This is a genomic window from Gemmobacter nectariphilus DSM 15620, assembly GCF_000429765.1.
Lineage (GTDB): Bacteria > Pseudomonadota > Alphaproteobacteria > Rhodobacterales > Rhodobacteraceae > Wagnerdoeblera > Wagnerdoeblera nectariphila.
Map to the genome: position 1 here is coordinate 554,144 of NZ_KE386949.1, position 54,304 is coordinate 608,447.

66 protein-coding genes and 1 tRNA gene (2 of these 67 cut by a window edge) are annotated in these 54,304 nt (G+C 64.9%); 21 read left to right on the plus strand and 46 right to left on the minus strand.

Going from position 1 to position 54,304, the window contains the following annotated elements; all coding sequences use genetic code 11:
- Nucleotides 1-363, plus strand: partial view of a DMT family transporter gene (locus G481_RS0121395; RefSeq protein WP_035026910.1) — the 3' end only. The gene continues 456 nt to the left of window position 1, outside the view; only the last 363 of its 819 coding nucleotides appear in the window; its start codon lies off the left edge, out of view; the stop codon is at nt 361-363.
- Here G481_RS0121395 and G481_RS0121400 read toward each other — a convergent pair.
- The 25 genes from G481_RS0121400 to rpmC all read right to left on the minus strand — a co-directional run bounded on the left by G481_RS0121400 (nt 360) and on the right by rpmC (nt 14,849).
- Entirely contained in the window at nt 360-539 is a 180-nt protein-coding gene (locus G481_RS0121400) for a hypothetical protein (RefSeq protein WP_028031819.1), read from the minus strand. The two genes, G481_RS0121395 and G481_RS0121400, sit on opposite strands and share 4 nt — an antisense overlap.
- Nucleotides 540-622: 83 nt before the next feature.
- Nucleotides 623-1,114, minus strand: coding sequence for a hypothetical protein (locus G481_RS0121405; RefSeq protein WP_028031820.1), 492 nt, complete (start codon nt 1,112-1,114; stop codon nt 623-625).
- 38 nt (nt 1,115-1,152) lie between these two features.
- Nucleotides 1,153-1,773, minus strand: a complete 621-nt coding sequence (locus G481_RS0121410; RefSeq protein ID WP_028031821.1) for a trimeric intracellular cation channel family protein — start codon at nt 1,771-1,773, stop codon at nt 1,153-1,155.
- On the minus strand, nt 1,770-2,234 hold the full coding sequence (rnhA, locus tag G481_RS0121415) for a ribonuclease HI (RefSeq protein WP_028031822.1): 465 nt from the start codon (nt 2,232-2,234) through the stop codon (nt 1,770-1,772). Before rnhA ends, G481_RS0121410 begins: the two co-directional genes overlap by 4 nt.
- 148 nt (nt 2,235-2,382) lie before the next feature.
- Entirely contained in the window at nt 2,383-3,765 is a 1,383-nt protein-coding gene (locus G481_RS0121420; protein WP_028031823.1) for a trypsin-like peptidase domain-containing protein, read from the minus strand.
- Between the two features lie 114 nt (nt 3,766-3,879).
- Nucleotides 3,880-4,299: a 50S ribosomal protein L17 gene (rplQ, locus tag G481_RS0121425; protein ID WP_028031824.1), complete on the minus strand. Its 420-nt coding sequence runs from the start codon at nt 4,297-4,299 to the stop codon at nt 3,880-3,882.
- Nucleotides 4,300-4,441: 142 nt separating this feature from the next.
- Entirely contained in the window at nt 4,442-5,458 is a 1,017-nt protein-coding gene (locus G481_RS0121430) for a DNA-directed RNA polymerase subunit alpha (RefSeq protein ID WP_028031825.1), read from the minus strand.
- Nucleotides 5,459-5,574: 116 nt separating this feature from the next.
- Entirely contained in the window at nt 5,575-5,970 is a 396-nt protein-coding gene (rpsK, locus tag G481_RS0121435; protein ID WP_028031826.1) for a 30S ribosomal protein S11, read from the minus strand.
- Between the two features lie 15 nt (nt 5,971-5,985).
- Nucleotides 5,986-6,354, minus strand: coding sequence for a 30S ribosomal protein S13 (gene rpsM, locus G481_RS0121440; protein WP_028031827.1), 369 nt, complete (start codon nt 6,352-6,354; stop codon nt 5,986-5,988).
- Between the two features lie 186 nt (nt 6,355-6,540).
- The gene (locus G481_RS0121445) at nt 6,541-7,191 is read right to left on the minus strand and encodes an adenylate kinase (protein ID WP_028031828.1); all 651 of its coding nucleotides are present in this window, start codon (nt 7,189-7,191) and stop codon (nt 6,541-6,543) included.
- A gap of 19 nt (nt 7,192-7,210) precedes the next feature.
- A complete protein-coding gene (secY, locus tag G481_RS0121450; RefSeq protein WP_028031829.1) occupies nt 7,211-8,566 on the minus strand; it encodes a preprotein translocase subunit SecY in 1,356 nt (451 codons plus the stop codon).
- Nucleotides 8,567-8,666: 100 nt separating this feature from the next.
- On the minus strand, nt 8,667-9,146 hold the full coding sequence (gene rplO / locus G481_RS0121455) for a 50S ribosomal protein L15 (protein WP_028031830.1): 480 nt from the start codon (nt 9,144-9,146) through the stop codon (nt 8,667-8,669).
- Between the two features lie 131 nt (nt 9,147-9,277).
- On the minus strand, nt 9,278-9,616 hold the full coding sequence (locus tag G481_RS0121460) for a ribonuclease E inhibitor RraB (protein WP_028031831.1): 339 nt from the start codon (nt 9,614-9,616) through the stop codon (nt 9,278-9,280).
- Between the two features lie 139 nt (nt 9,617-9,755).
- Entirely contained in the window at nt 9,756-10,415 is a 660-nt protein-coding gene (locus tag G481_RS24855) for a hypothetical protein (protein ID WP_035026913.1), read from the minus strand.
- Between the two features lie 147 nt (nt 10,416-10,562).
- A complete protein-coding gene (gene rpmD / locus G481_RS0121470; protein WP_028031833.1) occupies nt 10,563-10,754 on the minus strand; it encodes a 50S ribosomal protein L30 in 192 nt (63 codons plus the stop codon).
- An 11-nt stretch (nt 10,755-10,765) separates the two neighbouring features.
- Nucleotides 10,766-11,329 carry a 30S ribosomal protein S5 gene (gene rpsE / locus G481_RS0121475; RefSeq protein ID WP_028031834.1) on the minus strand — a complete coding sequence of 188 codons (564 nt, stop codon included), beginning with the start codon at nt 11,327-11,329 and terminating at the stop codon, nt 10,766-10,768.
- Nucleotides 11,330-11,443: 114 nt separating this feature from the next.
- Complete coding sequence (rplR, locus tag G481_RS0121480; protein WP_028031835.1) at nt 11,444-11,803, minus strand: 50S ribosomal protein L18; 360 nt, start codon at nt 11,801-11,803, stop codon at nt 11,444-11,446.
- A gap of 11 nt (nt 11,804-11,814) precedes the next feature.
- Nucleotides 11,815-12,348: a 50S ribosomal protein L6 gene (gene rplF, locus G481_RS0121485; RefSeq protein ID WP_028031836.1), complete on the minus strand. Its 534-nt coding sequence runs from the start codon at nt 12,346-12,348 to the stop codon at nt 11,815-11,817.
- 10 nt (nt 12,349-12,358) lie between these two features.
- Entirely contained in the window at nt 12,359-12,757 is a 399-nt protein-coding gene (gene rpsH / locus G481_RS0121490; RefSeq protein ID WP_028031837.1) for a 30S ribosomal protein S8, read from the minus strand.
- Nucleotides 12,758-12,767: 10 nt separating this feature from the next.
- Complete coding sequence (rpsN, locus tag G481_RS0121495; protein ID WP_028031838.1) at nt 12,768-13,073, minus strand: 30S ribosomal protein S14; 306 nt, start codon at nt 13,071-13,073, stop codon at nt 12,768-12,770.
- An 18-nt stretch (nt 13,074-13,091) separates the two neighbouring features.
- Nucleotides 13,092-13,652 carry a 50S ribosomal protein L5 gene (gene rplE / locus G481_RS0121500; protein WP_035026915.1) on the minus strand — a complete coding sequence of 187 codons (561 nt, stop codon included), beginning with the start codon at nt 13,650-13,652 and terminating at the stop codon, nt 13,092-13,094.
- Nucleotides 13,652-13,957 (minus strand): 50S ribosomal protein L24, encoded by a 306-nt coding sequence (gene rplX / locus G481_RS0121505; protein ID WP_028031840.1) that lies wholly within the window; start codon nt 13,955-13,957, stop codon nt 13,652-13,654. Before rplX ends, rplE begins: the two co-directional genes overlap by 1 nt.
- Entirely contained in the window at nt 13,957-14,325 is a 369-nt protein-coding gene (rplN, locus tag G481_RS0121510) for a 50S ribosomal protein L14 (protein ID WP_023666245.1), read from the minus strand. Before rplN ends, rplX begins: the two co-directional genes overlap by 1 nt.
- A 70-nt stretch (nt 14,326-14,395) precedes the next feature.
- Nucleotides 14,396-14,635 (minus strand): 30S ribosomal protein S17, encoded by a 240-nt coding sequence (gene rpsQ / locus G481_RS0121515; protein ID WP_028031841.1) that lies wholly within the window; start codon nt 14,633-14,635, stop codon nt 14,396-14,398.
- A 10-nt stretch (nt 14,636-14,645) separates the two neighbouring features.
- Nucleotides 14,646-14,849, minus strand: a complete 204-nt coding sequence (gene rpmC, locus G481_RS0121520; RefSeq protein WP_028031842.1) for a 50S ribosomal protein L29 — start codon at nt 14,847-14,849, stop codon at nt 14,646-14,648.
- Between the two features lie 241 nt (nt 14,850-15,090).
- On the opposite strand from rpmC, the gene G481_RS0121525 reads away from it, so the two are divergent.
- On the plus strand, nt 15,091-15,678 hold the full coding sequence (locus G481_RS0121525; protein WP_028031843.1) for a tRNA-specific adenosine deaminase: 588 nt from the start codon (nt 15,091-15,093) through the stop codon (nt 15,676-15,678).
- Nucleotides 15,679-15,748: 70 nt separating this feature from the next.
- Here the strand turns inward: G481_RS0121525 and rplP are convergent, their stop codons facing one another.
- The 11 genes from rplP to G481_RS0121580 all read right to left on the minus strand — a co-directional run bounded on the left by rplP (nt 15,749) and on the right by G481_RS0121580 (nt 22,437).
- A complete protein-coding gene (gene rplP / locus G481_RS0121530; protein ID WP_028031844.1) occupies nt 15,749-16,162 on the minus strand; it encodes a 50S ribosomal protein L16 in 414 nt (137 codons plus the stop codon).
- Nucleotides 16,163-16,177: 15 nt separating this feature from the next.
- Nucleotides 16,178-16,891, minus strand: coding sequence for a 30S ribosomal protein S3 (gene rpsC / locus G481_RS0121535; RefSeq protein WP_028031845.1), 714 nt, complete (start codon nt 16,889-16,891; stop codon nt 16,178-16,180).
- Nucleotides 16,891-17,271 carry a 50S ribosomal protein L22 gene (gene rplV / locus G481_RS0121540; RefSeq protein ID WP_035026920.1) on the minus strand — a complete coding sequence of 127 codons (381 nt, stop codon included), beginning with the start codon at nt 17,269-17,271 and terminating at the stop codon, nt 16,891-16,893. Before rplV ends, rpsC begins: the two co-directional genes overlap by 1 nt.
- Before the next feature lie 3 nt (nt 17,272-17,274).
- Nucleotides 17,275-17,553 carry a 30S ribosomal protein S19 gene (rpsS, locus tag G481_RS0121545; protein ID WP_028031847.1) on the minus strand — a complete coding sequence of 93 codons (279 nt, stop codon included), beginning with the start codon at nt 17,551-17,553 and terminating at the stop codon, nt 17,275-17,277.
- A gap of 3 nt (nt 17,554-17,556) precedes the next feature.
- Entirely contained in the window at nt 17,557-18,396 is an 840-nt protein-coding gene (gene rplB, locus G481_RS0121550) for a 50S ribosomal protein L2 (RefSeq protein WP_028031848.1), read from the minus strand.
- A 149-nt stretch (nt 18,397-18,545) separates the two neighbouring features.
- Complete coding sequence (locus G481_RS0121555; RefSeq protein WP_028031849.1) at nt 18,546-18,842, minus strand: 50S ribosomal protein L23; 297 nt, start codon at nt 18,840-18,842, stop codon at nt 18,546-18,548.
- A complete protein-coding gene (gene rplD / locus G481_RS0121560; RefSeq protein WP_028031850.1) occupies nt 18,839-19,459 on the minus strand; it encodes a 50S ribosomal protein L4 in 621 nt (206 codons plus the stop codon). Before rplD ends, G481_RS0121555 begins: the two co-directional genes overlap by 4 nt.
- The gene (gene rplC / locus G481_RS0121565) at nt 19,456-20,175 is read right to left on the minus strand and encodes a 50S ribosomal protein L3 (RefSeq protein ID WP_028031851.1); all 720 of its coding nucleotides are present in this window, start codon (nt 20,173-20,175) and stop codon (nt 19,456-19,458) included. The genes rplD and rplC overlap by 4 nt, the downstream gene beginning before the upstream one ends.
- 12 nt (nt 20,176-20,187) lie before the next feature.
- Entirely contained in the window at nt 20,188-20,496 is a 309-nt protein-coding gene (gene rpsJ / locus G481_RS0121570) for a 30S ribosomal protein S10 (protein ID WP_028031852.1), read from the minus strand.
- Nucleotides 20,497-20,550: 54 nt separating this feature from the next.
- A complete protein-coding gene (gene tuf / locus G481_RS0121575) occupies nt 20,551-21,726 on the minus strand; it encodes an elongation factor Tu (RefSeq protein WP_028030312.1) in 1,176 nt (391 codons plus the stop codon).
- Nucleotides 21,727-21,855: 129 nt separating this feature from the next.
- Nucleotides 21,856-22,437, minus strand: a complete 582-nt coding sequence (locus G481_RS0121580) for a hypothetical protein (RefSeq protein WP_028031853.1) — start codon at nt 22,435-22,437, stop codon at nt 21,856-21,858.
- Nucleotides 22,438-22,585: 148 nt separating this feature from the next.
- Between G481_RS0121580 and G481_RS0121585 the strand changes: the two genes are divergently transcribed.
- From G481_RS0121585 to G481_RS25305, 3 genes are all read left to right on the plus strand, one after another.
- Nucleotides 22,586-23,032, plus strand: a complete 447-nt coding sequence (locus G481_RS0121585) for a hypothetical protein (RefSeq protein WP_028031854.1) — start codon at nt 22,586-22,588, stop codon at nt 23,030-23,032.
- 85 nt (nt 23,033-23,117) lie between these two features.
- Nucleotides 23,118-23,193, plus strand: a tRNA-Trp gene (locus tag G481_RS0121590).
- A gap of 114 nt (nt 23,194-23,307) precedes the next feature.
- The gene (locus tag G481_RS25305; RefSeq protein ID WP_084451186.1) at nt 23,308-23,577 is read left to right on the plus strand and encodes a type II toxin-antitoxin system HicB family antitoxin; all 270 of its coding nucleotides are present in this window, start codon (nt 23,308-23,310) and stop codon (nt 23,575-23,577) included.
- On the opposite strand, the gene G481_RS0121600 is transcribed toward G481_RS25305, so the two are convergent.
- On the minus strand, nt 23,574-24,566 hold the full coding sequence (locus G481_RS0121600; protein WP_028031855.1) for a type I glyceraldehyde-3-phosphate dehydrogenase: 993 nt from the start codon (nt 24,564-24,566) through the stop codon (nt 23,574-23,576). The genes G481_RS25305 and G481_RS0121600 overlap by 4 nt on opposite strands.
- Nucleotides 24,567-24,702: 136 nt before the next feature.
- On the opposite strand from G481_RS0121600, the gene G481_RS0121605 reads away from it, so the two are divergent.
- From G481_RS0121605 to arsJ, 15 genes are all read left to right on the plus strand, one after another.
- The gene (locus G481_RS0121605; protein WP_028031856.1) at nt 24,703-25,545 is read left to right on the plus strand and encodes an SDR family NAD(P)-dependent oxidoreductase; all 843 of its coding nucleotides are present in this window, start codon (nt 24,703-24,705) and stop codon (nt 25,543-25,545) included.
- 358 nt (nt 25,546-25,903) lie between these two features.
- A complete protein-coding gene (secE, locus tag G481_RS0121610) occupies nt 25,904-26,101 on the plus strand; it encodes a preprotein translocase subunit SecE (RefSeq protein ID WP_028031857.1) in 198 nt (65 codons plus the stop codon).
- Between the two features lie 171 nt (nt 26,102-26,272).
- Complete coding sequence (gene nusG, locus G481_RS0121615) at nt 26,273-26,809, plus strand: transcription termination/antitermination protein NusG (RefSeq protein WP_028031858.1); 537 nt, start codon at nt 26,273-26,275, stop codon at nt 26,807-26,809.
- A gap of 90 nt (nt 26,810-26,899) precedes the next feature.
- Entirely contained in the window at nt 26,900-27,352 is a 453-nt protein-coding gene (rplK, locus tag G481_RS0121620) for a 50S ribosomal protein L11 (protein WP_028031859.1), read from the plus strand.
- A 4-nt stretch (nt 27,353-27,356) separates the two neighbouring features.
- Nucleotides 27,357-28,055 (plus strand): 50S ribosomal protein L1, encoded by a 699-nt coding sequence (gene rplA, locus G481_RS0121625; protein ID WP_028031860.1) that lies wholly within the window; start codon nt 27,357-27,359, stop codon nt 28,053-28,055.
- A gap of 267 nt (nt 28,056-28,322) precedes the next feature.
- Nucleotides 28,323-28,838, plus strand: a complete 516-nt coding sequence (gene rplJ, locus G481_RS0121630; RefSeq protein ID WP_028031861.1) for a 50S ribosomal protein L10 — start codon at nt 28,323-28,325, stop codon at nt 28,836-28,838.
- Nucleotides 28,839-28,907: 69 nt separating this feature from the next.
- Nucleotides 28,908-29,282, plus strand: coding sequence for a 50S ribosomal protein L7/L12 (gene rplL, locus G481_RS0121635; RefSeq protein ID WP_028031862.1), 375 nt, complete (start codon nt 28,908-28,910; stop codon nt 29,280-29,282).
- 243 nt (nt 29,283-29,525) lie between these two features.
- Complete coding sequence (rpoB, locus tag G481_RS0121640) at nt 29,526-33,659, plus strand: DNA-directed RNA polymerase subunit beta (RefSeq protein ID WP_028031863.1); 4,134 nt, start codon at nt 29,526-29,528, stop codon at nt 33,657-33,659.
- Nucleotides 33,660-33,705: 46 nt separating this feature from the next.
- On the plus strand, nt 33,706-37,944 hold the full coding sequence (gene rpoC / locus G481_RS0121645; protein ID WP_028031864.1) for a DNA-directed RNA polymerase subunit beta': 4,239 nt from the start codon (nt 33,706-33,708) through the stop codon (nt 37,942-37,944).
- Nucleotides 37,945-38,148: 204 nt separating this feature from the next.
- Nucleotides 38,149-39,063: a DMT family transporter gene (locus G481_RS0121650; protein ID WP_051294710.1), complete on the plus strand. Its 915-nt coding sequence runs from the start codon at nt 38,149-38,151 to the stop codon at nt 39,061-39,063.
- A 129-nt stretch (nt 39,064-39,192) separates the two neighbouring features.
- Nucleotides 39,193-39,948 (plus strand): L,D-transpeptidase, encoded by a 756-nt coding sequence (locus G481_RS24865; protein ID WP_051294694.1) that lies wholly within the window; start codon nt 39,193-39,195, stop codon nt 39,946-39,948.
- A gap of 125 nt (nt 39,949-40,073) precedes the next feature.
- Complete coding sequence (gene chrA / locus G481_RS0121660; RefSeq protein ID WP_028031866.1) at nt 40,074-41,270, plus strand: chromate efflux transporter; 1,197 nt, start codon at nt 40,074-40,076, stop codon at nt 41,268-41,270.
- Nucleotides 41,271-41,323: 53 nt separating this feature from the next.
- On the plus strand, nt 41,324-42,151 hold the full coding sequence (locus G481_RS0121665) for a metalloregulator ArsR/SmtB family transcription factor (protein ID WP_028031867.1): 828 nt from the start codon (nt 41,324-41,326) through the stop codon (nt 42,149-42,151).
- A gap of 4 nt (nt 42,152-42,155) precedes the next feature.
- Nucleotides 42,156-43,163 (plus strand): ArsJ-associated glyceraldehyde-3-phosphate dehydrogenase, encoded by a 1,008-nt coding sequence (locus tag G481_RS0121670; protein ID WP_028031868.1) that lies wholly within the window; start codon nt 42,156-42,158, stop codon nt 43,161-43,163.
- 98 nt (nt 43,164-43,261) lie between these two features.
- The gene (gene arsJ, locus G481_RS0121675; protein WP_028031869.1) at nt 43,262-44,509 is read left to right on the plus strand and encodes an organoarsenical effux MFS transporter ArsJ; all 1,248 of its coding nucleotides are present in this window, start codon (nt 43,262-43,264) and stop codon (nt 44,507-44,509) included.
- On the opposite strand, the gene G481_RS0121680 is transcribed toward arsJ, so the two are convergent.
- The 9 genes from G481_RS0121680 to ccmI form a co-directional block, all read right to left on the minus strand.
- Complete coding sequence (locus G481_RS0121680) at nt 44,496-45,677, minus strand: MFS transporter (RefSeq protein ID WP_245595025.1); 1,182 nt, start codon at nt 45,675-45,677, stop codon at nt 44,496-44,498. The genes arsJ and G481_RS0121680 overlap by 14 nt on opposite strands.
- Before the next feature lie 12 nt (nt 45,678-45,689).
- The gene (locus tag G481_RS0121685) at nt 45,690-45,983 is read right to left on the minus strand and encodes an ArsR/SmtB family transcription factor (RefSeq protein ID WP_028031871.1); all 294 of its coding nucleotides are present in this window, start codon (nt 45,981-45,983) and stop codon (nt 45,690-45,692) included.
- Nucleotides 45,984-46,064: 81 nt separating this feature from the next.
- Nucleotides 46,065-47,558 carry a replicative DNA helicase gene (locus G481_RS0121690; RefSeq protein ID WP_028031872.1) on the minus strand — a complete coding sequence of 498 codons (1,494 nt, stop codon included), beginning with the start codon at nt 47,556-47,558 and terminating at the stop codon, nt 46,065-46,067.
- A gap of 229 nt (nt 47,559-47,787) precedes the next feature.
- Entirely contained in the window at nt 47,788-48,462 is a 675-nt protein-coding gene (locus G481_RS0121695; protein ID WP_028031873.1) for an orotate phosphoribosyltransferase, read from the minus strand.
- A gap of 10 nt (nt 48,463-48,472) precedes the next feature.
- The gene (locus tag G481_RS0121700) at nt 48,473-49,717 is read right to left on the minus strand and encodes an MFS transporter (RefSeq protein ID WP_425402487.1); all 1,245 of its coding nucleotides are present in this window, start codon (nt 49,715-49,717) and stop codon (nt 48,473-48,475) included.
- A 49-nt stretch (nt 49,718-49,766) separates the two neighbouring features.
- Nucleotides 49,767-51,059, minus strand: coding sequence for a serine--tRNA ligase (gene serS, locus G481_RS0121705; RefSeq protein ID WP_028031875.1), 1,293 nt, complete (start codon nt 51,057-51,059; stop codon nt 49,767-49,769).
- Nucleotides 51,060-51,272: 213 nt separating this feature from the next.
- Nucleotides 51,273-51,464 (minus strand): DUF1289 domain-containing protein, encoded by a 192-nt coding sequence (locus tag G481_RS0121710; protein WP_028031876.1) that lies wholly within the window; start codon nt 51,462-51,464, stop codon nt 51,273-51,275.
- Between the two features lie 3 nt (nt 51,465-51,467).
- Nucleotides 51,468-51,947, minus strand: a complete 480-nt coding sequence (gene ruvX / locus G481_RS0121715; RefSeq protein ID WP_028031877.1) for a Holliday junction resolvase RuvX — start codon at nt 51,945-51,947, stop codon at nt 51,468-51,470.
- Nucleotides 51,944-53,194: a c-type cytochrome biogenesis protein CcmI gene (gene ccmI, locus G481_RS0121720; protein WP_028031878.1), complete on the minus strand. Its 1,251-nt coding sequence runs from the start codon at nt 53,192-53,194 to the stop codon at nt 51,944-51,946. The genes ruvX and ccmI overlap by 4 nt, the downstream gene beginning before the upstream one ends.
- 152 nt (nt 53,195-53,346) lie before the next feature.
- Between ccmI and G481_RS0121725 the strand changes: the two genes are divergently transcribed.
- A protein-coding gene (locus G481_RS0121725; protein WP_028031879.1) for a sarcosine oxidase subunit beta family protein crosses the window boundary here: on the plus strand, nt 53,347-54,304 show its 5' portion. It continues 290 nt past the right edge of the window; 958 of the gene's 1,248 nt are visible here — the first part of the coding sequence; the start codon lies at nt 53,347-53,349; its stop codon lies off the right edge, out of view.

Genomic DNA, 54,304 nt, shown 5'->3' on the forward strand with positions numbered 1-54,304 from the left:
GGCTGGGGCATCTATTCGCTGTCCGGCCGTGGGGGCACCGATCCGCTGGCGGCGACGGCGGCGAATTTCACGCTCGCCCTGCCGCTTGTCCTGCTGCCGCTGCTGGCCAGCGCACCGCAGGTGGACCCTGCGGGCATTGCGCTGGCCGTGGCCTCGGGGGCGATTGCCTCGGGCCTTGGCTATGCGTTGTGGTTCGCCGTGGTGCCGCAACTGGGCGCCGCCCGGGCGGCGGTGGCGCAACTGTCGGTGCCGGTCATCGCGCTGGCCGGCGGCGCCCTGCTGCTGGCAGAGATGCCGCGCCCTGCAGTGATTCTGGCCGCCCTGCTGGTGCTGGCCGGCGTCGCGCTGGCGGCGCGGCGCTAGCCCGCCAGTTGCCGGGCAATCGCCCAGGACACCGGGATCGCCACCACAAAGCCGATGGCGGCCCCGATCAGGATGGGTTGCAGCGTGTCAAAGCCGGTGGTCAGGGCGATCACGACGCCAATGCCCATCAGGGTCGTCGCCACCATCGAAAATATCGTCATCATCAGACGTGTCATCAAAGCACCTTCGCAATCAGCGCGTCCGGGACTGGACATACCCGTTCCGACGCCTGCCTGCCTTGATCCGCATCAACCTTGCGTCATCCGGCCAGCCGGCGCACCGCATCCTTGAGCCGCGCCGTCTTGTCGCCCGCAGGCTGCCACAGCACCTGCCCCTGCCAAAAGGCAAACAACAGCGCCGCCCCCTCGCGCCCCTTGGCGCCGCCGCCCAGACGCAAGGCAAGCTCGGCCTCGACCCGGGCGCGCCAGTGGGCGGCACGGTCAGGATCGGCGGCGACGGGTGGCACATCCAGCCCGCCAAGCGCCTTGAGCAGCGCAACCGCGCCCTTCGGTCCCGGGCCGGCCGCAGCAACGGCCGATTCGGTCGCGGCCTCGATCCGGTCCCAGACGCCTTTGCGCGCGTCTGCGATCATGCCCGCGACGGTGCCATGCCGCTCGGCCAGTGACGAGGCCGCAAGGCCGACGCGCGCGGCAACGGCGGAAAAGGTCACGGCCTTTTCCCCCTTGCTGCGGATCAGGGCCAGCACGGCGGCATGGACGGTTTCATCAGGAACGCTGCGAGGTCTGGCCATGGTGCCAGAATAACGCGCGGGGCCGGGCTGGAAAGGGGTCAGTTGCGCGGCGGGCGCGGGCGATAGGCCGGAAGGCTCCAGCCAAAGGCCAGCGATCCGGCGCGCAGCGCAAAGGTCACGACGGCACAGGCCAGCAAGGCCAGCGGCTGCGGCACACCGGCATAGGGCGCAACCAGGGCCGCGATCCCCCCGGCCAGCGCACAGGTTGCGTAAAGCTCGCCCTTTTTCAGCACCAGGGGCACCTCGTTGCAGACCACATCGCGCATCAGGCCGCCCATGGCGCCAGTGACGACACCGGCGACCAGCACGATGGGCCAGGGCTGCCCCTGTTGCAGGGCAATCCCGACGCCTGCCGGAACAGCCACCGCCAGGGCCAGCGCATCCAGCCAGGTCAGCGCCCGGATGCGGCTTTCAAGCAGATGCGCGGTGAAGAACACCACCAGCGCCGCCACCGTGGTCAGCCCCAGATAGCGCGGGTCGGCCACCCAGAGCACCGTGCGATCCAGCAGCAGATCGCGCACCGTCCCGCCCCCCACCGCCGTCAGACTGGCAATGAAGATGAAGCCGACCGCATCCAGCTGCGCGCGAGACGCCGCCAGACCGCCGGTCAGGGCAAAGACGAAGACGGCAGCCATATCCAGAAGCGCGGTAAGCGTCATGGCCCCTTGCCCGGTTTGAAGGGGGCCATTCCGGCACGGGCAAGCGCGTCGGCGCGCTCGTTCTCCTCGTGCCCGGCATGGCCCTTGATCCATTTCCACGCGACCTGATGGCGGGCCTGCGCGATATCCAGCCGCTGCCACAGATCGACATTCTTGACCGGCTTCTTGTCGGCGGTGCGCCAGCCGTTGCGCTTCCAGCCGTGGAGCCAGCCGGTGACGCCGTTCTTCACATAGGCGCTGTCGGTGACGATGGTCAGGCTGGAAGGACGCTCCAGCGTTTCCAGCGCGGTGATCGCGGCCAGAAGTTCCATGCGGTTGTTGGTGGTATCCGGCTCGCCGCCCGAAAGCTCACGCTCCTTGAGGATCGTCTCGCCCTCGCGCGCGATCAGCAGGACCCCCCAGCCGCCGGGGCCAGGATTGCCGGAGCAAGCTCCGTCGGTATAGGCGATCAGCTCGGGCATGGGCGGTCCTGTGCGGCGGGTTTTCGGGTGCTTACCCCCGGCGGGCCGCAAAGGCCAGAGCGGCGAAAGGGGGCTTCACGCCCCCGCCGGCCGTTCCGGCCGACTCCCCCGTGGGATATTTGGATCAAGGCGAAAGGGCGCAGGCGGTTCAGACGCGGAAGCGCAGGCGCATCGGCTGGCCGCGCCGCACGAGGTCGATGGACCAGCTGCGGCCTGCATTGGCGGCCGCTGCTGCGACATCGGCGGGGGTCGCGATCCGCGCGCCATTGATCGACAGCAGGATATCGCCCGCCTGAAGGCCGGCCTGCGCGGCCCAGGCGGCAGAGGCAAGGACCGCGACCCCCTCGGCCTGAAGCGGCAGGTCCAGCTCGGCAATGACGGCGGGGTTGATCCGCGCGACCTCCAGCCCTTCGAGCACGCTGCCAGAGCCGATCTTGCGGGTATCGCGGGCCGGCTGCTCGGGCGGGGCAATCAGTTGCACGGTGGCGCTGCGCGGCTTGCCCTTGTGCAGATAGTCCACTGCCACCGCTGCCCCCACGCCATGCGAGGACATGCGAAAGATCATCTCGGCCGGAGAATTCACCGGCGCGCCGGCCAGACGCAGCACCACATCGCCCGCCACCAGACCGCCGGCCGCGAAGGGGCTTGCCGGGTGCAGTTCCGACAGGATCACCCCTTCGGGAACGGCCAGGCCCAGCCCCTCGGCCAGGGCGCCGTCCACGGCCTGGCCACTGACACCGGCCCAGGGCCGCTGAAAGCGGCTGGCGCCAGCCTCGGCCTGCGCCACGACCGCGCGCACGAGGTTCGACGGAATCGCGAAGCCAACCCCATTCGATCCGCCCGACTGGGTCAGGATCGCCGTGTTGATCCCGACAAGCCGCCCTTCGGCATCGACCAGCGCACCGCCCGAATTGCCCGGATTGATCGCGGCATCGGTCTGCAGGAAATAGCCATGGCCGTCGCCCACTGAAATCGACGACCGCGCCAGCGCCGAGATGATGCCCATGCTGACCGTCTGGCCGATCCCGAACGGATTGCCGATCGCCAGCACCAGATCGCCCACCTCGACCCCGTCGCTATCGCGGAATGGCAGGACCGGCAGGTCGGCAGCATCCTTGAGGCGCAGGACGGCCAGATCGTTGACCTGGTCGGCCAGCACCACTTCGGCCTTGAACTCGCGCTTGTCGGTCAGGACCACGGTGATATCGGTCGCTGCCTCGACGACATGGTAGTTCGAAACCACCAGACCGCCAGCCGCAACGATCACGCCAGAGCCAAGCGAGTTCTGCACCTCGGGCCGCGTCTCGCCGAAATCGCGAAACAGCTGGCCAAAGAACGGATCGCCGGCAAAGGGGCTGACGCGGCTTTCGACCACGCGGGTTGCATAGATGTTGACCACTGCGGGCGCCGCCGCCTTGACCACCGGGGCAAAGCTGAGGCTGATCTCGGTCTTCGACAACGGAGCGCGGACTTCGGCGAAAACGGGGGTCGCGGCAAGCGCAGCGGCCAGCAGGATGGCAAGGCGGGTCATGGAACCTCCGGCAAGCGACACGGCCGGTATGGGCCGCGGCGCCGCACCATGCAAGCACCGGAACGCAAAAGGCCCGCCGTGGGGCGGGCCTTGGCGGTAAACCATGCGCGAGGATCAGTCCTCGGCGGCTTCCTCGGCTTCGACGCGGGCGCGGTCAGCAGCGCCTTTGGCCGACGGGTCGCGGTCGACGAATTCGATGATCGCCATCGGCGCCATGTCGCCATAGCGGAAGCCGGCTTTCAGAACGCGGATATAGCCACCCTGACGTTCCTTGTAGCGCGGGCCCAGGATTTCGAACAGGCGCTTGACCAGACGCTCTTCCTTGAGCTGGGCCGAGGCCTGACGGCGGGCGTGCAGATCGCCGCGCTTGGCCAGCGTGATCAGCTTTTCGACGATCGGGCGCAGTTCTTTCGCCTTGGGCAGGGTCGTCTTGATCTGCTCGTGCTCGATCAGCGAGCCAGCCATGTTGGCGAACAGCGCCTTGCGGTGTTCGTGGGTGCGGTTCAGGCGGCGGTAGCCACGGGCGTGACGCATGATGGTCTCCTTACGTCTTTTGCTTTGTCTTGCGCCCCGTGCGTGCGGCGCGCTTCGTTGGGGCGGGATTGCCCAGGGTTTCCCGGCACAGAGCCAGCATTGGTCCAGGGGCGTCTAGACGGCGCCCCCGGGAAAGGCAAGATCAGAACTGATCTTCGAAGCGCTTGGCCAGATCCTCGATGTTCTCCGGCGGCCAATCCTCGACTTCCATGCCAAGGTGCAGGCCCATGCCCGCCAGAACTTCCTTGATCTCGTTGAGCGACTTGCGGCCGAAGTTCGGGGTGCGCAGCATCTCGGCTTCGGTTTTCTGGATCAGATCGCCGATATAGACGATGTTGTCGTTCTTCAGGCAGTTCGCCGAACGCACCGACAGTTCCAGCTCGTCGACCTTCTTGAGCAGGAGCGGGTTGAACTCCAGCCCGGTGTCGATTTCGCCGGCCTTGGCCGATTCGGGTTCGTCGAAGTTGACGAAGATCGACAGCTGGTCTTGGAGGATGCGGGCAGCATAGGCCACCGCGTCATCCGGCGTCAGCGAGCCGTCGGTTTCGATCTTCATCGTCAGCTTGTCATAGTCCAGCACCTGGCCCTCGCGGGTGGGCTGCACTTCGTAGCTGACCTTCTTGACCGGCGAATAGATCGCGTCGATCGGGATCAGGCCGATGGGCGCGTCTTCGGGCCGGTTCTTGTCGGCCGAGACATAGCCCTTGCCGGTGTTCACGGTCAGTTCCATGAACACGTCGGCGCCTTCGTCCAGGTGGCAGATCACATGATCCTTGTTCAGGATGGTGATGCCATTGGTTTCCGAAATGTCGCCAGCGGTCACGATGCCCGGGCCCTTGGCCGAAATCGACAGGCGCTTCGGCCCTTCGACTTCCATCTTGATCGCGACGCCCTTGAGGTTCAGCACGATGTCGGTGACGTCTTCACGCACACCTGCCACCGAGGAGAACTCGTGCAGCACGTTGTCGATCTGGACCGAGGTGATGGCGGCGCCTTGCAGCGAGGACATCAGGACGCGGCGCAGGGCGTTGCCCAGCGTCAGACCAAAGCCACGCTCCAGCGGCTCGGCCACCACGGTCGCCACGCGCGCCGCGTCGGCACCCGGTTTGACCTCGAGCTGTTGCGGCTTGATGAGTTCCTGCCAGTTCTTGTGGATCATGCGTGTCGCCTCCATACCTGCCTGCCGTCCATGTCCCTAAACGGCAGACGCCCGAGGGTCGTAGTAATGCGTATGGGCCGCGCCCGAAGGCACGGCCCTGAGTGGTTTGCCGGGGATTAGACCCGACGGCGTTTCGGCGGACGGCAGCCGTTGTGCGCGATCGGGGTCACATCACGGATCGAGGTGATGTTGAAGCCCACGGCGGCCAGCGCGCGCAGCGCCGACTCGCGGCCCGAACCCGGGCCCTGCACTTCGACTTCCAGCGTCTTCACGCCGTGTTCCTGCGCCTTGCGGCCCGCATCCTCGGCAGCCATCTGGGCTGCGTAGGGGGTCGATTTGCGCGACCCCTTGAACCCCATGGTGCCAGCCGACGACCACGAGATCGCGTTGCCCTGCACGTCCGAGATGAGGATCTTGGTGTTGTTGAACGAGCTGTTCACATGCGCCACGCCGGCGGCGATGTTCTTGCGCTCTTTTTTCTTGCCGCCACGGGCTTTGGTATCGCGTGCCATTACCTTGCGCTCCCCTTACTTCTTCTTGCCGGCGATCGGCTTGGCCGGGCCCTTGCGGGTGCGGGCGTTCGTGTGGGTGCGCTGGCCGCGAACCGGCAGGTTCTTGCGGTGACGCAGGCCGCGGTAGCAGCCAAGGTCCATCAGGCGCTTGATGTTGGTCGAAACTTCGCGACGCAGATCGCCTTCGACGGTGTAGTTCGCGTCGATGTGTTCGCGAATCGCCAGGACTTCAGCGTCCGACAGCTCGTTCACACGGCGGGTGCGGTCGATACCAACGGCTTCGCAGATCTGCTCGGCCACATGGGCGCCGATGCCGTGGATATACTGCAGCGCGATCGGGACGCGCTTCGCGGTGGGGATGTTGACGCCAGCAATACGTGCCACGCGTAAATTCCTTTCGTTGCGGTTCCGTGATCCCAGAACCTTTTTTCACAACGCAAACCCGCGGGACGGTTTCCCGCAGGCCTTTGCATCGTCATGGAGTTATTCGCCGTCAAGGCCGAAGCCCCAGGACGATTCCCTTGCGGGACACCGTCCACTATGGGCTTTTCCGCCCGGCGTCAAGGCGAGTCAGCCCTTGTCAAGCACTTTCGCGATGGCGGCCGCAACCTCGTCCATCTCGGCCAGGCCATCGACGCTGACCAGATTTCCCTTGGCCCAGTAGTAGCCGATCAGCGGCGAGGTTTTCTTGTAGTATTCCATCAGCCGGGTCTTGAGGCTGTCCTCGTTGTCATCGGCGCGCCGCTTCATGTCGGTGCTGCCGCAGACGTCACAGGTGCCAGCGACCTTGGTCGGCTTGGTCACATCGTGATAGACGGCGCCGCAGTTGCCGCAGGTGTAGCGGCCGGTGATCCGCGCAACCAGCGCGGCATCATCGACCTGCATCTCGATCACGGCATCCAGCTTTTGCCCGACCTTGGCCATCAGCGCCTCGAGCGCGTCAGCCTGCGGCAGCGTGCGCGGGAAGCCGTCAAAGATGAAGCCGCCGCCCTGCTCGCCCGTCAGCTTTTCCTCGATCAGGCCGATGACGATTTCATCCGTCACCAGCTGACCGCGGTCCATCACTTCGGCGACCTTCTTGCCCATCTCGGTGCCCGAGGTGCGGGCCGCCCGCAGCATGTCGCCGGTCGAGAGCTGGACCATGCCGCGCTCGTCCTCCAGCCGCTTGGCCTGGGTGCCCTTGCCCGCGCCCGGCGGCCCAAGAAGGATGATGTTCGGCATGGCGGCTGGCTCCTCTGTCTCAGCGGCGGGCGGGGGCGCGGGAACCGCGCTTCTTGCCTGTCAGGCGGCTTTTCTCGATCAGGCCCTCGTACTGATGGGCCAGAAGGTGGCTTTGCACCTGGTTGATCGTATCCATCGTCACCGACACGACGATCAGCACCGACGTGCCACCAAAGTAGAAGGGCACGGCCAGTTGGTGGCGCAGAACTTCGGGCAGCAGGCAGACCGCCACCAGATAGAGCGAGCCCAGAACCAGGACGCGGTTGACGACGTATTCCAGATATTCCTCGGTCTTCTTGCCAGGGCGGATGCCGGGCACAAAGCCGGTCTGGTTCTTCAGGTTGTCCGCCACATCATCCGCCTTGAACGAGACGTTGTGGGTGTAGAAGTAGCTGAAGAACACGATCATGGCCGCGAAGAACAGCAGATAGAGCGGCTGCCCGGGCCCGAAATAGGCCAGGATCGTCGACATGATCGGTCCGGTCTGGCTGCCCGAGAAGGTCGAGATCGTGACCGGCAGCAGCAGCAGCGAGGACGAGAAGATCGCAGGAATGACGCCGGCGGGGTTGATCTTGATCGGCAGGTGGCTCGACCCGCCATCATAGACCTTCATGCCGACCTGGCGCCGGGGATACTGGATGTGGATCTTGCGCAGCGCGCGTTCCATGAACACGACAACCGCGATGACGACCACCACCATCACCAGAACGCCGATGATGACCGCCGGCGAAATCGCGCCCGAACGGCCCTGGCTGAAGAACTGCGCCAGCGCCGAGGGGATTTCCGCGACGATTCCGACGAAGATGATCAGCGAAATGCCGTTGCCGATGCCGCGCTGGGTGATCTGCTCGCCCAGCCACATCAGGAACATCGTGCCGCCGACCAGCGTGATCACAGCACCAAGGCGGAAGAACATGCCCGCGTCATGCGCAAGATCGCCGGCCTCAAGGCTGACCGCGATCCCCCAGGCCTGAAAAACCGCCAGCGCCACCGTGCCATAGCGCGTGTACTGGTTGATCTTCTTGCGGCCGGCCTCGCCCTCCTTCTTCAGCGCCATCAGGCTGGGGACCATCGACGACAGCAGCTGCACGATGATCGAGGCCGAGATATACGGCATGATCCCGAGCGCGAAGATGCCCATCCGGCTGATCGCGCCGCCGGTGAACATGTTGAGCATCCCGCCGATGCCGGCGGCAGCTTCGTCCATGAACTCCTTCAAGGCGGCAGCGTCGATACCCGGGACCGGGATATAGGTGCCCAGCCGGTAGACGATCAGCAGCCCGATGGTGAAGAAGATGCGTTGGCGCAGGTCGGTCGCCTTGCCGAGCGAGGCCCAGCTGAGGTTCGCCGCCATTTGCTCTGCAGCAGATGCCATGTCCGGTCTCTTTCATGACTGCGCCGCCGGACCGTTCTCCGGTCGGCGGCGCTGGAAAACTTGCGCAGATGTAAGCGGGGCAAGCCCCGCCTGCAACCGCTTATTCAGCCGCTGCGACCGTCTGGGCGGTCAGGGTGATCTTGCCGCCGGCTTTTTCGATGGCTTCCACCGCCGATTTCGACGCACCCGACACCACCAGCGTCAGCGCAGTGGCGATTTCGCCCTTGGCCAGAACACGGATACCGTCACGCTTGTGCGAGGTCACACCGGCCGCGACGATCGCGTCTTCGGTGATCTCGACCTTGGCGTCCAGCTTGCCGGCCTCGATGAACTTCTGGATCAGGCCCAGGTTCACCACCGCCCATTCCTTGCGATTCGGCTTGGTGAAGCCGCGCTTCGGCAGGCGGCGATACAGCGGCATCTGGCCGCCTTCGTAGCCGTTCAGCGCAACGCCCGAGCGCGATTTCTGGCCCTTGATACCACGGCCAGCGGTCTTGCCCTTGCCCGAGCCAGGGCCGCGCGCGACGCGCTTTTGCTTTTTGGCGGCGCCGTCGTTATCGCGAAGTTCGTTCAGTTTCATGTCGCTTCTCCTTGGCCGGAACTGCCCCGCCAGCGACGGATGGGGCAAACACGGCTTTTCTTGATTCTGATGGCAACAAGGCCACCGGGGGCGGATACACCCTTGGAGGCCATGTTGCAAGCCGGACCTGATCAGTCCTTCTCGGGAACGAACAGACCCCAGCCCTGCGGTGCAAAGCCGTGGATCGCGGCCAGAAGCGTCAGGCGTTCCTCGTGGGCCCAGATCGCCTCGAATGTGACCTTGCAGTTCTCGACGGTGATCTCGACCCAGCGGTCCTCGGGGCCATCGCCCTCATACCATTCGATCTCGTGGCCCAGCATCTCGACAGCATCGGTCAAGGCATCCCAATCGGCATCATCGGCCTCGGGGGCGAACTGGAAGTCAACTCCGGCGCGCTCGGGCAGATCGGCCGAGGCTGCCAGTTCGTTGAACACGGCTTGCGTTTCCGCTTTCTGGTCTTGCAGGTCCACGTTGGGTTCCTTCTGTAGCTATCTGGAAACGAGCACATTTGAGACGCCAAAACCAAGGTCTGGCTCGGACTGCGTCTACCGAACCCACACTTCCGTCACAAGAAGCCAACCGACATGTATATCGCAGCCAACGCTGTTCCTACTGAGTCGCAACCACGATGCTGCCTATCCGGGTGTTTGGGCCCCAATCCCGGTGGCGCAACTCCCCATTCACGATGTAGAGGTTCTTCACCAAGTACTCTTGTCGTTCATGCTCGCTTATTACGATGACCAGCTTCGCTTCGTCAGGGCCAAGTCCCGACAAGTATAGGTATGCCGAGTCACCTGTCTTTGGGGCCGCCTCCGAACTCTCAGCCATCTTCCGAACAACCGCATAGACATCAAGGTAAGAAGTAATCGTCTCATCTTGGAAGTAGCAGCCTCCTTCGATCGCCGTAAGGCCAATAGCAGTCAAAGCGCCGATGGCGATGGTGACTGGCGCTGTCAGGATCCCGAAGGCCGTCCCAGCTACACCTGCTGTTCCACCGATAATTCCGACTGTCCCTGCCGCCGAAGCGCCGGCAGCAGTTGACCCAATCATCGCGGCGCCCGAGGTCGAGTGGATTATCAGATAGTAGCCAGCGGCCTTTGCTCCCAAACCTGCAACAGTCGTTAATCCACCAGCCGTACCTATTGCGGCGGTCGCCTTCCCGCCAATTAATTCGCTCAGCCGATAGTCACAAATACCCGCGTGGATCGCATTGGACGACGCCACAAGGGCAACCGCGCCAACACAGGCAGTTCTCAGTGCCTTCCTCATCGAATGTACTCCCTATGCGCCCGAATAGTACGTTGGTTAGCAATCACCTCAAAACAAGTGTGCAATTAACAAAAAACCCCCGGCATGACTGCCGAGGGTCGTATGTTCACGAGGACAGCTCAGCGGCCCTCTGTCGTTGACGCGAGCTCAGCCGCGCTCTTCAATGATCTTCACAAGATGCGAGATCTTGTTGACCATGCCGCGAATCGAAGGGGTATCTTCCAGTTCACGGGTGCGGCGGACCTTGTTCAGGCCAAGGCCTTTCAGGGTCGCCGTCTGGATCGCGGGGCGACGGGCGGCCGAGGCCACCTGCTGCACGACGATGGTTTTCTTGGTCATCGCTCAGCTCCTCAGGCTTCGGCCGGGGCCGACTCGGCCTCGGGCTTCTTCAGGATGTCAGCGACTTTCTTGCCGCGACGCGCCGCCACCGAACGGGGCGAGGCTTCCTGCTTCAGACCGTCGATGGTCGCACGGATCATGTTGTAGGGGTTCTGCGAACCCAGCGACTTCGCAACAACGTCCTGCACGCCCAGCATCTCGAACACGGCGCGCATCGGGCCGCCGGCGATGATGCCGGTCCCCGGAACGGCGGTGCGCATCACGACCTTGCCGGCGCCGTGGCGGCCTTCCATGTCGTGGTGCAGGGTGCGGCCGTCGCGCAGGGCGACGCGGATCATGCTGCGCTTGGCCTGCTCGGTCGCCTTGCGGATCGCCTCGGGCACTTCTTTCGCCTTGCCCTTGCCGAAGCCGACGCGGCCGCGCTGGTCACCGACCACCACGAGAGCTGCAAAGCCGAAACGCTTGCCGCCCTTCACGGTTTTCGAGACGCGGTTGATCGCAACAAGACGATCGGCGAATTCCGGGGTCTCTTCGCGCTCTGCGCGACGTTCCCGGCGGTTTTCACGTTCTGCCATAGGGCATTCCTTCCGTGATGGCGCGCAATACACGCCAGACTTTGCCAATCCTGGTGAGCGGGCACAGCGCCCGCCCCCGGATCATCGGGGTGACATCGCTGTCACCCGCGTGGATCAGAACTTGAGGCCACCTTCACGGGCAGCGTCGGCCAGGGCCTTCACTTTGCCGTGGAACAGGAAGCCACCACGGTCGAAGTAGCAGGTTTCGATCCCTGCCGCCTTCGCCCGCTCGGCGATCGTCGAACCAACCTTGGCGGCAGCTTCGACGTTGTTCTTGCCGAAGAACCCCAGCTCTTTTTCCAGCGTCGAGGCGGCGGCAACGGTCACGCCGTTGACGTCGTCGATCAGCTGGGCGCTGATGTTCTTGTTCGAGCGGTGGACCGAGAGGCGCAGGCGCCCGTCGGCGGTTTTCCGCAGCTTGTTCCGAACGCGCAGGCGGCGTTTGATGAACAGCTCTCGTTTCGTGTTCGCCATTTTCGCAGCCCTTACTTCTTCTTGCCTTCCTTGCGGAAGACGTACTCACCCTTGTAGCGGATGCCTTTGCCCTTGTAGGGCTCGGGCTGACGCCATTCGCGGATGTTCGCGGCAACCTGGCCGACGATCTGCTGATCGATACCTTCGATCACGATCTCGGTCTGCTTCGGCGCCGTGACGGTGACTTCCTTCGGAGCGGCGAAGTTCACTTCGTGGCTGTAACCGAGCGACAGTTTCAGGTTGGTGCCCTGCATCTGCGCACGGTAGCCGACGCCCTGGATTTCAAGCTCTTTCTTGAAACCTTCGGTCACGCCAGTGACGAGGTTCGCCACCATCGACCGCGACATGCCCCACATGGAGCGTGCGCGCTTGGACGAGCCGCGCGGGGTGACTTTCACCTCGGAGCCGTCGATCACGATGGTCACGTCGTCGGGCGCGGTGAACTTGCGGGTGCCTTTCGGCCCCTTCACCTCGATGGTCTGGCCGGACAGGGTGGCGGAAACCCCCTTGGGCAGCCCGACGGGTTTTTTCCCAATACGAGACATTCCACCCTCCTCAGAACACGGTGCAAAGCACTTCGCCGCCAACGTTGGCAGCGCGTGCATTCGCGTCCGACAGGACACCCTTGGGCGTCGAGACGATGGCGACACCCAGACCGTTGCGCACCGACGGCAGCTCTTGCGAACCGGCGTAGACGCGGCGGCCCGGCTTGGAAACCCGCTTGATTTCGCGGATGACCGGGGTGCCTTCGAAGTATTTCAGGCTGATTTCCAGTGCGGGCTGGCCATTGGCATCGGTGGTGCGTTCGTAACCACGGATGTAGCCTTCGGCGGCGAGCACATCCAGCACCCAAGCGCGCAGCTTGGACGCGGGCGAAGTCACGGTGGACTTGCCGCGCATCTGCGCGTTGCGGATGCGGGTCAGCATATCGCCGAGCGGATCGTTCATCGACATGCGTGCCTCCTTACCAGCTCGACTTGACCATGCCCGGGATCTGGCCGAACGAGGCCAGTTCACGCAGCATGATCCGCGACAGCTTGAGCTTGCGATAGTAGGCGTGCGGACGCCCGGTCAGTTCGCAGCGGTTGTGCAGACGGGTCGCCGAGGAATTGCGCGGCAGTTCGGCCAGTTTCAGGCTGGCACGGAAGCGCTCTTCCATCGGTTTCGATTCGTCCTTGATGATCTCCTTGAGAGAAGCGCGCTTGCCAGCATACTGCTTGACCATCCGTGCGCGCTTTTTCTCGCGTTCGACCATGGATACTTTAGCCATTGTCCAATCCTCCCGCGATCAAGCCATGAAGGGCATGTTGAAGTGCTTCAACAGTGCCTTGGCTTCCGCGTCGGTTTTCGCGGTGGTGCAGATGATGATGTCCATGCCGAGGATCTCGTCGACCTTGTCGAAGTCGATCTCGGGGAACACGATGTGTTCCTTCAGGCCCATCGCGTAGTTGCCGCGGCCGTCGAACGAGTTGCCCTTGACGCCGCGGAAGTCACGCACGCGCGGCAGCGCGATGGTGATCAGGCGGTCCAGGAATTCGTACATGCGGTCGCCGCGCAGCGTCACCTTGCAGCCCAGCGGCATCTTCTCACGCACGCGGAAGCCGGCGATCGACTTCTTGGCGTGGGTGACAACCGCCTTTTGACCGGCGATCCGGGACAGTTCCTCGGCGGCCTGCTTGACCTTCTTGGTGTCCTTGACCGCTTCGCCGACGCCCATGTTCAGCACGATCTTCTCGAGCTTGGGCATCTGCATCGGGTTGGTGTAGCCGAATTCTTCTTTCATCGCCGCCTTGATGCGGTCGTTGAAGACAGTCTTCAGACGCGGGGTATAGGTAGCAGCGTCGAGCATCAGATCGCCTCCCCGGTGGTCTTGGCGAAGCGCACCTTCTTGCCGTCTTCCTCACGGAAGCCGACGCGGGTGGCCTTGCCGTTCTTGTCCAGCAGGGCGAGGTTCGACAGGTCGATCGGCATCGCCTTGGGGATGCGGCCGCCCTGGCTGGTGGCCGACTGGCGGGTGTGGCGAATGGCCACGTTCACGCCTTCGACAACTGCCTTGTTGTCCTTGGGCATGACCTGGGTGATTTCACCCTGCTTGCCCTTGTCCTTGCCGGTGAGCACGACGACCGTGTCACCCTTGCGGAGTTTCGCGGCCATTACAGCACCTCCGGCGCCAGCGAGATGATCTTCATGAAGTTCTTGGCACGCAGCTCGCGCACGACCGGCCCGAAGATACGGGTGCCGACCGGTTCGCCCTGGTTGTTCAGGATGACGGCGGCGTTACGGTCGAAACGGATCGAGGTGCCGTCTTCACGACGGACTTCCTTGGCGGTGCGAACGACGACGGCCTTGCGGACGTCACCTTTCTTCACGCGGCCCTTCGGAATCGCCTCCTTGACCGACACCACGATGATGTCGCCCACGGATGCGTAGCGGCGGTGCGAACCGCCCAGAACCTTGATGCACTGAACTCGGCGAGCGCCGGAGTTGTCAGCGACATCCAGATTGGTCTGCATCTGGATCATTGGTTGTCTCCCGACCTTTGGAGACGGTCATGCAGCTGACCGCCCCAGGGTTTCGTATAGGCGCGCGCCCTCAGGCGTTTGCCTCGGTCACGACGTGCCAGCGCTTGGTCTTGGAAATCGGCGCGCATTCAACGATGCGAACCGTATCGCCGGCCTTGAACTGGTTTTCCGGATCGTGCGCGCGATATTTCTTCGACTTGCGCACGGTCTTTTGCAGCAGCGGGTGCTTGAAGCGGCGCTCGACGAGAACGGTGATCGTCTGATCGTTCTTGTCCGAGGTCACGGTGCCTTGCAGGATACGACGGGGCATCTGAGGCTCCTTACTTCGCCGCCGCTTGCGCGGCCATTTCGTTCAGCACCGTCTTGATGCGTGCCACGTCCTTGCGGACCGTGTTCATGCGGGCGGTGTTTTCAAGTTGGTTGGTCGCCTGACGGAAGCGGAGGTTGAACGCCTCCTTCTTCAGCGCCACCAGCTGGTCACGCAGCTGGTCGGGCGTCTTTTCACGCAGTTCCTTGGCGTTCATGCGCCTTCTTCCTTTTCACAATCACCAGAGGGCCCCTGCGGTTTGCTCAGGGTCACCTTGAACCTGGTGGATCAATGACAGACGCGCGACTCCCGTGACCGGGAATCGTGCGATGCGTCTCCTTACAGGGGACCAGACACAGGGGCAAGGGAAACTTGGGCAATCGACCTTTGGCAGCAGCGATTGACAGCCAGGGTCCGGCCCGGCTCTGATGTCATCCGACCCGATCAAGGAACAGCCCATGGATGCCTCTCGCCTTGCCGCCCGCCTTCTGGATGTTATCGAACACGACATCCTGCCGCTGACCGCCCAGGGCGTTGCGCGCGGCAACAAGGTCTTTGGCGCGGCGATCCTGCGCAAGTCGGATCTGTCGCTTGTCCTCGCCGAGACCAACAATGAACTCGAGAACCCGCTCTGGCATGGCGAGGTTCACACCCTCAAGCGGTTCTATGAAATGGCCAGCCGCCCGGGGACCGGCGATCTGATCTTCCTGTCGACCCATGAACCCTGCACGATGTGCATGTCGGCGATCACCTGGGCAGGATTTGACAACTATTACTACTTCTTCAGCCACGAGGATTCGCGCGATGCCTTTGCCATCCCGCACGATCTGAGGATCCTCAAGGAGGTGTTCGGGCTGGAGCCGGGGGGCTATCGGCGCCACAACGCCTTCTGGGATGCGAACGCGCTGGCAGATATGGTCGCTGCGGCACCCGAGCCCGAGCAACGCCGGATGAAAGCCCAGTGGCGCCGCATTCTTGATACCTATGCCGAACTGTCGACCCGGTATCAGGCGGGCAAGTCCGACAACGACATTCCGCTGAATTGAAAAACCCCCGCCGGTTTCCCGGCAGGGGTCGCAGGGCGGGGGTAACCCCGCCAAACCCATGATCTTGGGCTTACCAGTCTTCGCGGGCGACCACGCGGCTGGTGACCGGCAGCTTCATCGCACCAAGGCGCAGAGCCTCACGCGCGATGGTTTCAGACACGCCGTCGATCTCGAACATGATCCGGCCCGGTTTGACCTTGCAGGCCCAGTAGTCCACCGAGCCCTTGCCTTTACCCATCCGCACCTCGGTCGGCTTCGACGAGACCGGCACGTCCGGGAACACGCGAATCCAGACGCGGCCCTGACGCTTCATGTGACGGGTGATCGCGCGGCGGGCCGCTTCGATCTGGCGGGCGGTGACCCGCTCCGGTTCGGTTGCCTTCAGGGCGAACGAGCCGAAGTTCAGGGCGAAACCGCCCTTGGCTTCGCCGTGGATGCGGCCCTTGTGCTGTTTGCGGAACTTGGTCCGTTTCGGTTGCAGCATTGTTCCCTACTCCCCTCAGGCGCGTTCGCGGTCGCGGCGCGGGCGCGGCCCCGGAGCGTCGTTGCCTTCGGCAGCGCGACGGTCACGGGCCTGCGGATCATGTTCCATGATCTCGCCCTTGAAGATCCAAACCTTGACGCCGATGATCCCATAGGGGGTCGACGCTTCGGACAGCGCATAGTCGATGTCGGCGCGCAGCGTGTGCAGCGGCACGCGGCCTTCACGGTACCATTCGGTCCGCGCGATTTCGGCCCCACCCAGACGACCCGACACGTTCACCCGGATCCCCAGGGCGCCCATGCGCATCGCGTTCTGAACGGCGCGCTTCATGGCGCGGCGGAACGACACCCGGCGTTCCATCTGCTGGGCGATCGACTCGGCCACCAGCTGGGCATCGACTTCCGGCTTGCGGACTTCGACGATGTTCAGGTGCAGTTCGGACTTGGTGAAGTTCGACAGCTTCTTGCGCAGCGTCTCGATATCCGCACCCTTCTTCCCGATGATGACGCCGGGACGGGCGGTGTGGATGGTGACGCGGCACTTCTTGTGCGGGCGCTCGATGATGACGCGCGAGACACCGGCCTGCTTGACTTCCTCATGGATGAAGTCGCGCATTTTCAGGTCTTCGAGCAGCAGGTTGCCGTAATCCTTCGAGTCGGCATACCAGCGGCTGTCCCAGGTGCGGTTGACCTGGAGACGCATCCCGATCGGGTTGACCTTCTGACCCATTACGCAGTCTCCCCTTTCTGACGCACCTTGATCGTGATCTCGGCGAAGGGTTTCATGATCTTGCCAAAGCGACCACGGGCGCGCGGACGGCCCCGCTTCAGGGTGATGTTCTTGCCGACCCAGGCTTCGGCGACGACCAGTTCGTCGACGTCAAGGCCATGGTTGTTCTCGGCGTTGGCGATGGCCGACTGAAGGCACTTCTTCACGTCGCCAGCGATACGCTTCTTCGAGAAGGTGAGGTCGGCCAGAGCCTTGTCCACCTTCTTGCCGCGGATCATCGCCGCCACCAGGTTCAGCTTCTGCGGGCTGACCTTGAGCATGCGCGCGACCGCCATTGCCTCGTTGTCCGCCACGCGGCGCGGATTTTTCTCCATACCCATGGCTTACTTCCTCTTGGCTTTCTTGTCGGCCGCGTGACCGTAGTAGGTCCGGGTCGGAGAATATTCGCCGAACTTCTGACCAATCATCTCCTCGGTCACGGCGACCGGGACATGCTTGTGGCCGTTATAGACGGCGAAGGTCAGGCCCACGAACTGCGGCAGGATGGTAGAACGGCGCGACCAGATCTTGATGACCTCGCCACGACCCGATTCCCGAGCTTTCTCGGCCTTCTTGAGGACGTAAGCGTCGACAAAGGGGCCTTTCCAAACAGAGCGCGACATGGATCAGCGTCCCTTCTTCTTCGCGTGACGCGAACGGACGATATACTTGTCCGTCTGCTTGTTGGAGCGGGTCCGGTTGCCCTTGGTGCCCTTGCCCCACGGAGTGACCGGGTGACGGCCGCCCGAAGTCCGGCCTTCACCACCGCCGTGCGGGTGGTCGATCGGGTTCATGGCAACGCCGCGGACAGTCGGGCGAACGCCCATGTGCCGCTTGCGGCCAGCCTTGCCCAGGTTCTGGTTCGAGTTGTCCGGGTTCGACACGGCGCCGATGGTCGCCATGCATTCCTGACGCACCATCCGCAGCTCGCCCGAGGACAGGCGGATCTGCGCATAGCCGCCGTCACGGCCGACGAACTGCGCGTAGGTGCCAGCCGCACGAGCGATCTGGCCGCCCTTGCCCGGCTTCATTTCGACGTTGTGAACGATCGTGCCGATCGGCATGCCCGAGAACGGCATCGCGTTGCCCGGCTTGACGTCGACTTTCGCACCCGCGATCACCTTGTCGCCAACGGCGAGGCGCTGCGGCGCGATGATGTAGTTCACTTCACCATCTTCATAGCGGATCAGCGCGATGAAGGCGGTCCGGTTCGGATCGTATTCGATCCGCTCGACGGTGGCCGCCACGTCGAACTTGCGACGCTTGAAGTCCACGATGCGGTAAAGGCGCTTGGCGCCGCCGCCCTTGTGCCACATCGTGACGCGTCCGGTGTTGTTCCGTCCGCCCGTTTTAACGAGACCCTCGGTGAGTCCCTTGACGGGGCGGCCTTTCCAAAGCTCCGAACGGTCGATCAGCACCAGCCCACGCTGGCCAGGCGTCGTAGGTTTGTACGACTTGAGTGCCATGTTTCTGTCTTCCGTCTGCTGCGGGTCTTGCGACCCGGGTTATAGGGCCCCGAAGGTCCCCGGTTCAGGTTCCGCCCCCCGCGCAAGGCGGAAACCGGAAAAATCCACGGCCCCGGAAACCCGGGGCCGCGAGATTCGCTGGCCTTCTATCAGAGGCCGGTAGAGACGTCGATGGTGTTTCCTTCCTCGAGCGTCACATAGGCTTTCTTCACGTCGGAACGGACGCCGGGGCGGCCGCGGAAACGCTTGGTCTTGCCTTTGGTGATGGTGGTGTTCACCGCCTTCACCTTGACGCCGAAGACTTGCTCGACCGCTGCCTTGATTTCCGGCTTGGTCGAATCCATCGCGACTTCAAACACCACTGCGCCGTTTTCGGACGCCATGGTCGCTTTCTCGGTGATCACCGGACGGCGGATCACGTCGTACTGTTCGGGCTTCGCGCTCATTTCAGGCGTGCCTCCAAGGCTTCGACACCCGCCTTGGTGATGACCAGAACATCACGCTTGAGGATGTCATAGACGTTGGCACCGATGCCGGGCAGCACGTCGATGCCTTCCAGGTTGCGCGCGGCCTTGACGAAGTTCTCGTCGATGGCGGCGCCGTCGATGATCAGCGCGCGCTTCCAGCCGAGAGCTTCGCGCGCCTTGGCCAGCTGAGAGGTCTTGGCATCGGCAAGGGTTGCCGCTTCCAGAACCACCAGCTCACCCGCCTTGGCCTTGGCCGACAGCGCGTGCTTGAGGCCAAGCGCACGGAACTTCTTGGTCAGCTCGTGGGCGTGCGAGCGCGGGGTCGGGCCTTTGTAGACGCCACCCTTGCGGAAGATCGGCGCCTTGCGCGAGCCGTGGCGTGCGCCGCCCGTGCCCTTCTGGCGATAGATCTTCTTGGTCGAGTAGCTCACATCGGACTTGCCCAGCGTCGCATGGGTGCCGGCCTGGGCTTTCGCCCGCTGCCAGCGCACCACGCGGTGCAGGATGTCGGCGCGCGGCTCAAGACCGAACAGCGCCTCGTCCAGCTCGATCTCGCCAGCCTTGCCGCCGTCGAGCTTGATCACATCAAGTTTCATGCTTCACCCCCTTCGGCAGCCACTTCGGCAGCCGGAGCAGCGGCGGCGCGGACCGCGGCGGGTTTCGGAGCTTCGGCGTGAGCCGGCTTCTTGACCGCATCCTTGATCGTCACCCAGCCGCCACGCGAACCGGGAACCGCACCCTTGACCAAGATCAGGCCCCGCTCGGCGTCGGTCTTGACGACTTGCAGGTTCTGGGTGGTCACGCGGACGGCGCCCATGTGGCCAGCCATCTTCTTGCCTTTGAACACCTTGCCGGGGTCCTGGCACTGGCCGGTCGAGCCGTGCGAGCGGTGGCTGATCGACACACCGTGCGAGGCGCGCAGACCGCCGAAGTTGTGCCGCTTCATCGCACCGGCAAAGCCTTTACCGATCGAGGTGCCGGCGATGTCCACGAACTGACCGGGCACATAGTGCTCGGCCGAGATCTCGGCGCCAACGTCGATCAGGTTGTCCGCGGTGACGCGGAACTCGGCCAGCTTGCGCTTGGGCGCGACATTCGCTTTCGCGAAATGCCCGCGCATCCCGGCGCTGGTGCGCTTGGCTTTCGCAGTGCCCGCGCCGAGCTGGACGGCCGTGTAGCCATCCTTGTCGGCGGTGCGCTGCGCGACCACTTGCAGGTTGTCCAGTTGCAGAACCGTTACAGGAATCTGCTTACCATCTTCCAGGAACAGCCGGGTCATGCCCAGCTTCTTGGCGATAACTCCAGAGCGCATCGTGATGCCCCCTTACACTTTGATCTCGACATCCACGCCGGCGGCGAGGTCGAGCTTCATCAGCGCGTCCACCGTCTGCGGGGTCGGATCCACGATATCGAGCATACGTTTGTGGGTACGAATTTCCCACTGGTCGCGCGACTTCTTGTCGATGTGCGGTCCACGGAGAACCGTGAACTTTTCGATCTTGTTCGGCAGCGGGATCGGGCCACGCACTTGTGCGCCGGTCCGCTTGGCCGTGTTGACGATTTCCTGCGTCGAGGCATCCAGGACGCGGTAATCGAAGGCCTTGAGCCGGATGCGGATTGTTTGTCCAGACATCTGATTATCCTTCGGAGTGGAGGGGTGGGACCTTAATCCCACCCTACCGCGATATTACTTGAGGATTTTGGAGACGACGCCGGCGCCGACGGTGCGGCCGCCTTCACGGATGGCGAAGCGCAGCTTTTCTTCCATGGCGATCGGGGCGATCAGCTCGACCTCGAACTTCAGGTTGTCGCCCGGCATCACCATCTCGGTGCCTTCCGGCAGCTTCACGGTGCCGGTCACGTCCGTCGTGCGGAAGTAGAACTGCGGGCGGTAGTTCGCAAAGAACGGGGTGTGACGGCCGCCTTCTTCCTTGGTCAGGATGTAGGCTTCGGCTTCGAAGTGGGTGTGCGGCATCACCGATTTCGGCTTGCACAGCACCTGGCCACGTTCCACGCCTTCACGGTCGACGCCGCGCAGCAGCGCGCCGATGTTGTCGCCAGCCTCGCCGCGGTCCAGCAGCTTGCGGAACATTTCCACGCCGGTCACGGTCGACTTGGTGGTCGGGCGGATGCCGACGATCTCGACTTCGTCACCGACGTTGATCACGCCACGTTCCACACGGCCGGTCACCACGGTGCCACGGCCCGAGATCGAGAACACGTCTTCGATCGGCATCAGGAACGGCTGGTCGACAGCGCGCGCCGGGGTCGGGATGTATTCGTCGACAGCGGCCAGCAGCGCGCGGATCGAGTTCTCGCCGATTTCCGGATCACGGCCTTCCATCGCCGCCAGGGCCGAGCCCTTGACGATCGGAATGTCGTCGCCGGGGTAGTCGTACGACGACAGCAGCTCGCGCACTTCCATCTCGACCAGTTCCAGCAGTTCCGGGTCATCCACCTGGTCGACCTTGTTCAGGTAGACGACCATGTAGGGAATGCCGACCTGACGGCCCAGCAGGATGTGCTCGCGCGTTTGCGGCATCGGGCCGTCGGCAGCGTTCACCACCAGGATCGCGCCGTCCATCTGCGCGGCGCCGGTGATCATGTTCTTCACATAGTCGGCGTGGCCGGGGCAGTCGACGTGGGCGTAGTGACGCGCTTCGGTTTCGTATTCGACGTGGGCGGTCGAGATCGTGATCCCGCGAGCCCGCTCTTCCGGCGCGCCGTCGATCTGGTCGTAAGCCTTGAATTCGCCGAAGTATTTCGTGATCGCAGCCGTCAGCGTCGTCTTGCCGTGGTCAACGTGACCGATCGTCCCGATGTTCACGTGCGGTTTCGTACGTTCAAACTTTGCCTTCGCCATGGCGCAGCCATCCCATGCTTGGGGGCCCCCGCAGGCGCGGCCGGCCCGATTCAACACCGCGCGCCGTGTATCGGCTGGCACGGGAAATTTCAAGCGCCGTTGCGCATTTGCCTGGGCGCGGATCCGCGGTTACTTGACCGGCGCTGCCGGGACGCTGACGATGGGCTTGGCGTTCGGGTCGAAGAACTGCGGATTTTTCGACAGCCAGTCCTCGATGGCGAGGGCGGCGTTGAACGACAGGTTCGCCATCTGCTCTTCGGCGGTCTTGGTCAGGCCGGTGCCGACGACCGAATCCCCCGACAGCGTTTCGAACACAGTCAGCTGCTGAGGCTTGGGGTTCAGCACCTTGCCGCCTTCGGTGTCGGTGATCAGCGTGACCGAGACGATCAGCACCGATTTCGGCGAGACCAGCAGCGGCACGCCGGGCGGGGCCAGCGCATAGCCATCGACGTTGACGCCCAGGTGATAGAACGTATCGCCGTCGATCCGGTCGAACCGCTCGCGCACCGCCTTGGTCAGCGCGGTGGTCCACTGATCCGCCGTCGCATCGCGCGAAATCGGTGCCTTGGTCGCCTTGTCGGCGATGACGGCCACATGGCCCAGCTTGAAATGCGACAGTTCGGCGGGGGGCGCGTTCAGGCCGGTGCGGGTTTCGCAGGCGGCCAGCGCAAGCGTGGCAGCGGTCAGGGCAATCAGGCGGAATGCGGTCATCGGGGTTCTCCGTTGGCCGCACCGCCATAGCGGAAAGCTGCATCCGGGGCAACGCCCGCCCCCGCGGACTGCCCCGTTTCCGCCGATCGCGCTTGACCGGCGCCCTGCGCCGTGCGCCCATCGCCTTGGCCAGCCCATGGAGTCGCTCATGCCGTCCAAATCCGCCCTTGTCGCCTTGCTGATCTGTTCCACGATGGCCGCCCCGCTGCGCGCGGAAACCCCGTTGACGCTTGAGATCGGATTTTCCCAGAAGGCGCTGAAAGAGCTGGCAAGTCTTTCGGAAATGGTCACGGTTTCGGCCTTCTTCTTTGGCGAGCCCGCCCAGGGCGCGACGATCGAGCCGGACGAGGAAGGGCTGATCTTTCTGGGGCTGGAAGAACATGTGATCTGGCCGGTGCCGCAAAAGGTGCTGCTGGGGGCGAATCTGGGCTCGATGCCGCTGACGCAGGTTGTCTCGCCGCAGGTGAACGTGAACGTCTATTCCGCCCGCTTCGGCGCCGAGGACAACCTGCTGGATTGCGCGCTGGTCGATGGCCCCGTGCAGGACCTTGCGGGCAAGGTCTTGCCGATCGATTGCAAGCTGATCGGGGAATAGGTCGGCGGTAGGGGGCAAGGAAAGTCAGGGCCCGATTCCCCCTTGACCCGCCGCGCGGGCTGGCTTAACCCCTGCGCCACGGCCTAGGGGTATAGCTCAGTTGGTAGAGCATCGGTCTCCAAAACCGAGGGTCGCGGGTTCGAGTCCTGCTGCCCCTGCCAGGTCGTAATGCGCTGCATCCGGTGCAGCAGGTTTTATCCCCGATACAATGTTCGATCCTGGGCCGGGCGGCCTGGGTTTCCTGGTTTTTCTATCGGTATCGGGACGGGCGCATCGTGAAAACGCGAATCGACGCAATCCTCCATCAGGAAGGCGACAGCGCCTACGGTCTTGCTTTTCCGCAGTTTCCGGGCTGCCTTTCGGCCGCCGACCGTATCGAGGATTTGCCGGCAATGGCCGCCGAGGCGCTTGGGCTCTGGTTCGAGATGCCAGCGCCCAAGGTATGCGTGCAGGATCTGCAAGCGCTGGGACAGCGCGATCTGGCTGACGGGTGCCAGATCGCGCTGGTCGTCGAGTCACAGGTCCCGCTGATTGCGCGGCCCTAACCGCGCCCGCCCCAGATGCGCGCCACATCCAGCATCCGGCAGGAAAAGCCCCATTCGTTGTCATACCAGCCAAAGACCCGCACCAGCCCGCCGCCGGTGACGGCGGTTTCGCGCAGGGCCATGACAATGCTTTCCGGCCGTGCCCGCAGGTCGGACGACACCAGCGGCTTGCCGGTCCAGCCGATCACCCCGCCGGCCGCTTGCAAGGCGGCGTTCACCTCGGCCACCGTGACGGCGCGCGCGGGGCGGAAGGTCAGGTCGATGGCCGAGACGCTGGCGACCGGCACCCGGACCGCAGCGCAAGAGATGCACCCGGCCAGCTCTGGCAAGACCCGGTCCATCAGCCGCCCGGCGCTGGTCGTCGTCGGCACCATCGACAGCGCGGCGGCGCGCGAGCGGGCCGGATCGCCGCGCGGCGCATCCACGGTGGGCTGGCTGCCGGTATAGCAATGGATGGTCGTCATCCACCCGGTTTCGACGCCAAAGGCCCCATGCAACGCCCGCACCAGGGGCGCCAGCGCATTGGTCGTGCAAGAGGCATTCGAGATCACCCGCATATGCGGATCGAGCGCCGCATCATTCGCGCCCAGCACCACGGTGAACTCGGCGGCCTCGGACGGGCCCGAGATCAGCACCCGATGCGCCCCGGCCGCAAGCCCGCGGCCCGAGATTTCGACGCTGTCAGCCTTGCCGGTGCATTCCATCACCAGATCGACATCGGACAGATCGAGCCGCGACAGATCGCCCTCGCGCGTCAGGCGCATCCGGTGCGGGCCTGCGATCAGGGCGCCTTCTTCCAGCCGGACCTCGCCGGGAAAGCGGCCAAAGACGCTGTCGTATTCCAGCAGATAGGCACAATCCTCGGGGCTGGCGATATCGTTGATGGCAACGATCTGCACCTCGGGCCAGCCGCCACCGGCCCAGGCCCGCAGCACGGTCCGCCCGATCCGCCCGAACCCGTTGATCGCCACCCGAAGCTGTTTCGTCATCGCCTGCCCTCCGACTCGCGGGGTCAATCTGCGCCCCGATGCGGGCAGATGCCAGAGCCGAAACGGCGGTCAGGCCGCTATGGCCCCTGCCGTCGCGGCCTGCTAACCCGGGGTGCGAACGCAGCAGGAGACAGCGATGAGCACACGCGGCACGGTTCTGGTCACCGGATGTTCCACCGGCATCGGCCATGATGCGGCCCATGGCCTTGCGCGGCGCGGCTGGCGCGTGCTGGCCACCTGCCGCAAGCCCGAGGATTGCGCCCGCCTGAGCGCCGAGGGGCTGGAAAGCTTTCCGCTGGATTACGCCTGCGAGGACAGTCTTGCCGCCGCGATGGACGAGGTGATGGCGCGCACCGGCGGGCGGCTGGATGCGCTTTACAACAACGGAGCCTTTGCCATTCCTGGCGCGGTCGAGGATCTGCCGCGCGGTGCGCTGCGCGAGATCTTCGAGACCAACCTGTTTGGCGTTCATGACCTGACACGCCGGGTGATCCCCTTGATGCGCGCCCAGGGCCATGGGCGAATCGTCAATTGCTCGTCCGTGCTGGGGCTGGTGCCGATGAAATGGCGCGGCGCCTATGTGGCAACCAAATTCGCGCTGGAAGGCCTGACCGACGTGCTGCGGCTGGAGATGCGCGATACCCCGATCCGGGTGATCCTGCTGGAGCCGGGTCCGATCACCAGCGATTTCCGCCTGAACGCCAGGCGCGGGTTCGACCGCTGGGTGGATTGGCAAAATTCGGCCCGCGCCGAGGAATACCGCAGCACGCTGGTCAAGCGCCTGCACGCGGCTGCCGATGCGACCGGCCCCGACCGTTTCGAGCTGCCAGCCTCGGCCGTGACCGCAAGGCTGGTCCATGCGCTGGAAAGCCCGAACCCCAGGCCGCGCTATTATATCACCACCCCGACCTGGCTGATGGGCGGCTTGCGCCGGTTGCTGCCGACCCGCGCGCTGGACTGGGTGGTGGCGAGGGGGTAGCTCCCGCACCCGCCCATCGCCCGTTCCGGGCGCCATGCGGCCTTGGGCCGCGCCGGGGGCCTTGCCCCCGGACCCCCAGGGTATTTGAGAAAAGGCAAAGATGCGGGCGCTTTCACAAGATGCGGCCCACCAAGGCGCGGCCTTGCCGGTCCGGGATCCGCGTGATCGGGCGCGCCGCTGTGCGCGCGGTCTTTCCTGCTTTTCGACTTGTTTCAAATATCCTCGGGGTGTCCAAAGGGGCAGACGGCCCCTTTGGCCGCGGGCTGCCGGCGGTGCTTCGCCGGGTGGGCGGGGCAGGGGTTGAATTCGCCCCCCCGTGCGCGTATCTGGGCGCATTCCGGTATGCGAGGCGATGGCGATGGCCAAGACGAACCCCTTCCAGTTCCTCCAGCAGACCCGCTCCGAGGTAGGCAAGATCGTCTGGCCGAACCGGCGCGAGGTGATGCTGACCACGGTCATGGTCTTTGTCATGGCGTCGCTCACGGCGGTGTTCTTCTTTGCCGTCGATACTGCGATCAACCTGGGTCTGCGCGGTCTTCTGTCGATCTTCGGCTGATCGGCCGGTTCCTCTTGAATTCGGACCGCCCCGGCGTTAGAGGGGGCGGTGTTTCCCGGACAGCGGCGTGCAGCGATTCGCATGCGCGCCGTGTTTTTGTCCGGGTGCGGGCCGTAACAGCCCGCTGACGGCAGAAAGACCGGGACAGCCCGGAAGGCGAAGGTGACAGGCATGGCAAAGCGCTGGTATTCGGTGAGCGTCCTCTCGAATTTCGAGAAGAAGGTCGCCGAGCAGATCCGTACGGCCGTGTCCGATGCCGGTCTGGAAGACGAGATCGACGAGGTTCTGGTTCCGACCGAAGAGGTCATCGAGATCCGCCGTGGCAAGAAGGTCACCTCCGAGCGCCGTTTCATGCCGGGCTATGTGCTTGTGCATATGGATATGTCGAACCGCGGCTATCATCTGATCACTTCGATCAATCGCGTCACCGGCTTCCTTGGTCCGCAAGGCAAGCCGATGCCGATGCGTGACGAAGAGGTGAACGGGATTCTCAATCGTGCCGAGGCCGGGGTCGAGGTTGCGCCGCGCAACCTGATCCGCTTCGAGATCGGTGAGCGGGTCAAGGTCAACGATGGCCCGTTCGAGGGCTTCGATGGCATGGTCGAGGAAGTCGACGAGGCCGCGAGCCGCCTGAAGGTCACGGTGTCGATCTTTGGCCGCGCAACGCCGGTCGAGCTGGAATTCACCCAGGTGTCGAAAGTCGCCTGAGGTGCCGCTGCGGGAGGTGGACGGGAAACCGGACCGCCGAACCGCTAAACTTGCCCCGCTGCGGGGCACAGTGATGAAGGAGTAGGCCAGATGGCCAAGAAAGTAATGGGGCAGCTGAAGCTGCAGGTGAAGGCCCAGCAGGCCAACCCGTCGCCGCCAGTCGGTCCGGCGCTGGGTCAGCGCGGTCTGAACATCATGGCGTTCGTGAAGGAATTCAACGCCAAGACCGCGGACATCGAGGCTGGCGCGCCGACCCCGGTGGTGATCACCTACTACCAGGACAAGTCGTTCACGCTGGAACTCAAGACCCCGCCGGCGTCCTACCTGCTGAAGAAGGCCGCTGGCCTGAAGCCGGTCGGCAAGCGTGCGCGCATGCAGGGCAGCCCCAAGCCGGGCCGCACCGTGCAGGGCACCGTGACCGCCGCTCAGGTCCGCCAGATCGCCGAAGTCAAGATGAAAGACCTGTCGGCCAATGACATCGACGCGGCGATGCAGATCATCCTTGGCTCGGCCAAGTCCTGCGGCATCGAAGTGAAGGGCTGAGACCATGGCGAAAGTTGCAAAACGCACCGCGGCCGCCCGCGCCCTGTTCGAAGGCAAGGCCAACGTCACCGTCGAAGAAGCGGTGGAGCTGATCAAGAAGGCCGCTTCGGCCAAGTTCGACGAGACCGTCGAGATCTCGATGAACCTTGGCGTCGATCCGCGTCACGCTGACCAGATGGTCCGCGGCGTGGTCAACCTGCCGAACGGCACCGGCAAGACCGTGCGCGTCGCCGTCTTTGCCCGCGGTGCCAAGGCTGACGAAGCCAAGGCCGCCGGCGCCGAGATCGTTGGTGCCGAAGACCTGCTGGAGACCATCCAGAAGGGCGTGATCGAGTTCGATCGCTGCATCGCGACCCCGGACATGATGCCGCTGGTCGGCCGTCTGGGCAAGATCCTGGGCCCGCGCAACCTGATGCCGAACCCCAAGGTCGGCACGGTGACGATGGATGTCGGCACTGCGGTCAAGAACGCCAAGGGCGGTGAGGTCCAGTTCAAGGTCGAGAAGGCCGGGATCATTCACGGCGGCGTCGGCAAGGTCTCGTTCGAAGGCGGCAAGCTGGCCGAGAACATCCGCGCCTTCGTGGACGCGGTGTCGCGTGCCAAGCCGACCGGCGCCAAGGGCACCTACCTGAAGAAGGTCTCGTTGTCCTCGACCATGGGTCCGGGCGTCAGCGTCGACCTGGCTTCGGCCACGGCAAAGTGATTTGCTAGGCAGGCGCAATGCCTGTCTGAGAAGATTTCCGGTCTGAAAGGGCCGGGATGGCGGGGCGGAAACGCCCTGTCCTGTCCGAGACGGAGGGTGCGGGGAAACCTGCTTAATATCCTTCCCGAGATGGGAAACGGGAACGGAATTCGGGGCGATTGCCTCGGGTGATCTGGAACCGGGACCCTGAAACGGACCCGACCGCCCGCCCCGAACGGGGCTGGCGAAAGAGAGCCGGGGGGAAACCCCCAAACTTGGAGTGAACCTGTGGATAGAGCCCAGAAAGAGAAAGTGGTCGAGGAACTCGGCCAGATCTTCGAAAGCTCTGGCGTCGTGGTGGTTGCCCACTACGAAGGCATGACGGTTGCTCAGATGCAGGACCTGCGGGCGGACATGCGTGCCGTCGGTGGGGCTGTTCGCGTCGCCAAGAACAAGCTCGCCCAGATCGCCCTTGAAGGCAAGCCCGGTGCGGGCATGGCCGATCTTCTCAAGGGCATGACTGTATTCGCCTATTCGGAAGACCCCGTCGCTGCGGCGAAGGTCTGCGATGGCTATGCCAAGAAGAACGACAAGTTCGTGATTCTGGGCGGCGCCATGGGCAATACGGTTCTCGACCCGGCCGGTGTGAAAACCGTGGCCTCGATGCCGTCGCGTGAGGAGCTCATCGCTCAGATCGTGTCCTGCATCGGTGCTCCGGCTTCGAACATCGCCGGTGCGATTGGCGCGCCTGCGGCGAATATCGCCGGAATCCTCAAGACCCTTGAGGAACGCGAAGCTGCCTGAGACTTCCCAATGCCTTCGACTGGACTACCCGTCGTCGGAACCCCATCTAAAATCGAACGGAACTGAAAAATGGCTGATCTGAAAGCACTCGCCGAGCAAATCGTCAACCTGACGCTGCTGCAGGCTCAGGAACTGAAAACGATCCTGAAGGACGAATACGGCATCGAGCCCGCCGCTGGCGGCGCCGTCATGATGGCTGGCCCGGCTGCTGCCGCGGCTCCGGCTGAAGAAGAAAAGACCGAATTCGACGTCGTTCTGACCGACGCCGGCGCCAACAAGATCAACGTGATCAAGGAAGTGCGCGCGATCACCGGCCTGGGCCTGAAAGAAGCCAAGGACCTGGTGGAAGCCGGCGGCAAAGTGAAAGAAGGCGCTTCGAAAGCCGACGCCGAAGCGATGAAGAAGAAGCTCGAAGAAGCTGGTGCTAAAGTCGAGCTGAAGTGATCGTGTCCGGGATGCGTCACGCATCCTGACCACATCATCAGGCCGGACCCGGGGGTTCCCGGGTCCGGCCGGACCTGTCTTGAAGGGCGCATCACCGGTGCGCCGTTCCGGAAAGGTCAGGGGTTCGGGAGCCCGCCGGTGGGACGGCGGGCAGGCATGGAACCCGCGACATCCGCGTTCGAAAGGCGCTCCTCCGTGGCCCGACGGGGAGATGTGCCGAGATGACGAAAGGTGACCACGAGCATGGCGCAAGCTTACGTTGGCCAGAAGCGCATTCGCCGCTACTTCGGCAAAATCCGCGAAGTTCTTGAAATGCCGAACCTCATCGAGGTTCAGAAATCGTCCTATGATCTTTTCCTGCGTTCTGGCGACCACGACAAGCCGGCCGATGGCGAGGGCATTCAGGGCGTTTTCCAGTCGGTTTTTCCGATCAAGGACTTCAACGACACCGCGGTGCTCGAGTTCGTGAAATACGAGCTGGAGAAGCCGAAATACGACGTTGACGAATGCATGCAGCGCGACATGACCTTTGCCGCGCCGCTGAAGGTGACGCTGCGTCTGATCGTGTTCGATGTGAACGAGGACACCGGCGCCCGCTCCGTGAAGGACATCAAGGAGCAGGACGTCTACATGGGCGACATGCCGCTGATGACCGCGAACGGGACCTTCGTGGTGAACGGCACCGAGCGCGTGGTCGTCAGCCAGATGCACCGCAGCCCGGGCGTGTTCTTCGACCATGACAAGGGCAAGACCCATTCGTCGGGCAAGCTGCTGTTCGCCTGCCGCATCATTCCCTATCGCGGCAGCTGGCTGGACTTTGAATTCGACGCCAAGGATCTGGTGTTCGCCCGCATCGACCGTCGCCGCAAGCTGCCGGTGACGACGCTGCTCTATGCGCTTGGCATGGATCAGGACGCCATCATGGCGGCCTATTACAACACCGTGTCCTACCGCTATGAGCGCAACAAGGGCTGGGTCACCAAGTTCTTCCCCGAGCGCGTGCGCGGCACCCGTCCGACCTGGGATCTGATCGACGCCGCCACCGGCGAGGTCATCCTGAAGGCGGGCGAAAAGGCCACGCCGCGGATGGTCAAGAAGTGGATCGACGACGGCAAGATCACCGAACTGCTGGTTCCGTTCGATCACATCCTCGGCCGCTTTGTTGCCCGCGACATCATCAACGAAGAGACGGGCGAGATCTGGGTCGAGGCCGGTGACGAGCTGACCTGGGAGCTGGACCGCGACGGCGAGGTCAAGGGCGGCACCGTCAAGACGCTGCTGGATCAGGGCATCCTGGAGATCCCGGTTCTGGACATCGACAATGTCAATGTCGGGCCCTATATCCGCAACACCATGGCGGCGGACAAGAACATGAACCGCGATGGTGCCCTGATGGACATCTACCGCGTCATGCGTCCTGGCGAGCCGCCGACCCTGGACGCGGCGGCGACGCTGTTCGACAGCCTGTTCTTTGACAGCGAGCGGTATGATCTGTCGGCCGTTGGCCGGGTCAAGATGAACATGCGTCTCGATCTGGACGCGCCGGACACCCAGCGCACCCTGCGCCGCGATGACATCATTGCCTGTATCAAGGGCCTGGTGGAACTGCGTGACGGCAAGGGCGAGATCGACGACATCGACCACCTCGGCAACCGCCGGGTGCGTTCGGTGGGCGAGCTGATGGAAAATCAGTATCGCGTCGGCCTGCTGCGCATGGAACGCGCCATCAAGGAGCGCATGTCGTCGGTGGAAATCGACACGATCATGCCGCAAGACCTGATCAACGCCAAACCGGCGGCTGCGGCTGTCCGCGAATTCTTCGGCTCCTCGCAGCTGTCGCAGTTCATGGACCAGACCAACCCGCTGTCGGAAGTCACGCACAAGCGCCGTCTGTCGGCCCTCGGGCCGGGCGGTCTGACCCGCGAGCGTGCCGGCTTCGAGGTGCGCGACGTTCACCCGACCCACTATGGCCGGATGTGCCCGATCGAAACGCCGGAAGGTCAGAACATCGGTCTGATCAACTCGCTGGCCACCTATGCCCGCGTGAACAAGTATGGCTTCATCGAGACCCCCTATCGCAAGGTGCGCGATGGCCAGGTGACGGATGACGTGATCTATCTCTCGGCCACCGAAGAGATGCGCCACACCGTCGCGCAGGCGAACGCCAACCTCGACGAGGACGGGCGCTTTGTGAACGAGCTGGTTTCCACCCGGAAAGCCGGCGAATTCATGCTGAACCCGGCCGAAGCGGTGGACCTGATCGACGTGTCGCCGAAACAGCTGGTGTCGGTTGCAGCCTCGCTCATTCCGTTCCTGGAAAATGACGACGCCAACCGCGCGCTGATGGGCTCGAACATGCAGCGTCAGGCGGTTCCGCTGCTGCAATCGGACGCGCCCTTTGTCGGCACCGGCATCGAGGGCGTGGTGGCCCGCGACTCGGGCGCCGCGATCATGGCGCGCCGGGGCGGGATCATCGACCAGGTGGATGCGCAGCGGATCGTTATCCGCGCGACCGAGATGCTGGAGCCGGGCGAGCCGGGCGTCGACATCTATCGTCTGCGCAAGTTCAAGCGCTCGAACCAGTCGTCGTGCATCAACCAGCGTCCGATCGTGAAAGTGGGCGACACCATCGCCCGCGGCGAGGTGATCGCGGATGGTCCCTGCACCGATCAGGGCGAACTGGCGCTTGGCCGGAACGTGGTCGTCGCGTTCATGCCCTGGAACGGCTACAACTACGAAGACTCGATCCTGATCAGCGAACGCATCCTGCGCGATGACGTCTATACCTCGATCCATATCGAGGAATACGAAGTTGCCGCCCGCGATACCAAGCTGGGGCCGGAAGAGATCACCCGCGACATCCCGAACGTCGGCGAGGAAGCCCTGCGCAATCTCGACGAAGCCGGTATCGTCTATATCGGCGCCGAAGTGCAGCCGGGCGACATTCTGGTCGGCAAGATCACCCCCAAGGGCGAAAGCCCGATGACGCCGGAAGAAAAGCTGCTGCGCGCCATCTTCGGGGAAAAGGCGTCGGACGTGCGCGACACCTCGCTGCGCCTGCCGCCGGGGGCCTATGGTACCATCGTCGAAGTGCGGGTGTTCAACCGTCACGGCGTCGACAAGGACGAACGTGCCCTGCAGATCGAGCGTGAGGAAGTCGAACGCCTCGCCCGCGACCGCGACGACGAGCTGGCGATCCTCGAGCGCAACATCTATGCGCGTCTGAAGTCGCTGATCATGGGCAAGGTGGCGGTCAAGGGGCCGAAAGGCGTCAAGGCCGGGTCCGAGATCAATGACGAGCTGCTGGGCACGCTGAGCCGTGGCCAATGGTGGCAGCTGGCCGTGGCCGAGGAAGACCTGGCCAAGGAAGTCGAAGCGCTGAACGACCAGTTCAACGCGCAGAAGCGCGCGCTGGAACATCGCTTCGAGGACAAGGTCGAGAAGGTCCGCCGCGGCGACGATCTGCCCCCCGGCGTGATGAAGATGGTCAAGGTGTTCGTCGCGGTGAAGCGCAAGCTGCAGCCGGGCGACAAGATGGCCGGTCGTCACGGCAACAAGGGTGTGGTCTCCAAGGTCGTTCCGATGGAAGACATGCCCTTCCTGGCCGATGGCACGACCGTCGACCTGGTGCTGAACCCGCTGGGCGTGCCGTCGCGGATGAACGTCGGTCAGATCCTCGAAACCCACATGGGCTGGGCTGCGCGCGGACTTGGCGTGCAGATCGACGAGGCGCTGCAGGAATATCGTCGCAATGGCGATCTGTCGCCGGTCAAGCTGGCCATGCGCCACGCCTATGGCGACGAGACCTATGACGAGATCATCGCCGGCCTTGATGACGATCACCTGATCGAAAGCGCGCAGCAGGTGACGCGCGGCGTTCCGATTGCCACCCCGGTCTTCGACGGTGCCAAGGAAGCCGACGTCAACGACGCGCTGCGCCGTGCGGGCTTTGACCAGTCCGGCCAGTCGATCGTGTTCGACGGCCGCACGGGCGAACAGCTGGCGCGTCCGGTGACGGTGGGCGTGAAGTATCTGCTCAAGCTGCACCACCTGGTCGACGACAAGCTGCACGCCCGCTCGACTGGCCCGTACTCGCTGGTCACCCAGCAGCCGCTGGGCGGCAAGGCGCAGTTCGGCGGTCAGCGTCTGGGGGAGATGGAGGTCTGGGCACTCGAAGCCTATGGCGCCGCCTATACCCTGCAGGAAATGCTGACGGTCAAGTCGGACGACGTGGCCGGCCGGACCAAGGTGTACGAGTCGATCGTCAAGGGCGAGGACAACTTCGAGGCGGGCGTTCCCGAGAGCTTCAACGTGCTCGTCAAGGAAGTCCGCGGCCTCGGCCTGAACATGGAACTCCTGGATGCGGAGGAGGAGTGAGGGCTTCGGCCCTCTCTCAACCGCTCCCCTTAATTAAGGACGCAAGATGAACCAGGAAATCACCTCCGCCGCCAATCCGTTCAATCCGATGGCGCAGCCCAAGACCTTCGACGAGATCAAGATCAGCCTGGCGTCGCCCGAGCGGATCCTGTCGTGGTCCTATGGCGAGATCAAGAAGCCCGAAACGATCAACTACCGGACCTTCAAGCCGGAACGAGACGGGCTGTTCTGCGCCCGGATCTTCGGGCCGATCAAGGACTACGAATGCCTGTGCGGCAAATACAAGCGCATGAAGTATCGCGGCGTCGTCTGCGAGAAATGCGGCGTGGAAGTCACGCTGCAAAAGGTGCGCCGCGAACGCATGGGCCATATCGAACTGGCCGCGCCCGTCGCCCACATCTGGTTCCTGAAATCGCTGCCCAGCCGGATCGGCCTCATGCTCGACATGACGCTGCGCGATCTGGAACGCATCCTGTATTTCGAGAACTATGTGGTGATCGAGCCGGGTCTGACCGACCTGACCTATGGCCAGCTGCTGACCGAGGAAGAATTCCTCGACAAGCAGGATCAGTGGGGCTCTGACGCCTTCACCGCCAATATCGGCGCGGAAGCCATCCGCGAGATGCTGGCGATGATCGACCTGCAGGCCGAGGCCGACAAGCTGCGCGAGGAGCTGAAAGAGGCCACCGGCGAGCTGAAGCCGAAGAAGATCATCAAGCGGCTGAAAGTCGTGGAACATTTCCTGGATTCGGGCAACCGGCCGGAATGGATGATCCTGACCGTTCTGCCGGTGATCCCGCCGGAACTGCGCCCGCTGGTGCCGCTGGACGGGGGCCGCTTTGCGACGTCCGACCTGAACGATCTGTATCGCCGCGTCATCAACCGCAACAACCGTCTCAAGCGCCTGATCGAGCTGCGTGCGCCCGACATCATCGTGCGCAACGAAAAGCGGATGCTGCAAGAGGCGGTGGACGCGCTGTTCGACAACGGCCGCCGCGGCCGCGTGATCACGGGCACCAACAAGCGCCCGCTGAAATCACTGTCCGACATGCTCAAGGGCAAGCAGGGCCGGTTCCGTCAGAACCTGCTGGGCAAGCGCGTGGACTTCTCGGGCCGTTCGGTCATCGTGACCGGGCCGGAACTCAAGTTGCACCAGTGCGGCCTGCCCAAGAAGATGGCGCTGGAACTGTTCAAGCCGTTCATCTACTCGCGGCTGGAGGCCAAGGGCCTGTCCTCGACGGTCAAGCAAGCCAAGAAGCTGGTCGAGAAAGAGCGCCCCGAGGTCTGGGATATCCTGGATGAGGTGATCCGCGAACACCCGGTCCTGTTGAACCGCGCACCGACGCTGCACCGTCTGGGCATCCAGGCGTTTGAACCCACGCTGATCGAGGGCAAGGCGATCCAGCTGCACCCGCTGGTCTGCTCGGCGTTCAACGCCGACTTCGACGGTGACCAGATGGCCGTGCACGTCCCGCTTTCGCTGGAAGCCCAGCTGGAAGCGCGCGTTCTGATGATGTCCACGAACAACGTGCTGTCGCCGGCAAACGGCAGCCCGATCATCGTGCCGTCGCAGGACATGGTGCTTGGCCTTTACTACGTCACCATGAACCGCAAGGGCATGAAGGGCGAAGGCAAGATCTTCCGCGACATCGACGAGGTGGAACACGCCCTCGCCGCTGGCGAGGTGCATCTGCACTCGACCATCACCGCGCGGATCAAGCAGATCGACGAGGAAGGCAACGAGGTCTGGAAGCGGTATGAAACCACCCCCGGCCGTCTGCGCCTGGGCAACCTGCTGCCGCTGAATGCCAAGGCGCCGTTCGAACTGGTGAACCGCCTGCTGCGCAAGAAGGACGTGCAGAACGTCATCGACACCGTCTACCGCTACTGCGGCCAGAAAGAGTCGGTGATCTTCTGCGACCAGATCATGGGTCTGGGCTTCAAGGAAGCGTTCAAGGCCGGCATCTCCTTCGGCAAGGACGACATGCTGATCCCGCACAACAAGTGGGACATCGTGAATGGCGTGCGCGACCAGGTGAAGGAATTCGAACAACAGTACATGGACGGCCTGATCACCCAGGGCGAAAAGTACAACAAGGTTGTCGATGCCTGGTCGAAGTGCTCTGACGCCGTTGCGGCCGAGATGATGAAGGAAATCTCGGCAGTGCGCACCGACGACATGGGCGCCGAAAAGGAACCGAACTCGGTCTATATGATGTCCCACTCGGGGGCACGGGGTTCGCCTGCGCAGATGAAGCAGCTGGGCGGGATGCGCGGTCTGATGGCCAAGCCTTCGGGCGAGATCATCGAGACGCCGATCATCTCGAACTTCAAGGAAGGTCTGACCGTGTTGGAGTACTTCAACTCCACCCACGGTGCCCGCAAGGGTCTGGCCGATACCGCGCTGAAGACGGCGAACTCGGGTTACCTGACCCGCCGTCTGGTCGACGTGGCGCAAGATTGCATCGTGCGCTCGATCGACTGCGGCACCGATCGCTACATCACCGCCGAAGCCGCGGTGAACGATGGCGAGGTCGTGGCCTCGCTGGGCGAACGTGTGCTGGGCCGTGTCACGGCCGATGACGTGATCGACCCGGCGACCGGCGAGGTGCTGGTGGCCAAGGGCGTGCTGATCGACGAACGCAAATCCGACGTGATCGAGCAGTCTGGCGTTGTCAGCGTCAAGATCCGCTCGGCCCTGACCTGCGAGGCCGAAGAGGGCGTCTGCGCCACCTGCTATGGCCGCGACCTGGCACGCGGCACCATGGTGAACGTGGGCGAGGCTGTCGGCATCATCGCCGCACAGTCCATCGGTGAACCCGGCACGCAGCTGACGATGCGGACCTTCCACATCGGCGGCATCGCGCAGGGTGGCCAGCAGTCGTTCCTGGAAGCCTCGCAAGAGGGCAAGATCGAATTCCGCAACCCCAACACGCTGACCGCCGCCAATGGCGATCTGATCGTGATGGGCCGGAACATGTCGATCGCCATCATCGACGAGAACGGTCAGGAACGCGCCGTCCACAAGCTGACCTATGGCACCAAGCTGTTCGTCCGCGAGGATCAGGCGGTCAAGCGGGGCACCAAGCTGTTCGAATGGGACCCCTATACCCTGCCGATCATCGCGGAAAAGGCCGGTATCGCCAAGTTCGTCGACCTGATTTCGGGCCTGTCGGTCCGCGAGGATACCGACGAAGCCACCGGCATGACCCAGAAGATCGTGTCCGACTGGCGCTCGGCACCGCGTGCGAACGATCTCAAGCCCGAGATCATCATCATGGACGCCGAAACGGGCGAACCCATGCGCAACGATCAGGGCAACCCGATCAGCTACCCGATGTCGGTCGACGCCATTCTGTCGGTCGAAGACGGGCAAGAGGTGAAGGCCGGTGACACCGTGGCGCGTATCCCGCGCGAAGGTGCCAAGACCAAGGACATCACCGGGGGTCTTCCCCGCGTGGCGGAACTGTTCGAGGCCCGTCGTCCCAAGGATCACGCGATCATCGCCGAGCTTGATGGCTATGTGCGCTTTGGCAAGGACTACAAGAACAAGCGCCGCATCAGCATCGAGCCGGTCGACGAGACGATGCAGCCCGTCGAATACATGGTGCCGAAAGGCAAGCACATCCCGGTGCAGGAAGGCGACTTCGTGCAGAAGGGTGACTACATCATGGACGGCAACCCGGCCCCGCACGACATCTTGCGGATCATGGGCATCGAGGCGCTGGCGAACTACCTGATCGACGAGGTTCAGGACGTCTATCGCCTGCAAGGCGTGAAGATCAACGACAAGCACATCGAGGTGATCGTGCGGCAGATGCTGCAAAAGATCGAGATCCTCGAGTCGGGCGATACCACGCTGCTCAAGGGCGAGCAGGTCGACAAGACCGAGCTGGAGGAAGAGAACGCCAAGGTTCTGGCACGCGGTGGCCGCCCCGCTTCGGGCGAGCCGGTGCTGCTGGGCATCACCAAGGCGTCGCTGCAGACCCGCAGCTTCATCTCGGCCGCCTCGTTCCAGGAGACGACTCGCGTGCTGACCGAGGCTTCGGTCATGGGCAAGCGCGACAAGCTGGTCGGCCTCAAGGAAAACGTCATCGTGGGCCGCCTGATCCCGGCGGGCACTGGTGGCGCGACCGCCCGCGTCAAGCGCATCGCCGTCGAACGTGACCAGGTGGTCATCGAGGAGCGCCGCGCCGAGGCCGAAGCCGCCGCAGCGCTGGTGGCTCCGATGGATGCCTCGGGCGAGTCGGGTCTGGTGGACACGGTCGAAAGCCGCGATCTCTGATCGGGCGTCAACGGAACGGCGGGGGCCCCGGCAGCAATGCCGGGGCCCTTTGCCATGCCTTGGGGCGGCGAAAGCATCCGCAATCGCAATCTGTCACATCACCGAAAATCATGGCGCGCCAGGCATCGCGGACCATTGCCCGCACCATGTCCTGCGGGTAGCGAGGCAATGCGGGCGGTTGATGCCCATGACCGGGAGATGATCATGGCGCAGGCCACGGGGCAGGGGACGCCGGCACGCGGTGTGTCCGACAATATCAGGGGCGCCGGCTTCATGCTGGTTGCCATGGCGGCCTTCAGCATGGGCGATGCCTGCATGAAGTCGGTGGCCGAACATCTGCCGCTCTATCAGGCCGTGACCCTGCGCGGCCTTGTGACGGTGCCGCTGCTGCTGATGATCGCGCGAATGACGGGCGGGTTGAACCTTCCGGTTCTTCTCGCCTCGTGGCGCGTGGTCGGCGTGCGCACGCTGGGCGAGATTGCCGCGACGCTGACCTTTTTCTATGCGCTGGTGCATATGCCGCTGGGCGCGCTGTCGGCGATCTTGCAATCGGCGCCGCTGGCGGTGACGGCGGGGGCCGCGCTGTTCATGGGGGAAAAGGTGGGCTGGCGGCGGGGGCTGGCCATTGGCACCGGGTTCGTGGGGGTTCTGCTGATCGTGCAGCCGGGGGCCGACGGGCCGAACCCGGCGGCGCTGGTGGCGCTGGTTTCGGTCGGTTTCATCGTGCTGCGCGATCTGTCGACCCGCCGCCTGCCGGTCAATGTGCCCTCGGTCGGGGTGGCGCTGATTGCCTCGGTCGCCGTCATGGTGGTGGGGGGCGCGATGTCGGCCCGCACGCCCTGGCAGCCGGTGCCGCTGACGATCGCGCCGCTGATTGTGCTGGCGGCGATCTTTGTCAACATTGGCTATATCTTCATCATCCGGGTGATGCGGGTGGGCGAGGTCGGCTTTACCACCCCCTTCCGCTATACCGCCCTTGTCTGGGCGATGGGTCTGGGCTGGCTGATCTGGGGCGAGGTGCCGCGCGCCCTGACGCTGGTGGGGGCCGCGATCATCGTGGCATCGGGCCTGTTCGTCCTGCTGCGCGAGGCGCAGTTGGGCCGCCGGCCGGCGCGCTGATCGGCGCGCGGGCAACGCCTGGCGTCCATTGGTCCACGAGGGGTTGACCTTTGGGTGCTTTGGCTGCGCAAATGCCGTCAAACCCGGCCACGAGTCCGGGAGTGCGTTGAAAAAAGGGGGACATTGCCCGTGCCTGCCATCTTGTTCGTCCGCGTCGTTCCGGCGCTTGCCATGGCTGCCTTCCTGGCGGCTTGCGCGGCGCCCCAGCCGCCTGCACCAGTCGAGGTGCCGGGCTATGGCACGATCGAGGATGGCGGCTATACCATCGCGGCGGTTCCTCCCGATTACGCCCCCGAACAGAACCGCAAGGCGACGGTCAGCTATGCGGGCGGCGAAAAGCCGGGCACCATCGTGATCGACCCGCATGTCAAATATCTGTATCTCGTGGGCGAGAATGGCACGGCCGATCGTTACCGCATCGCGGTCGGGGCGCAGGGGCGCGGGCTGAAGTCCACCACCTATGTCGGGCGCAAGGCGGAATGGCCATCGTGGACGCCCACGGCGAACATGCTGCGCACCCAGCCCGAGCTGTATGCCGAGGTTGCGAACGGCATGGGGCCGGGGCCGGACAATCCGCTCGGGGCGCGGGCGCTGTATCTGTATCGTGGCGGGCGTGACACGATGTTCCGCATTCATGGCACGGGCGATTATACCTCGATCGGGAATGCGACGTCGGCGGGCTGCATCCGGCTTTATAATCAGGACATCCTGGATTTGTATGAAAAGGTCCCGGCCAGCGCGACCGTGAAGATCCGCAGCATCGCCGAATCGCGCGAGCTCGAAGGCGATGCGGCGGTCGATGCCTCGCTTGCCTCGGATGTCGAGTTCATGGCCCGCACCGAGGCGGCCCTGGCCGAGCGTCGCCGCCGGATGAACCTGGAATAACCCCGCCGTTTGCGGGGCAGGCGGGCGGGCCAGACTGGCCCGCCCGCTGTCATCTGCCCGGTATGTTGCCGTCCTGTGATGTTCGTCGGGCATCCCCGTCCTGTCATCTGCAGCCGGAGGCCCGCTTGTCCGACCCTTCCGATCCGCCCCGCGGCCATGTGTCAGAGGTACTGGCCGCGTTTGTGAAACTTGGCCTGACCTCGTTCGGCGGGCCGGTCGCGCACCTTGGCTATTTTCGCGATGAATTCGTCACCCGGCGGCGCTGGTTGTCGGATGCTGCCTATGCCGATCTGGTGGCGCTGTGCCAGTTCCTGCCGGGGCCGGCCTCCAGCCAGGTCGGCTTTGCCCTTGGCCTGATGCGGGCAGGCTGGGGCGGGGCGCTGGCGGCCTTTCTGGCCTTCACGCTGCCCTCGGCGCTGCTGCTGGTGGTGCTGGCGCTCGGTGCCGCGCAGATCGAGGGCGCGCTTGCCCTGGGCGTGCTGCACGGGCTGAAGATCGTGGCAGTCGCCATCGTGGCGCAGGCGGTCTGGGGCATGGCGCGCAGCCTGTGCCCCGATCCGGCGCGCGCCGGGATTGCGGTTGCCGCCGTCGGATTGCTGGCGTTCGTGCCGGGATCGGCGGGCATGGTGACGGTGATCGCCCTGGGCGCGGCGGCGGGCCTTGCGCTGGGGCGCGGCGCGGGCAGTCAGGGCGTGCCCCTGGCCGTCCCGGTGTCGCGCAGCATGGGCGTTGCTGCGCTGGTCCTTTGTGGCGCGCTGCTGCTGGTCTTGCCGCTGCTCGCCGGGCTGGGGCAGGGGTTTGCGCTGGCAGACAGGTTCTATCGCGCCGGGGCGCTGGTCTTTGGCGGCGGCCATGTCGTCCTGCCGCTGCTCGAGGCTGGCACCGTCGCCACCGGCTGGGTCAGCCAGGATGCGTTTCTTGCCGGATATGGCGCGGCGCAGGCGGTTCCCGGCCCGCTGTTCACCTTTGCGGCCTGGCTTGGCGCGGTGATGGGGCCAGCGCCGAACGGCGTGATCGGCGCGGCCATCGCGCTGGTCGCGCTGTTCCTGCCGGGGTTCCTGATCCTGATTGGCGTTTTGCCATTCTGGGATCGGTTCCGCCGCGTGCCCTGGGCGCAATCCGCAATGCAGGGCGCGAATGCGGCGGTGGTCGGTGTGCTGGGGGCCGCGCTTTACGATCCGGTCTTTGTCAGCGGCATCACCGGCAAGGCGGATTTCGCGCTGGCCCTGGTCTGTTTCACCGGGCTGGTGGTCTGGCGGCTGCCGTCCTGGGCGGTCGTCCTGCTGGGCGCGGCGGGCGGGGCGGCGCTGTCCGTCATCTAGGCGTTACAAAACCTTCATTGGTCGCTGGCCATGATTTCCTGTATTCAGGAATTATGGAACAGTCAACCGCCGCCCGCACCTTTTCCGTCCTTGGCCACCCGGATCGGCTGGCGGTCTTTCGCCTGCTCATGCGCTTTGCCCCGCATGGCGTGCGGCCGACCGAAATGGCCGAGGCGCTGGGGCTGCGGCAGAACACGCTCTCGCACCATCTGGCCGATCTGGCGGCAACCGGGCTGGTCAGGGCCACCCGGCAAGGGCGGTCGCTGTTCTATGCGGTCGATCTTGCCGCAACCGAATCCCTGATCGGCTATCTTGCGCTGGACGTCGGCCGCGCCCGCCCCGAGCTTGTTTCGGCCTTGCCCAAGGAAACCCGCCCCATGGACCACCCGGCCTATACCGTGCTGTTCATCTGCTCGGGCAATTCTGCCCGCTCGATCTTTGCCGAGGCGCTGTTGCGCGATCTGGGCAAGGGCCGCTTTACCGTGTTTTCCGCCGGCACGCGGCCCGGCAGCGCGCTGAACCCCTTTGCGCTGGATGTGCTGCGCCGCAACGGTCACGACACCTCGGGTCTGCGCGCCAAACATCTGGCCGAGTTTCAGGCGCCCGAGGCCCCGAAGATGGATTTCGTCTTCACCGTCTGCGACACGGCAGCGGCCGAGGACTGCCCGCCCTGGCCTGGCCAGCCGATCACCGGCCATTGGGGCCTGCCCGACCCGGTGAAAGCCACCGGCACCGAGGCCGAAAAGGCGCTGGTCTTTGCCCAGACCTATGGCGCGCTGCGCCGCCGGATTGCGGCCTTTGCCGATCTTCCCTTTGCCTCGCTCGACCGGTTGGCGCTGCAAGCGCAGGTCGACCGCATCGGCACCCCAGACAAGGAATAATCCCATGCCCCGCATTGCAGTGAACGGCCTTGGCCGCATCGGAAAACTGGTCCTGCGCGAGCTGATCGACACCGGCATCGGCGGCGAAATCGTTTTGCTGAACGACGCCGTAGGCGACGCCGAACAGCACGCCCTGCTGATGGAATTCGACAGCGTGCATGGCCGCTGGACTACCCCGGTCGCGCATCAGGACGGCGCGCTGGTGCTGAACGGCCGCGCCATCCGGCTGACCCAGGAAAAGACCATTCAGGCCCTGCCGCTGGCCGAGCTGGGCGTCGATCTGGTGATCGACTGCACCGGGGAGTTCAAGACTGCGGCCAAGATCGCGCCCTATTTTGCGGCGGGCGTGCGCAAGGTCGTGGTCAGCGCCCCGGTCAAGGATGGCGGCGCGCTGAACATTGTCTATGGGGTGAACCATCACCTTTATGATGGCACGCAGGCGCTGGTGACGGCGGCCTCGTGCACGACGAACTGCCTGGCTCCGGTCGTCAAGGTGATCCACGAGGTGATCGGCATTCGCCATGGCTCCATCACCACGATCCACGATGTGACCAACACCCAGACCATCGTCGACCGCCCGGCCAAGGACATGCGCCGCGCGCGCTCCGCCCTGGCCAACCTGATCCCGACGACGACCGGCAGCGCCACCGCCATCACCCTGATCTACCCCGAACTCAAGGGCCGCCTGAACGGCCATGCGGTCCGGGTGCCGCTGCTGAACGCCTCGCTCACCGATTGCGTGTTCGAACTGGCGCGCGAAACCACCATCGAGGAGGTGAACGCCCTGTTCCGCACCGCCGCCGAGGGCGAGCTCAAGGGCATCCTCGGGTTCGAAAGCCGCCCGCTGGTGTCGACCGATTTCCTGAACGATCCGCGCTCGTCCATCATCGACGGGCCCTCGACCATGGTGGTCAACGGCACACAGCTCAAGGTCTATGCCTGGTATGACAACGAATGGGGCTATGCCTGCCGCCTGGCCGACATTGCCCGCATGATCGCCAAGGGTCTCTAAGCATTTCATCTGTCCGAAAATATCCTCGGGGGGAATTGCCCGGCACGGGCAAGGGGGGCAGAAGGCCCCCGTTCCGCCGCCCCAGCCCGGAGCCGCCGATGACCCAGCACTCCCCCTTGCGCGCCTATGCTGCCGTGACCGCCGCCTACTGGGCCTTCATGCTGTCGGACGGCGCCTTGCGCATGCTGGTGCTGCTGCATTTCAACGCGCTTGGCTTCAGCCCGGTGCAGCTGGCCTGGCTGTTCCTGCTCTATGAGATCGCGGGGATCGTGACCAACCTGGCCGCCGGCTGGCTGGCGGCGCGCTTTGGCCTGGCCGCCACGCTTTATGCCGGGCTTGGCCTGCAGATCGCCGCGCTGGTCGCGCTGGCGCAGCTGGATCCGGGCTGGGGCATCGCCGCCTCGGTCGTCTTTGTCATGGCGGTGCAGGGCGTGTCGGGCGTGGCCAAGGATCTGGCCAAGATGTCGTCGAAATCGGCCGTCAAGCTGCTGGCCCCGGCCGAGGGGGGCGGGCTGTTCCGCTGGGTCGCGCTGCTGACCGGGTCCAAGAATGCGGTCAAGGGCCTTGGCTTCTTCCTGGGCGCGGCGCTGCTGGCGCTGGCGGGGTTCGGGCCGGCGGTCTGGGGCATGGCAGGCGTTCTGGCGGTGATCTTGCTGGCCATCGTGCTGTTCCTGCCTGCGGGCCTGCCGGGGCGGATGAAATCGGCCGAGGTCTGGGGCGGCTGGCGCTCGCGCGATGCGCGGGTCAACCGGCTGTCGCTGGCGCGGATGTTCCTGTTCGGGGCGCGGGACGTGTGGTTCGTCGTCGGCATTCCGGTCTATTTCCAGGCCGTCCTGTCCGATGGCAGCGCCGAGGGGCGGCGCACGGCGTTCTTTGTCGTCGGCGCGTTCATGGCGCTGTGGATCATCGCCTATGGCGCCGTGCAGGCGATGGCGCCGCGCCTTTTGGGCGCCAAGGGCCAGCCGCTGCCCGACACGGTGCACAAGGCGATCCGCTGGGCCGGGCTTCTGGTGCCGATCCCGTTCGCGCTGGCGCTGGCGGCCTGGGCGGCCGGCGCCCCGACCCTGTGGCTGACCGTGACGCTGGTGGCCGGGCTGCTGCTGTTCGGCTTTGTCTTTGCGGTGAATTCGTCGGTCCATTCCTACCTGATCCTGGCCTTTGGCGATGCCGGGCGGATCACGCGGGATGTGGGCTTCTATTACATGGCGAATGCGGCGGGGCGGCTGATCGGAACCCTGCTGTCGGGCCTGTCCTACCAGATGGGCGGGCTGCCCCTGTGCCTGGCCACCGCCGGGGCCATGGCGCTGGCGGCCTGGCTGTCCGCCCGCCGCCTCAGCGCGATCTGAGCAGCAGAAGGGCCGCTGTTGCCGCCAGTCCCACCCCGGCCGTCAGCCACACCGCGTTCAGCCCCCAGGCCGTCAGCGCGGCGCCAAAGATCAGCGGGGCGGCGGCCTGCAGGATGCGGGCAGGCGCGTTCAGCCAGCCCAGCCGCTGGCCATAGCTCGCCGCCCCGAACAGCGCCAGCGGCAGCGTGCCCTTGGCGATCGTCAGAATCCCGTTCCCGGCCCCGTGCAACAGCGCAAAGGCATAGGCCGCCGGTCCGCCAAACCCCACCAGACAGACCGCCGCCACCGGATGCGCCGCCGCCGCCAGCCGGGCCGAGGTCAACGGGTGGAACCGGCGCAACAGACCGAACTCCAGCACCCGCGCGGCCACCTGTGCGGGTCCGATCAGCGCGCCTGCGGCAATGGCCATCGCGGTGCCGGCCCCCGCAGCCTCCAGCAGACCCGGCAGATGCGCGGCCATGGCGGTTGAATTGAACCAGGTCGCGGCAAAGACAAAGGCCAGCAGCATCAGCGCCCCGCGCGGTGGGGGCGCGGCATCGGGTTCGGGCAGGGCGGGTGTGTGCGCCGGGGTGCTGCCACGCGGCAGCAGGGCGTTCAGCGGCAAGGCAAGGCACAGGTGAATCACGGCCCAGCCCAGACAGGCCTCGCGCCAGCCCCAATGCGCCAGCATCAGCCCCGACAGCGGCCAGCCCACAGTGCTGGCAAACCCGGCGATCAGCGTGATCCCGGTGATCGGCCCGCGCGCCGCCTTGCCATAGATCCCGGCCAGGGTGGCAAAGGCGGCCTCGTAAAGCCCCATGCCCATGCCAAGGCCGATCACCGCCCAGCCGGCGAACAGCACCGCAGGCGCGGGCGCAATCGCCAGCAGGCCCAGCCCGGCGGCAAAGACCAGATTGGACAGCATCAGCACCCCGCGCCCGCCCAGCCGGTCGATCCGCCCGCCCGCCCATGGCCCGACCAGCGCCGAGACCACCATCGCCATGGAAAAGGCGCCGAACACCCAGACCGGCGACAGGCCAAAGGCGGCCGCCATCGGTGCGGCCAGCACGGCGGGAATGTAATAGCTGGAGGCCCAGCCGATGGTCTGCGCCGTGCCAAGCGCCGCAACGATCAGCCCGCGCTGCGCGGCAATCATCGCGGCCACCAGCGCGCGCCGGGGATCAGGCAAGCCATCTGCGACCTACGCCGCATCGCCGGAACAGCAGCCCGCCGCCAGATCGGCGATCAGCCCCTGCATCACCGGATAATTCGCCCGGCAGATCAACGAGGTTCCTGCCCGGTCCTGCCGGATCAGATCGACCAGCACCAACGCCCGGCAATGATGCGACAGGGTGGATCCCGGAACCCCCAGCCGGTCCCCCAGATGCCCCATGGCCAGCCCGCCATCGCCAGCCGTGACCAGCAGGCGATAGATGCGCAGCCGCGTCGGATTGCCCAGGGCCGCAAGCCGCGCGGCAGCGGTTTCAATATCCATCTCGCCCTTCTTCGATGTTTCCAGAACAATAGAAACACATCACGAAAGGCGATAGCGGCTTTGCAAGACGCTATCGTGACATCAGTATTCGGCTTCGCGCTCGCCGCTTTGCCATTCGCGGGCCAGGTTGCCGAAGCGGGTGAACTTGCCCTCGAACGACAGCTCCACCGTGCCGATCGGCCCGTGACGCTGCTTGCCGATGATGACCTCGGCCTTGCCATGGCAGCTTTCCATGACCTGCTGCCAGGCGGCCATCTTTTCCAGCTCGTGATCCGAGGGCTTTTCGCGTTCCTTGTAATATTCCTCGCGGAACACGAACATCACCACGTCGGCGTCCTGTTCGATCGACCCCGATTCCCGCAGGTCGGACAGCTGGGGCCGCTTGTCCTCGCGGCTTTCGACCTGACGCGACAGCTGCGAGAGCGCGATCACCGGGATGTTCAGCTCCTTGGCGATGGCCTTGAGGCCCTGGGTGATTTCCGAGACTTCCTGAACCCGGTTGTCCTTGGACGACCCTTTCAGCAGCTGAAGATAGTCGACCATCAGCACATCCAGCCCATGCGTGCGCTTGAGCCGCCGCGCCCGCGCCGCCACCTGCGAGATCGGCAGGGCCGGGGTATCGTCGATGTAAAGCGGGCAGGTTTCCAGCGACTTGGCCGCTTCGACAAAGCGGCGGAATTCGTGTTCCGTCATGTCGCCGCGGCGGATCTGTTCCGATGGAACCTCGGATGCCTCGGACAGGATACGGGCGGCCAGCTGTTCGGCCGACATCTCCAGCGAAAAGAACCCGACAACACCGCCTTCGACCGCGCCTTCGGACCCGTCCGGCTTGCGCCCACGCTTGTAGGCCTTGGCGACGTTGAAGGCGATGTTGGTCGCCAGCGAGGTTTTCCCCATCGACGGACGGCCCGCCAGGATGATCAGGTCCGACGGATGCAGGCCGCCCAGTTTCTTGTCGAGGTCAATCAGTTGGGTCGGAATGCCCGACAGCCCGCCGCCCCGCTGATAGGCCGCATTCGCCACATCGACCGCCGCCGTCACTGCACGCAGGAAGGACTGAAACCCGCGTTCGGCCACCCCCTGTTCGCCCAGCTTGTAAAGCCGCTGCTCGGCCTCGGTGATCTGATCGCGCGGCTCGGAGGCCACATCGACCTTGCCGGCCCGGTCTGCAATGTCGCGCCCCAGCGCGATCAGCTCGCGCCGCACCGCCAGATCATAGATCATCTGGGCATAATCGCGCGCGGCAAAGGCCGAAATCGCCGCCCCTGCCAGCCGCACCAGATAGGCCGGACCGCCCAGCTCCTTCAGCCCCGGATCGTCTTCAAGGAACGCCTTGAGCGTGACGGGCGAGGCAAGGGCGTTCTTCTGGATCCGCGCGGCGGCGATTTCAAAGATGCGCTGGTGCACGGGGTCGTAGAAATGTTCCGCCTTCACCAGCGCGGCGATGCGGTCATAGACATCGTTGTTGGTCAGGATCGCGCCCAGAAGCTGCTGCTCTGCCTCGATGTTGTGGGGCAAAACGTCGGTGTCTGCCGGTGCCGGGGGCACGGGCGTGATCTTTGCGATGTCGTTCATGGACTGCCTGCCGGTTCTTGCAAGACCAGACCCCTAGCCGATCCGCCGCCACGGGGGCAAGTGGACGGAACTGGGGACAAGTCCGGTATAACCCCTAGGATAACGCCGCAGCCAGTTTCGCGCCACAACCGTTTGTGGTCACGGCGCGATCAGGCACGACATTGCCGATTCGGATACCCTGGGGCCGGATGTTGCGCACATCCTGCCCACAGGGTTGTCCACAGAAATCTTACGGGTTCGCCACGCGCCAGGCGGCCGGGTCGGTCAAAAAGGCCTCGACCTCGGACAGGGTGTGCGCATCAAAGGCCTCACGCTCCTTGGCGACAGCCAGAACGTCCCACCAGGTGCACAGCCAGGACAGTTCCACCCCATGTTCGCGCAAGCGCGGGATCGTGTCGGCGAAGATGCCATAGTAGAAGATCACCGCCGTATGCCCGCAGGTGGCGCCGGTATCGCGGATCGCATCGACGAACGACAGCTTGCTGCCGCCGTCGGTCGTCAGATCCTCGACCAGCAGCACGCGCTGGCCTTCGGTCATGGCGCCTTCGATCCGGGCATTGCGGCCATAGCCCTTGGGTTTTTTCCGCACATAGGTCATCGGCAGGGCCATCCGCTCGGCCACCAGCGCGGCAAAGGGAATGCCCGCCGTCTCGCCGCCGGCGATATTGTCGAATGCCTCAAGCCCCGCATCGCGCATCACGGTGACGGTCAGGAAATCCATCAGCACGGACCGGATGCGCGGAAAGCTGATCAGCTTGCGGCAGTCGATATAGGTCGGCCCCTTGAGCCCCGAGGCATAGGTATAGGGCGGGTCGGCGCTGAAATGCACCGCCTTGATGTCCAGCAACATGCCTGCGGCCAGGCGGGCGATTTCTTCCTTGGGCGGAAAGCTGGACGGGATCATGGGCGCTCCTTCAGGCTGACGCGGCGGCTTTGCCAGCTTGGGGCGGGATTCGCAACCGGCCAGCGCGGGCGATCAGCCAGACGGCGATGGCGACGTTCAGCCCGTTCCAGACGATGCCATTGATGAAGGCAAGCGCATAGCTTTGCGTCACGTCGTGGATCCAGCCCGACATCCAGCCGCCGATCGCCATGCCAAGGATCGTGGCCATCATCACCAGCCCGACCCGCGCGCCCGCGACCGAGGCGGGCATGTATTCGCGCACGATCAGCGCATAGGACGGCAAGAGCCCCCCTTGCGACAGCCCGAAGACCAGGCTGACCAGATAAAGCGGCACCAGCCCGTCGAACGGCAGATACAGGAACAGCGCGATCATCTGCATCGAGCCGAACAGCAGCAGCGTTGCCACCCCGCCGATCCGGTCCGAGATCAGCCCCCCCACCAGCCGCGAGGCAACGCCCCCCAGCAGCATCAGCGACAGCATCTCGGCCCCGACGGCGGGGCCATAGCCCAGGTCCATGCAATAGGCGACGATATGCACCTGCGGCATCGCCATGGCGACACAGCAGGCGATGCCCGCGACAAAGAGCAGCGCCGTCAGGGTGTTGGTCGAAACGCCCACGCTGCTGGCACGGTTGGCCGCGGCGCGGTCCGAGGCGGCCTTGGCCTCGGCCGGCGGGCGGGCGCGCAGCAGCCAAGCCAGCGGGGGAATGCCCGCCATCAGCGTCATCCCGACCAGCGCATAGGCCCACTGCCAGCCCCAGGCGGCGATCCACACATTCAGCACCAGCGGCCAGATCACCCCGGCCATGTAGTTGGCCGAAGCCGCAACCGACATGGCAATCCCGCGCCGCTTGAGGAACCAGTGCGAAATATCCGCCATCAGCGGGCCAAAGCTGCCCGCGCTGCCAAGGCCCACCACGAATTGCGCAAGGCCGACCAGCCAGACATTCGGCGCAAATCCGGCCGCCACATGACCCAGCCCCACCATGACCGCCGCACCCAGCAGCGTCGGCAAAACCCCCATGCGGTCGACCATCCGCCCGGTCACCACATTGCCCAGGCCAAAGCCCAGCATGGTCACGACGAAGATCAGCGAGGCATCCGAGCGGCTGAGCGCAAAGTCACGCTCCATTTGCGGCATGACGACGATCAGCGTCCACATGCCGGCATTGCCGATGGCGCCGACCACCATGGTCACGGCCAACCGCAGCCACGAGACGCGACTGTCCAGAACGCTTGCGGTTTGCATGGTCATCCCCCTTGATTCCGGCGCCACTGTGGCGCCGGGTTCGCGGGAAGTCCAGTCAGGCCAGATCGCCCTCGGGCGTGATCTTGGTGCGGCCGCGCAGATAGGGGTGCAGCACCTCGGGCAGCTCGACCGACCCATCGGCCTGCTGGCCGTTTTCCAGCACGGCAATCAGCGTGCGCCCGACCGCCAGCCCCGATCCGTTCAGCGTGGCAATGAATTCCGGCTTGCCGCCGCCCGCCGGGCGATAGCGCCCGTTCATCCGCCGCGCCTGGAACTGCCCGCAGGTCGAGACCGAGGAAATCTCGCGATAGCGGTTCTGGCCTGGCAGCCAGACCTCAAGGTCATGGGTCTTTTGCGCGCCAAAGCCGATATCGCCGGTGCACAGCACGACGACCCGATAGGGCAGGCCCAGCTTTTGCAAGATCGCCTCGGCGCAGCCGGTCATCCGCTCGTGTTCGGCCAGCGCGGTTTCCGGGGTGCACAGCGTCACCATCTCGACCTTCTCGAACTGGTGCTGGCGCAGCATCCCGGTGGTGTCCTTGCCCGCCGAACCTGCCTCGGACCGGAAGCAATGGGTAGCTGCGGTCATGCGGATGGGCAGCTGCGTCTCATCATAAATCTCGCCTGCGGCGAAGTTGGTCATGGTGACTTCGGACGTCGGGATCAGCCACCAGCCATTGGTGGTCTGATAGCTGTCCTCGGCGAATTTCGGCAGCTGGTTGGTGCCATACATCGCGTCTTCCTTGACCAGGACCGGGGTCCAGGTCTCGGTCAGGCCATGTTCCTCGACATGAGTGTCGACCATGAATTGCGCCAGCGCGCGATGCACGCGGGTGATCGCGCCTTTCAGCACGACAAAACGGCTGCCCGACAGCTTGGCCGCGGTTCCAAAATCCATGCCGGGCTTGACGCCCGCGATCTCGAAATGCTCGACCGGGGCAAAGTTGAACGCGCGCGGCGTGCCCCAGCGGCGGATCTCCTGATTGGCCTCCTCGTCGGCACCGTCGGGGATCTCGTCCAGCACCATGTTGGGAATGGTCATCAGCAGATCGCGCAGCGCGGCATCCTCGGCCGCGGCTTCGGTCTGCAACCGGGCAATCTCGGCCTTCTTCTCGGCCACCAGCGCGCGCAGGCGCTCGAACTCGGCGTCATCGCCGCGTGCCTTGGCGGCGCCGACCTCCTTGCTGGCCTTGTTCTGATCGGCCTGCGCGGTCTCGGCCGCCAGGATTTTCGCCCGCCGCCCCTCGTCCATCGCCAGGATCTGCGACGACATCGGCGCGACACCCCGGCGCGAAAGGGCGCGGTCGAAGGCCTCGGGCTCTTCGCGGATGAAGCGGATATCGTGCATGATCTGGCTCCTGTCAGGGATTCCTTGGGGAATGGCCGCCTTATGGCGGAAATCGCCGGGCGATGTAAGGTGGATGCTGGCGCCCCGCCCCTGATGCCGGGCCCCGCCGCAGCTCAAGCCTCGCCGGCGTCCCCTTTGCCTTTTTCAAAATACCCCACGGGGTGGTCCGGAGGGGTGTGAAACCCCTCCGGGGCCAGGGCCCCGCGCAGCGGTCTATGATCCAGGCGCAACCCCGCGGCCCTCTGCGGCGCGCAAACCACGCACCAGAAGCTCGGCCATGATCCGGCGGCGTTCCTCGGGCGCCATCTGCGACCAGCGCGCGATTTCGTCCAGCGTGCGCTGGCAGCCCAGACAGACCTCGTCCGCCGGGTCCAGCTGGCAGACATTGACGCAGGGGCTGTCCATCGCCTAACTCCGTGCCAGATGCGCCAGCCGGTCCAAGGCGCCTTGCAAGATGTACCCCGCCGCCACATGGTCGATCACCTGCGCACGGCGCGCGCGCGACGTATCGGCCTCGAGCAGCGCGCGTTCGGCGGCGACGGTGGACAGCCGCTCATCCCAGAAGGTGATCGGCAAGGGCGTCAGCTTGGCCAGATTGCGGGCAAAGGCGCGGGTCGATTGCGCGCGCGGCCCTTCGGATCCGTCCATGTTGCGCGGCAGGCCCAGCACGATCCCCTTCAACTCACGCTCGGCCACGATCTTCAGCAGCGCCTCGGCATCAATGGTGAATTTCTCTCGCCGGATGGTCAGCAGGGGCGAGGCAACGCTGCGCAGACTGTCCGAGACCGCGACCCCGATGGTCTTGGTGCCCAGATCAAGGCCCGCCAGCGCCCCCATGCGGGGCAGGCTGGCTGCAAACGCGGCGATGTCGTCATGCACCGTGGTCATTCGCTCAGCCCTGCATCGCGAGCGGCGGCCCCGACCTCGGCCAGATCGCCTGCGCTGTCCTTGAACCGGCCCTGCGCTTCGGCCCAGATCGCCTTGGCGCGGTCGGTATCGCCCAGAACGCCAAGCGCGCGGATCAGGCGCGCCCATTCCTGCGCGGTGCCGCCCTCGCTCGCCAGCCGGTTCATCAGCCCGTCGACCATGCCGCGGATCATCTTCTGGCGCTCTTCGGGGGTCATGTCCTGGGCGGCGGCCATCGCGGCAGCGTCGGGGCCGGGCATGGCGGTGCCGCGCATGGGGGGCATCTGATAGCGATGCTGGCCGGCCAGATAGGCCACATCGGGCAATTCGCTGCGCAGCGTCTCGACCCAGGGGTCCGCCTCGGTGCTGGCTTCCCACAGCGGCGCCCAGAACCGGAAGGCCAGATCGAACCGCCCGGACTGGGTGAACATCAGCCCGGAATAATAGCGCGCGATCCCGTTGGCAGGATCAAGCTTCAGCGCGCGGGCCAGCACGGCTTCGGCCTCGGGGGTGACGATGCCGCCGGTTGCGGCAACCATCAGTTCGGCCTGTGCGGCCAGATCGGCGGCGGTCGTGCCTGCCCCCTTGAGCGTGACGACCATGGCCTGCGCGCGGGCGGCGGCGGCATAATTGCCCAGCATCGCCTCGTTGCGGGCCAGCAGCTCTTGCCCTTGCAGATCGTTGGGCCGGGCCTCCATCGCCTTGCGCAGCTTCTCCATCAGTTCGGCGTGGCGCGGATCGGCGGGCGCAGGGGCAGGGGGCAGGGCGGCCGCGGCGCGGGCCTCGGCCGTGGCCTGATCGGGGCGGCCGGCGCGCATCGCTTCGGCCGCTTCCAGGCGGGCGGCAATGGGCATGTCGTCGAGGTCAGGATTGCCCAGCAGGGCATAGCCGCCAAAGGCGACGCCGGCCACGATCACCAGCACGGCCCCGGCGGTCACGGCCCGTGCCGGACCGCGCGCCGTCTGGTCGGCCGCGGCGCGCAGCGCGCTGTCGGCCGACAGCACGCGGCGGCCGATCTCGGTGCGCAGGCGCTGCGCCTCGTCCTCGGCGATCACGCCGCGTGCCAGATCGCGGTCCACCTCGGCCAGCTGGTCGCGGTAGACCTTCAGGTCGAACTCCGCCGCCGGGCTTGCGCCCGCCGCCCGCCCGCGTGCCAGTGCCGCGACCATCAATCCCGCCACCGCCAGCGTCAGCGCCACAGTGACCGCCCAGAACAGAATGCTGCCCATGCCTTCCCCTTTGCTGGCCCCCCATGTAACCGTTGCGGGCCGCCCGAAAAAGCCCGAACGCGCGCCGTGATGTCGCAGCCCGCCCCCGCCCGGCCCCTTTTCGCGGGGCAGTCACCGGGGTATGAGGGGCAAAAGCCAACCATGGGGCCGCCATGAAACGCTATTCCGTCTTTGCCCTCGCCCGTGCTGCGCTGGACTGGCATCAGGGCTGGGAACGCGCCTGGCGCGATGCGCAGCCCAAGGGCCGCTATGACGTGGTGATCGTCGGGGCCGGCGGGCATGGGCTGGCCACGGCCTATTATCTGGCGAAAAACCATGGCATCACCAACATCGCCGTGCTGGAAAAGGGCTGGCTGGGCGGCGGCAACACCGGGCGCAACACGACGATCATCCGGTCGAACTATCTTCAGGACAGCTCGGCCGCGATCTACGAAAAGGCCCGCAGCCTCTACGAGACGCTGAGCCAGGATCTGAACTACAACGTGATGTTCAGCCCTCGCGGACTTTTGATGCTGGCCCAGACCGAGCATGAGGTGAAGGGCTACATGCGCACCGTCCATGCCAACCACCTGCAAGGCGTGGCGACCGAATGGATCGGGCCCGACCGGGTCAAGGATCTGGTGCCTGCAATCAACATCGACGGGCCGCGCTATCCGGTGCTGGGGGCGCTTTATCAGGCACGCGGCGGCACGGCGCGGCACGATGCTGTGGCCTGGGGCTATGCGCGGGCCTGTTCGGCCATGGGCATCGACATCATCCAGAACTGCGAGGTGACGGGGATCGACCGCGCGCAAGGCCGCGTGAGCGGGGTGCGCACCAGCCGCGGCGCCATTGCCTGCGACAAGCTGGGGCTGGTGGTTGCCGGCCATTCCAGCGTGCTGGCCGAGATGGCGGGCTTTCGGCTGCCCATCGAATCCCTGGCGCTTCAGGCGCTGGTGTCAGAGCCGGTCAAGCCCATGCTGGACGTGGTGGTCATGGCCAACACCGTGCATGGCTACATCAGCCAGTCCGACAAGGGCGAGCTGGTGATCGGCGGCGGCACCGACGGGTTCAACAACTACACCCAGCGCGGCAGTTTCCAGCACATCCAGGAAACCCTGCGTGCCCTGA

Bases quoted from the DNA above. Each gene is read 5' to 3' on its own strand.
- G481_RS0121555 (WP_028031849.1), bottom strand. From the start codon at position 18,842: ATGAGCGCGAAGCCCGAACAGTACGACGTGATCCGCCGTCCGGTGATC.
- rpmC (WP_028031842.1), bottom strand. From the start codon at position 14,849: ATGAACGCCAAGGAACTGCGTGAAAAGACGCCCGACCAGCTGCGTGAC.
- rplC (WP_028031851.1), bottom strand. From the start codon at position 20,175: ATGCGCTCTGGAGTTATCGCCAAGAAGCTGGGCATGACCCGGCTGTTC.
- rplP (WP_028031844.1), bottom strand. From the start codon at position 16,162: ATGCTGCAACCGAAACGGACCAAGTTCCGCAAACAGCACAAGGGCCGC.
- rpoC (WP_028031864.1), top strand. From the start codon at position 33,706: ATGAACCAGGAAATCACCTCCGCCGCCAATCCGTTCAATCCGATGGCG.
- rpmD (WP_028031833.1), bottom strand. From the start codon at position 10,754: ATGACCAAGAAAACCATCGTCGTGCAGCAGGTGGCCTCGGCCGCCCGT.
- G481_RS0121700 (WP_425402487.1), bottom strand. From the start codon at position 49,717: ATGACCATGCAAACCGCAAGCGTTCTGGACAGTCGCGTCTCGTGGCTG.
- rpsH (WP_028031837.1), bottom strand. From the start codon at position 12,757: ATGTCGATGAACGATCCGCTCGGCGATATGCTGACCCGCATCCGCAAC.
- G481_RS0121605 (WP_028031856.1), top strand. From the start codon at position 24,703: ATGAGCACACGCGGCACGGTTCTGGTCACCGGATGTTCCACCGGCATC.
- rplO (WP_028031830.1), bottom strand. From the start codon at position 9,146: ATGAAACTGAACGAACTTCGCGATAACGACGGCGCCGCCAAAAAGCAA.
- G481_RS0121580 (WP_028031853.1), bottom strand. From the start codon at position 22,437: ATGACCGCATTCCGCCTGATTGCCCTGACCGCTGCCACGCTTGCGCTG.
- G481_RS0121690 (WP_028031872.1), bottom strand. From the start codon at position 47,558: ATGAACGACATCGCAAAGATCACGCCCGTGCCCCCGGCACCGGCAGAC.
- rpsS (WP_028031847.1), bottom strand. From the start codon at position 17,553: ATGTCGCGCTCTGTTTGGAAAGGCCCCTTTGTCGACGCTTACGTCCTC.
- G481_RS0121585 (WP_028031854.1), top strand. From the start codon at position 22,586: ATGCCGTCCAAATCCGCCCTTGTCGCCTTGCTGATCTGTTCCACGATG.
- ruvX (WP_028031877.1), bottom strand. From the start codon at position 51,947: ATGACCACGGTGCATGACGACATCGCCGCGTTTGCAGCCAGCCTGCCC.
- G481_RS0121430 (WP_028031825.1), bottom strand. From the start codon at position 5,458: ATGATCCACAAGAACTGGCAGGAACTCATCAAGCCGCAACAGCTCGAG.
- G481_RS0121650 (WP_051294710.1), top strand. From the start codon at position 38,149: ATGGCGCAGGCCACGGGGCAGGGGACGCCGGCACGCGGTGTGTCCGAC.
- G481_RS0121525 (WP_028031843.1), top strand. From the start codon at position 15,091: ATGGATGCCTCTCGCCTTGCCGCCCGCCTTCTGGATGTTATCGAACAC.
- rnhA (WP_028031822.1), bottom strand. From the start codon at position 2,234: ATGCCCGAGCTGATCGCCTATACCGACGGAGCTTGCTCCGGCAATCCT.
- G481_RS0121670 (WP_028031868.1), top strand. From the start codon at position 42,156: ATGCCCCGCATTGCAGTGAACGGCCTTGGCCGCATCGGAAAACTGGTC.
- rplA (WP_028031860.1), top strand. From the start codon at position 27,357: ATGGCGAAAGTTGCAAAACGCACCGCGGCCGCCCGCGCCCTGTTCGAA.
- rplD (WP_028031850.1), bottom strand. From the start codon at position 19,459: ATGAAACTTGATGTGATCAAGCTCGACGGCGGCAAGGCTGGCGAGATC.
- nusG (WP_028031858.1), top strand. From the start codon at position 26,273: ATGGCAAAGCGCTGGTATTCGGTGAGCGTCCTCTCGAATTTCGAGAAG.
- rplR (WP_028031835.1), bottom strand. From the start codon at position 11,803: ATGGCGAACACGAAACGAGAGCTGTTCATCAAACGCCGCCTGCGCGTT.
- rplE (WP_035026915.1), bottom strand. From the start codon at position 13,652: ATGCTCGACGCTGCTACCTATACCCCGCGTCTGAAGACTGTCTTCAAC.
- rpsK (WP_028031826.1), bottom strand. From the start codon at position 5,970: ATGGCACGCGATACCAAAGCCCGTGGCGGCAAGAAAAAAGAGCGCAAG.
- serS (WP_028031875.1), bottom strand. From the start codon at position 51,059: ATGCACGATATCCGCTTCATCCGCGAAGAGCCCGAGGCCTTCGACCGC.
- rpsC (WP_028031845.1), bottom strand. From the start codon at position 16,891: ATGGGTCAGAAGGTCAACCCGATCGGGATGCGTCTCCAGGTCAACCGC.
- G481_RS0121405 (WP_028031820.1), bottom strand. From the start codon at position 1,114: ATGGCCAGACCTCGCAGCGTTCCTGATGAAACCGTCCATGCCGCCGTG.
- rpoB (WP_028031863.1), top strand. From the start codon at position 29,526: ATGGCGCAAGCTTACGTTGGCCAGAAGCGCATTCGCCGCTACTTCGGC.
- rpsN (WP_028031838.1), bottom strand. From the start codon at position 13,073: ATGGCTAAAGTATCCATGGTCGAACGCGAGAAAAAGCGCGCACGGATG.
- G481_RS0121400 (WP_028031819.1), bottom strand. From the start codon at position 539: ATGACACGTCTGATGATGACGATATTTTCGATGGTGGCGACGACCCTG.
- G481_RS0121420 (WP_028031823.1), bottom strand. From the start codon at position 3,765: ATGACCCGCCTTGCCATCCTGCTGGCCGCTGCGCTTGCCGCGACCCCC.
- tuf (WP_028030312.1), bottom strand. From the start codon at position 21,726: ATGGCGAAGGCAAAGTTTGAACGTACGAAACCGCACGTGAACATCGGG.
- rpsE (WP_028031834.1), bottom strand. From the start codon at position 11,329: ATGGCAGAACGTGAAAACCGCCGGGAACGTCGCGCAGAGCGCGAAGAG.
- rplL (WP_028031862.1), top strand. From the start codon at position 28,908: ATGGCTGATCTGAAAGCACTCGCCGAGCAAATCGTCAACCTGACGCTG.
- rplQ (WP_028031824.1), bottom strand. From the start codon at position 4,299: ATGCGTCACGCCCGTGGCTACCGCCGCCTGAACCGCACCCACGAACAC.
- rpsQ (WP_028031841.1), bottom strand. From the start codon at position 14,635: ATGCCCCGTCGTATCCTGCAAGGCACCGTGACCTCGGACAAGAACGAT.
- G481_RS24855 (WP_035026913.1), bottom strand. From the start codon at position 10,415: ATGAGGAAGGCACTGAGAACTGCCTGTGTTGGCGCGGTTGCCCTTGTG.
- rplN (WP_023666245.1), bottom strand. From the start codon at position 14,325: ATGATCCAGATGCAGACCAATCTGGATGTCGCTGACAACTCCGGCGCT.
- G481_RS0121695 (WP_028031873.1), bottom strand. From the start codon at position 48,462: ATGATCCCGTCCAGCTTTCCGCCCAAGGAAGAAATCGCCCGCCTGGCC.
- secY (WP_028031829.1), bottom strand. From the start codon at position 8,566: ATGGCATCTGCTGCAGAGCAAATGGCGGCGAACCTCAGCTGGGCCTCG.
- rplB (WP_028031848.1), bottom strand. From the start codon at position 18,396: ATGGCACTCAAGTCGTACAAACCTACGACGCCTGGCCAGCGTGGGCTG.
- rplK (WP_028031859.1), top strand. From the start codon at position 26,900: ATGGCCAAGAAAGTAATGGGGCAGCTGAAGCTGCAGGTGAAGGCCCAG.
- ccmI (WP_028031878.1), bottom strand. From the start codon at position 53,194: ATGGGCAGCATTCTGTTCTGGGCGGTCACTGTGGCGCTGACGCTGGCG.
- rplX (WP_028031840.1), bottom strand. From the start codon at position 13,957: ATGGCCGCGAAACTCCGCAAGGGTGACACGGTCGTCGTGCTCACCGGC.
- arsJ (WP_028031869.1), top strand. From the start codon at position 43,262: ATGACCCAGCACTCCCCCTTGCGCGCCTATGCTGCCGTGACCGCCGCC.
- G481_RS0121445 (WP_028031828.1), bottom strand. From the start codon at position 7,191: ATGCCGAACATCATCCTTCTTGGGCCGCCGGGCGCGGGCAAGGGCACC.
- G481_RS0121665 (WP_028031867.1), top strand. From the start codon at position 41,324: ATGGAACAGTCAACCGCCGCCCGCACCTTTTCCGTCCTTGGCCACCCG.
- G481_RS0121710 (WP_028031876.1), bottom strand. From the start codon at position 51,464: ATGGACAGCCCCTGCGTCAATGTCTGCCAGCTGGACCCGGCGGACGAG.
- G481_RS0121410 (WP_028031821.1), bottom strand. From the start codon at position 1,773: ATGACGCTTACCGCGCTTCTGGATATGGCTGCCGTCTTCGTCTTTGCC.
- rpsJ (WP_028031852.1), bottom strand. From the start codon at position 20,496: ATGTCTGGACAAACAATCCGCATCCGGCTCAAGGCCTTCGATTACCGC.
- rplV (WP_035026920.1), bottom strand. From the start codon at position 17,271: ATGGGTATGGAGAAAAATCCGCGCCGCGTGGCGGACAACGAGGCAATG.
- G481_RS0121600 (WP_028031855.1), bottom strand. From the start codon at position 24,566: ATGACGAAACAGCTTCGGGTGGCGATCAACGGGTTCGGGCGGATCGGG.
- rplF (WP_028031836.1), bottom strand. From the start codon at position 12,348: ATGTCTCGTATTGGGAAAAAACCCGTCGGGCTGCCCAAGGGGGTTTCC.
- secE (WP_028031857.1), top strand. From the start codon at position 25,904: ATGGCCAAGACGAACCCCTTCCAGTTCCTCCAGCAGACCCGCTCCGAG.
- G481_RS0121685 (WP_028031871.1), bottom strand. From the start codon at position 45,983: ATGGATATTGAAACCGCTGCCGCGCGGCTTGCGGCCCTGGGCAATCCG.